Source organism: Bacteroides sp. 1_1_30, from assembly GCF_020982715.1.
Lineage (GTDB): Bacteria > Bacteroidota > Bacteroidia > Bacteroidales > Bacteroidaceae > Bacteroides > Bacteroides xylanisolvens.
Window position 1 is genome coordinate 1 of the sequence record NZ_JAJKHN010000024.1, and the last position, 57,671, is coordinate 57,671.

51 protein-coding genes and 1 tRNA gene (1 of these 52 running past the window's edge) are annotated in these 57,671 nt (G+C 41.4%); 9 read left to right on the plus strand and 43 right to left on the minus strand.

Translation table 11 applies throughout. The features are described 5' to 3' along the window. Nucleotides 1-384 precede the first annotated feature (384 nt). The 7 genes from LPH68_RS08965 to dnaN all read right to left on the minus strand — a co-directional run bounded on the left by LPH68_RS08965 (nucleotide 385) and on the right by dnaN (nucleotide 9,167). Complete coding sequence (locus tag LPH68_RS08965; protein WP_151923827.1) at nucleotides 385-1,329, minus strand: site-specific integrase; 945 nt, start codon at nucleotides 1,327-1,329, stop codon at nucleotides 385-387. A gap of 371 nt (nucleotides 1,330-1,700) precedes the next feature. After that, on the minus strand, nucleotides 1,701-3,407 hold the full coding sequence (locus tag LPH68_RS08970; protein ID WP_117809597.1) for a serine protease: 1,707 nt from the start codon (nucleotides 3,405-3,407) through the stop codon (nucleotides 1,701-1,703). Nucleotide 3,408: 1 nt separating this feature from the next. Beyond that, a complete protein-coding gene (gene rlmB, locus LPH68_RS08975) occupies nucleotides 3,409-4,152 on the minus strand; it encodes a 23S rRNA (guanosine(2251)-2'-O)-methyltransferase RlmB (protein ID WP_008643401.1) in 744 nt (247 codons plus the stop codon). A 102-nt stretch (nucleotides 4,153-4,254) separates the two neighbouring features. Then, nucleotides 4,255-5,916, minus strand: coding sequence for a DNA repair protein RecN (recN, locus tag LPH68_RS08980; protein WP_074909129.1), 1,662 nt, complete (start codon nucleotides 5,914-5,916; stop codon nucleotides 4,255-4,257). Between the two features lie 26 nt (nucleotides 5,917-5,942). Continuing rightward, nucleotides 5,943-7,151 carry a bifunctional phosphopantothenoylcysteine decarboxylase/phosphopantothenate--cysteine ligase CoaBC gene (gene coaBC / locus LPH68_RS08985; RefSeq protein WP_151923828.1) on the minus strand — a complete coding sequence of 403 codons (1,209 nt, stop codon included), beginning with the start codon at nucleotides 7,149-7,151 and terminating at the stop codon, nucleotides 5,943-5,945. Continuing rightward, on the minus strand, nucleotides 7,151-7,930 hold the full coding sequence (locus tag LPH68_RS08990) for a 3'-5' exonuclease (protein ID WP_004316864.1): 780 nt from the start codon (nucleotides 7,928-7,930) through the stop codon (nucleotides 7,151-7,153). Before LPH68_RS08990 ends, coaBC begins: the two co-directional genes overlap by 1 nt. Nucleotides 7,931-8,042: 112 nt before the next feature. After that, a complete protein-coding gene (gene dnaN, locus LPH68_RS08995; RefSeq protein WP_004316865.1) occupies nucleotides 8,043-9,167 on the minus strand; it encodes a DNA polymerase III subunit beta in 1,125 nt (374 codons plus the stop codon). A 154-nt stretch (nucleotides 9,168-9,321) separates the two neighbouring features. Between dnaN and LPH68_RS09000 the strand changes: the two genes are divergently transcribed. Then, nucleotides 9,322-9,696: a DUF3127 domain-containing protein gene (locus LPH68_RS09000; protein ID WP_004316866.1), complete on the plus strand. Its 375-nt coding sequence runs from the start codon at nucleotides 9,322-9,324 to the stop codon at nucleotides 9,694-9,696. A gap of 332 nt (nucleotides 9,697-10,028) precedes the next feature. Next, nucleotides 10,029-10,217, plus strand: coding sequence for a hypothetical protein (locus LPH68_RS09005; protein WP_165450665.1), 189 nt, complete (start codon nucleotides 10,029-10,031; stop codon nucleotides 10,215-10,217). Between the two features lie 4 nt (nucleotides 10,218-10,221). Here LPH68_RS09005 and LPH68_RS09010 read toward each other — a convergent pair whose 3' ends face one another. From LPH68_RS09010 to LPH68_RS09030, 5 genes are all read right to left on the minus strand, one after another. Then, complete coding sequence (locus LPH68_RS09010; protein WP_008643411.1) at nucleotides 10,222-11,796, minus strand: DUF3352 domain-containing protein; 1,575 nt, start codon at nucleotides 11,794-11,796, stop codon at nucleotides 10,222-10,224. Nucleotides 11,797-11,879: 83 nt separating this feature from the next. After that, nucleotides 11,880-12,638 (minus strand): MBL fold metallo-hydrolase, encoded by a 759-nt coding sequence (locus LPH68_RS09015; protein ID WP_151923829.1) that lies wholly within the window; start codon nucleotides 12,636-12,638, stop codon nucleotides 11,880-11,882. Between the two features lie 10 nt (nucleotides 12,639-12,648). Then, the gene (gene murB / locus LPH68_RS09020) at nucleotides 12,649-13,641 is read right to left on the minus strand and encodes a UDP-N-acetylmuramate dehydrogenase (protein WP_008643422.1); all 993 of its coding nucleotides are present in this window, start codon (nucleotides 13,639-13,641) and stop codon (nucleotides 12,649-12,651) included. A gap of 101 nt (nucleotides 13,642-13,742) precedes the next feature. Further along, nucleotides 13,743-14,591 (minus strand): DUF4348 domain-containing protein, encoded by an 849-nt coding sequence (locus tag LPH68_RS09025; protein ID WP_004313653.1) that lies wholly within the window; start codon nucleotides 14,589-14,591, stop codon nucleotides 13,743-13,745. Then, on the minus strand, nucleotides 14,591-15,544 hold the full coding sequence (locus tag LPH68_RS09030; protein WP_004313654.1) for an NAD-dependent epimerase/dehydratase family protein: 954 nt from the start codon (nucleotides 15,542-15,544) through the stop codon (nucleotides 14,591-14,593). Before LPH68_RS09030 ends, LPH68_RS09025 begins: the two co-directional genes overlap by 1 nt. A gap of 136 nt (nucleotides 15,545-15,680) precedes the next feature. On the opposite strand from LPH68_RS09030, the gene kbl reads away from it, so the two are divergent. Then, nucleotides 15,681-16,874, plus strand: coding sequence for a glycine C-acetyltransferase (kbl, locus tag LPH68_RS09035; protein ID WP_008025472.1), 1,194 nt, complete (start codon nucleotides 15,681-15,683; stop codon nucleotides 16,872-16,874). A gap of 172 nt (nucleotides 16,875-17,046) precedes the next feature. Continuing rightward, on the plus strand, nucleotides 17,047-17,454 hold the full coding sequence (locus LPH68_RS09040; RefSeq protein ID WP_004313656.1) for a DUF2721 domain-containing protein: 408 nt from the start codon (nucleotides 17,047-17,049) through the stop codon (nucleotides 17,452-17,454). 33 nt (nucleotides 17,455-17,487) lie between these two features. Here LPH68_RS09040 and LPH68_RS09045 read toward each other — a convergent pair whose 3' ends face one another. The 10 genes from LPH68_RS09045 to purU form a co-directional block, all read right to left on the minus strand. After that, on the minus strand, nucleotides 17,488-19,752 hold the full coding sequence (locus LPH68_RS09045; protein WP_074909106.1) for an ATP-binding protein: 2,265 nt from the start codon (nucleotides 19,750-19,752) through the stop codon (nucleotides 17,488-17,490). A 154-nt stretch (nucleotides 19,753-19,906) separates the two neighbouring features. Continuing rightward, a complete protein-coding gene (locus tag LPH68_RS09050; protein WP_004304025.1) occupies nucleotides 19,907-20,386 on the minus strand; it encodes a ferritin in 480 nt (159 codons plus the stop codon). Between the two features lie 141 nt (nucleotides 20,387-20,527). Further along, entirely contained in the window at nucleotides 20,528-21,688 is a 1,161-nt protein-coding gene (gene lysA, locus LPH68_RS09055; RefSeq protein ID WP_055236393.1) for a diaminopimelate decarboxylase, read from the minus strand. A gap of 78 nt (nucleotides 21,689-21,766) precedes the next feature. Further along, nucleotides 21,767-23,086, minus strand: a complete 1,320-nt coding sequence (locus LPH68_RS09060; protein ID WP_004313659.1) for an aspartate kinase — start codon at nucleotides 23,084-23,086, stop codon at nucleotides 21,767-21,769. A 13-nt stretch (nucleotides 23,087-23,099) separates the two neighbouring features. Next, the gene (locus LPH68_RS09065; RefSeq protein WP_004313660.1) at nucleotides 23,100-23,828 is read right to left on the minus strand and encodes a cell division ATP-binding protein FtsE; all 729 of its coding nucleotides are present in this window, start codon (nucleotides 23,826-23,828) and stop codon (nucleotides 23,100-23,102) included. 42 nt (nucleotides 23,829-23,870) lie between these two features. Beyond that, the gene (gene hisIE / locus LPH68_RS09070; protein ID WP_004313661.1) at nucleotides 23,871-24,482 is read right to left on the minus strand and encodes a bifunctional phosphoribosyl-AMP cyclohydrolase/phosphoribosyl-ATP diphosphatase HisIE; all 612 of its coding nucleotides are present in this window, start codon (nucleotides 24,480-24,482) and stop codon (nucleotides 23,871-23,873) included. Between the two features lie 129 nt (nucleotides 24,483-24,611). Next, nucleotides 24,612-25,367 carry an imidazole glycerol phosphate synthase subunit HisF gene (gene hisF, locus LPH68_RS09075; protein ID WP_004313662.1) on the minus strand — a complete coding sequence of 252 codons (756 nt, stop codon included), beginning with the start codon at nucleotides 25,365-25,367 and terminating at the stop codon, nucleotides 24,612-24,614. 124 nt (nucleotides 25,368-25,491) lie between these two features. Beyond that, complete coding sequence (gene hisA, locus LPH68_RS09080; protein WP_117684802.1) at nucleotides 25,492-26,211, minus strand: 1-(5-phosphoribosyl)-5-[(5-phosphoribosylamino)methylideneamino]imidazole-4-carboxamide isomerase; 720 nt, start codon at nucleotides 26,209-26,211, stop codon at nucleotides 25,492-25,494. Between the two features lie 91 nt (nucleotides 26,212-26,302). Continuing rightward, complete coding sequence (gene hisH / locus LPH68_RS09085) at nucleotides 26,303-26,893, minus strand: imidazole glycerol phosphate synthase subunit HisH (RefSeq protein ID WP_008643438.1); 591 nt, start codon at nucleotides 26,891-26,893, stop codon at nucleotides 26,303-26,305. Further along, the gene (purU, locus tag LPH68_RS09090) at nucleotides 26,893-27,750 is read right to left on the minus strand and encodes a formyltetrahydrofolate deformylase (protein WP_008771204.1); all 858 of its coding nucleotides are present in this window, start codon (nucleotides 27,748-27,750) and stop codon (nucleotides 26,893-26,895) included. Before purU ends, hisH begins: the two co-directional genes overlap by 1 nt. Before the next feature lie 440 nt (nucleotides 27,751-28,190). Here purU and LPH68_RS09095 point away from each other — a divergent pair. Further along, a tRNA-Asp gene (locus LPH68_RS09095) sits at nucleotides 28,191-28,264 on the plus strand. A 529-nt stretch (nucleotides 28,265-28,793) separates the two neighbouring features. Continuing rightward, nucleotides 28,794-29,390 (plus strand): type 1 glutamine amidotransferase family protein, encoded by a 597-nt coding sequence (locus tag LPH68_RS09100; RefSeq protein WP_004317740.1) that lies wholly within the window; start codon nucleotides 28,794-28,796, stop codon nucleotides 29,388-29,390. A 576-nt stretch (nucleotides 29,391-29,966) separates the two neighbouring features. Here LPH68_RS09100 and LPH68_RS09105 read toward each other — a convergent pair. The 13 genes from LPH68_RS09105 to LPH68_RS09165 all read right to left on the minus strand — a co-directional run bounded on the left by LPH68_RS09105 (nucleotide 29,967) and on the right by LPH68_RS09165 (nucleotide 45,170). Next, nucleotides 29,967-30,389 (minus strand): pyridoxamine 5'-phosphate oxidase family protein, encoded by a 423-nt coding sequence (locus tag LPH68_RS09105; RefSeq protein WP_181981109.1) that lies wholly within the window; start codon nucleotides 30,387-30,389, stop codon nucleotides 29,967-29,969. 91 nt (nucleotides 30,390-30,480) lie between these two features. Beyond that, nucleotides 30,481-31,359 carry an AraC family transcriptional regulator gene (locus LPH68_RS09110; protein WP_008771206.1) on the minus strand — a complete coding sequence of 293 codons (879 nt, stop codon included), beginning with the start codon at nucleotides 31,357-31,359 and terminating at the stop codon, nucleotides 30,481-30,483. A gap of 122 nt (nucleotides 31,360-31,481) precedes the next feature. Next, on the minus strand, nucleotides 31,482-32,030 hold the full coding sequence (locus tag LPH68_RS09115) for a Crp/Fnr family transcriptional regulator (RefSeq protein WP_230296914.1): 549 nt from the start codon (nucleotides 32,028-32,030) through the stop codon (nucleotides 31,482-31,484). Between the two features lie 40 nt (nucleotides 32,031-32,070). Beyond that, a complete protein-coding gene (locus LPH68_RS09120) occupies nucleotides 32,071-33,435 on the minus strand; it encodes an MATE family efflux transporter (RefSeq protein ID WP_009039846.1) in 1,365 nt (454 codons plus the stop codon). A gap of 260 nt (nucleotides 33,436-33,695) precedes the next feature. After that, entirely contained in the window at nucleotides 33,696-35,225 is a 1,530-nt protein-coding gene (locus tag LPH68_RS09125; protein WP_230296916.1) for an STM4011 family radical SAM protein, read from the minus strand. An 11-nt stretch (nucleotides 35,226-35,236) separates the two neighbouring features. Further along, nucleotides 35,237-36,511, minus strand: coding sequence for an STM4012 family radical SAM protein (locus tag LPH68_RS09130; protein ID WP_151922923.1), 1,275 nt, complete (start codon nucleotides 36,509-36,511; stop codon nucleotides 35,237-35,239). Further along, nucleotides 36,508-37,362 (minus strand): STM4013/SEN3800 family hydrolase, encoded by an 855-nt coding sequence (locus tag LPH68_RS09135; protein ID WP_015532890.1) that lies wholly within the window; start codon nucleotides 37,360-37,362, stop codon nucleotides 36,508-36,510. The genes LPH68_RS09130 and LPH68_RS09135 overlap by 4 nt, the downstream gene beginning before the upstream one ends. Continuing rightward, on the minus strand, nucleotides 37,349-38,359 hold the full coding sequence (locus LPH68_RS09140; protein WP_151922922.1) for an STM4014 family protein: 1,011 nt from the start codon (nucleotides 38,357-38,359) through the stop codon (nucleotides 37,349-37,351). Before LPH68_RS09140 ends, LPH68_RS09135 begins: the two co-directional genes overlap by 14 nt. A 3-nt stretch (nucleotides 38,360-38,362) precedes the next feature. Continuing rightward, entirely contained in the window at nucleotides 38,363-39,436 is a 1,074-nt protein-coding gene (locus LPH68_RS09145; RefSeq protein WP_151922921.1) for an STM4015 family protein, read from the minus strand. A gap of 214 nt (nucleotides 39,437-39,650) precedes the next feature. After that, nucleotides 39,651-40,784 (minus strand): OmpA family protein, encoded by a 1,134-nt coding sequence (locus LPH68_RS09150; protein ID WP_192923068.1) that lies wholly within the window; start codon nucleotides 40,782-40,784, stop codon nucleotides 39,651-39,653. Nucleotides 40,785-41,184: 400 nt separating this feature from the next. Next, nucleotides 41,185-42,771, minus strand: coding sequence for an ATP-binding protein (locus LPH68_RS09155; RefSeq protein WP_087323149.1), 1,587 nt, complete (start codon nucleotides 42,769-42,771; stop codon nucleotides 41,185-41,187). Between the two features lie 682 nt (nucleotides 42,772-43,453). Then, nucleotides 43,454-44,659, minus strand: a complete 1,206-nt coding sequence (locus LPH68_RS09160; RefSeq protein WP_015532894.1) for a carboxymuconolactone decarboxylase family protein — start codon at nucleotides 44,657-44,659, stop codon at nucleotides 43,454-43,456. 115 nt (nucleotides 44,660-44,774) lie between these two features. Further along, nucleotides 44,775-45,170: a putative quinol monooxygenase gene (locus tag LPH68_RS09165; protein WP_151922920.1), complete on the minus strand. Its 396-nt coding sequence runs from the start codon at nucleotides 45,168-45,170 to the stop codon at nucleotides 44,775-44,777. Between the two features lie 185 nt (nucleotides 45,171-45,355). On the opposite strand from LPH68_RS09165, the gene LPH68_RS09170 reads away from it, so the two are divergent. Beyond that, the gene (locus LPH68_RS09170) at nucleotides 45,356-46,267 is read left to right on the plus strand and encodes an AraC family transcriptional regulator (RefSeq protein ID WP_151922919.1); all 912 of its coding nucleotides are present in this window, start codon (nucleotides 45,356-45,358) and stop codon (nucleotides 46,265-46,267) included. A gap of 153 nt (nucleotides 46,268-46,420) precedes the next feature. On the opposite strand, the gene LPH68_RS09175 is transcribed toward LPH68_RS09170, so the two are convergent. The 6 genes from LPH68_RS09175 to LPH68_RS09200 form a co-directional block, all read right to left on the minus strand. Further along, nucleotides 46,421-46,996 carry a sugar O-acetyltransferase gene (locus LPH68_RS09175; protein ID WP_004317709.1) on the minus strand — a complete coding sequence of 192 codons (576 nt, stop codon included), beginning with the start codon at nucleotides 46,994-46,996 and terminating at the stop codon, nucleotides 46,421-46,423. Nucleotides 46,997-47,081: 85 nt separating this feature from the next. Continuing rightward, nucleotides 47,082-48,008 (minus strand): EamA family transporter, encoded by a 927-nt coding sequence (locus LPH68_RS09180; RefSeq protein WP_004317707.1) that lies wholly within the window; start codon nucleotides 48,006-48,008, stop codon nucleotides 47,082-47,084. Between the two features lie 70 nt (nucleotides 48,009-48,078). Continuing rightward, nucleotides 48,079-49,236, minus strand: a complete 1,158-nt coding sequence (locus LPH68_RS09185; protein ID WP_151922918.1) for a MalY/PatB family protein — start codon at nucleotides 49,234-49,236, stop codon at nucleotides 48,079-48,081. A 3-nt stretch (nucleotides 49,237-49,239) separates the two neighbouring features. Continuing rightward, complete coding sequence (locus LPH68_RS09190; protein WP_004317703.1) at nucleotides 49,240-50,103, minus strand: DUF3737 family protein; 864 nt, start codon at nucleotides 50,101-50,103, stop codon at nucleotides 49,240-49,242. Nucleotides 50,104-50,158: 55 nt separating this feature from the next. Then, nucleotides 50,159-51,190: an alpha/beta hydrolase gene (locus LPH68_RS09195; RefSeq protein WP_004317701.1), complete on the minus strand. Its 1,032-nt coding sequence runs from the start codon at nucleotides 51,188-51,190 to the stop codon at nucleotides 50,159-50,161. A 411-nt stretch (nucleotides 51,191-51,601) separates the two neighbouring features. Then, entirely contained in the window at nucleotides 51,602-52,369 is a 768-nt protein-coding gene (locus LPH68_RS09200; RefSeq protein WP_004317699.1) for a class I SAM-dependent methyltransferase, read from the minus strand. 178 nt (nucleotides 52,370-52,547) lie between these two features. Between LPH68_RS09200 and LPH68_RS09205 the strand changes: the two genes are divergently transcribed. After that, complete coding sequence (locus LPH68_RS09205; RefSeq protein WP_004317697.1) at nucleotides 52,548-54,305, plus strand: 1-deoxy-D-xylulose-5-phosphate synthase; 1,758 nt, start codon at nucleotides 52,548-52,550, stop codon at nucleotides 54,303-54,305. Between the two features lie 169 nt (nucleotides 54,306-54,474). Here the strand turns inward: LPH68_RS09205 and LPH68_RS09210 are convergent, their stop codons facing one another. Continuing rightward, the gene (locus tag LPH68_RS09210; RefSeq protein ID WP_004317695.1) at nucleotides 54,475-55,365 is read right to left on the minus strand and encodes an AraC family transcriptional regulator; all 891 of its coding nucleotides are present in this window, start codon (nucleotides 55,363-55,365) and stop codon (nucleotides 54,475-54,477) included. Nucleotides 55,366-55,520: 155 nt separating this feature from the next. Here LPH68_RS09210 and LPH68_RS09215 point away from each other — a divergent pair, with 155 nt between their 5' ends. Then, on the plus strand, nucleotides 55,521-56,192 hold the full coding sequence (locus tag LPH68_RS09215; RefSeq protein ID WP_004317693.1) for a YitT family protein: 672 nt from the start codon (nucleotides 55,521-55,523) through the stop codon (nucleotides 56,190-56,192). Between the two features lie 156 nt (nucleotides 56,193-56,348). Here the strand turns inward: LPH68_RS09215 and LPH68_RS09220 are convergent, their stop codons facing one another. Then, on the minus strand, nucleotides 56,349-57,671 hold the final stretch of the coding sequence (locus LPH68_RS09220) for a S41 family peptidase (RefSeq protein WP_004317691.1). Its footprint extends 2,037 nt past the window's final position; only the last 1,323 of its 3,360 coding nucleotides appear in the window; its start codon lies beyond the right edge, outside the window — the gene reads right to left on this strand; its stop codon occupies nucleotides 56,349-56,351.

The window sequence follows — 57,671 nt, forward strand, 5'->3', positions numbered from 1 at the left end:
TACTGATTTTGGTTTCGTTAAAATCATATTTTTTTACCCCATGTGATTCCGTTACTTCTTAGGTAACGGATAACACACATATAGGATACACATAGCAGTGAAAAAAGGAAAAAAATCGATTATGAGGGAATATAAAAGCGGGTACCTAACATTCAATATAAGACTTTTTTGAATTTAGGTAATAAAAATCCCTTGAGCATGAAGACGTTATCTTTCATGTTCAGATAGATTCATGTTGCATATTTGAGAGAAAAAGGAAAAAAAGAAGTTTTTTGCTTGTTTGCTATTAATATTTTTACCTATCTTTGTAGCGAATATATTTCCGTTACCTAAGAAGTAACACCAGCATTAAGTCCCTAATCCATAATGCTTTAATAATATTAATCAGAACATTTTAAAACTACATACGTAAGAATAATTCAATTTATTAACCTTTGTTCTTTCTTCCAATTCGAAACCCTTTAAATATATCTGTGTTGTTTTAATAGATTTGTGCCCTAATGATTCGCTAATCATCTCGATAGGAACACCTCTGTACTTGGCAGTCGTAGCCCAAGAATGACGAAGCGTGTAAGATGTGACGGATGAAGATATCCTTAATTTTCTGGACAGGCTTTTCAAGTCATTATTGAAACGTCTCAAGGCTGACTGATATTCACGATAAGCCTCCTCTTCATCTCTCTTATATGCTCCGCTTAATATCCGGAAAAGATAATCAGGATAATCGGGACTCCGCGCATCGGTTTTATTGTATAATCCCCCGATTGCATTGTGCGCTGACTCCAGCACTTCTATACTCATAGGAGTACCGGTCTTGAGACGGTTGTACTTTAAAAGACCTTGTTTCAAATTGGATTTTTCCAAATGGGCCAAATCAGAAAAAGGCATTCCACAAAACTGAAATAACAGATTGGCAATGGCCTGTGTCCGGCGAAGCTTTTCCGATTGAGGATCTTTGTTTAGTAACATGTGAAGTTCACCGAGCGGGATGGCTTTCTTCTGACGTGTGTCTACCCCGGTAAATACATCCCGGAACAAGCCATGTACATAAGGAGCCTGATGTGTATCGACTCCGCGATTGTAGATACTACGAAGCATACGCATATACGTAGAAATCGTATTAGGCTTCAAACGGGAAGCCAACAGATAGTTGCTATACCTCTTTAGAGTTTCGCGGTTTATCCTACTAAACGTAATGGATTGAGTTCCACAAAACTGCGAAAAAGAACGAATAGCGTGTTTATACACGTGGGCAGTAGAATAACGCCCCTCTTGTCGCAAACAATCGATGTAATTGTTTGCACAAATAGTAAATCGATTTTTTTCCATAAATTATAACTTATCTCATAAGTGTTATTAAAAAACGTGCGGAATATAGTAAGATTATAGATAAAATGAATCACATTTTTAAATTTAGTCACTGTTTTAGATGGAAAATCGAATAATTTCTAAAAAAAATAAGTGAAGCCATGCAGTATTTTCAATAAGCGTGCATTTAACTTATAAAAGAGGGGAAAAAGGGAAATCAAACCATATATCATTAAAACCTACAACCTGAGCTTAACAAGTGAAGTGGGGAAAAATAAAAAAAAAGAGAGAGAGTTTTTTATACAACGTCCCCCAAAACGAGGAATCCCTGCCAATTTTCGAGTTGGCAGGGATTCATTTTTACTTATGTTGTTTTTCGAAGAGGTAATATCTTACTTGCAGTATTTGGTAATCAGCTCATCTACATTCGGATCACCCAGTTCTTTCGCTTTCTTAAAGTTACCGCAAGCTTCATCTGTCTTCTTCAACTGTATCTGACAAAGTCCCAGTAAGCGGTAAGCCTCGGCATATTTAGGATCAGCCTTCAGTATATTATTCAAAATCTGAATAGCTTCTTCATAACGTCCTACACGCAGGTTTACAACGGCATGTTCCGCCTGATAGGTCAGGTCTGTCGGATTCATTTCAATTGCTTTAACTATATCATCCAAGGCGCGTTGGAACTGGCGTGCTTTCAAAGCGGCCTGTTCGCGATAGTAATAGAATACGTCGTTCACTTCTCCTTTGACTGCTGTATGATAAGCATCATAATCGAGCATCGCATTCCGTGGCTGGCCGGCATTCATGTTCATCTGCGCACGTTCCAACAAATATGGAGCAAAATCTGCTGTGATCGGTTGCGGGCAACGGGCAATACAGCTATCCATTAAAGCTACGACTTCTTTCGGGTCACCTTTCGCCAGTTCCTTCGTCTTGGCAGCACTAAAGAAAGTGGCCGGAGAAGCAATGTTACTGGCATTTACCTTTTCATAAGCTGCCAAAGCACCGGCATAGTCTTGCTGGGCAAACAGTATATCGCCTTCCATTTGAATATAAATAGGCAGCGGATCAATGGCGATTGCCTGACGAACATTCTGCAAAGCAGTGTCATACGTCCAGTCTTTATACGTTTTTTCCGGCTTCGACAATTGATAAGCATACATCAGCTTACCTATATTATAATATACATCATCTTTTTTCTGGGCTACTTTCAAAGCCTGATTAAAGTCGGCAACTGCTTTATCATACCAAGTCTGGTCGTCCTTACCTTTAGCTGCATAATAATTGGCACGACGAAGATAACCATCCGCATTGGCAGGGAACTGACGGATGAAATCATCCAACAGCTTTTCGTAATCGTCGCCTGACAGGCTCGAAGATGCCATAAACAAGTACACTAATGCTTGGTCTTCCGTTTCGGGCAGGCCTTTCCGGATGCCAATCTTTTTCAAAGCAGCGTCTCCCAAAGAAAGAGCACTGATTTTCTGTGACATGGCAAAAGCTGCTCCTGCCGCGTAGCAAGTGGTCACCGTATCGATGCCGGATGATTTCTGCGCAATACCAAATACCTGACCTTCAGCGTTCATCACCGGACAGCTCACCATCTTATCTTTCATCTGCATACCCAATGTATAGTAATGATATTCTCCGGCTACTTTGGAAACTTCTTTCACTTTACCAGTAACGCAAGCGATACTTTTCTGTGTAGAATAAGGAAGCATCCACGCATCGGCTCCCACTGCCGGAGCTATTTTAGCCACAATGAGCGCAGGCACTTTCTTCTCGGTGATAGCCACACGGAACTTAATGACATCATACATATCATTCGCTCCAAGTATCAAGCTAACCGGCATCTGCTTGCCTTCGGAAGTGATAACCACTGCACGTTCGGCTCCTTTAAAAAGAGTATAATCTGATAAAGCCAATCCATCTTCGGATACAAAAAATCCGTTTCCGGTATTCAGCATTTTATCATTCTTGTCATAAGTCACCACAGAGAAGACTGCCCGTTTTGCCTTCTCTACCCATTTGGGAGTTTGCGCCATGCTTCCCTGTATCAGGAAGAAAAGCAGGAAAGGTAGAATTAAAATCTTCTTCATATCAGTCATTATTTCTTTGTTTCACAGCTTCGTAAACCAGAATACCGGCAGCCACGGAAACATTCAGAGATTCGATGGTGCCCAGCATCGGGATTTTCACCCATTCGTCGCAAAGCGCAAGGTTTTCATAAGAAACTCCCGTATCCTCCGCTCCCATAATGATGCACAGCGGTCCTGTATAATCGGCTTTTGTATAGTCGTAATCTCCCTTCTCGGTAGCAGCTACAATGCGGAAACCACTGTCTTTCAGATATTGCAGCGTTGAACGGAGGTTCTGCTCACGACACACAGGCAGCGTGTGCAGCGCTCCTGCCGATGTTTTCACGGCATCAGCATTGACAGATGCACTCCCGCGGGCAGGAATAATCACTGCATCGACAGCTGCACATTCGCAGGTACGGGCAATGGCTCCGAAATTACGTACATCGGTCACTCCATCGAGCATAACAAAAAACGGATTTTTCCCTTGTTCGAACAGGAAAGGAACAAGATCTTCCGTTTTCTGATAAGTCACAGAAGAAATGAAAGCAACCACTCCCTGATGATTTTTCCGGGTAATGCGGTTGATACGTTCCACCGGAACACGCTGAACCGGTATCAGCAGCCCTTTCAAAGCAGCAAACAGTTCTTTGGAAAGATCACTCTGAATATCTTTCTTTACTAGAATTTTATCAATTTCTTTACCTGCCTGAATGGCTTCTATCACGGCACGAACACCGAAAATCATTTCACTTTTATCCAACATCTATTTGATTTACTATTTTACTATTTACAATTTACTACTTATCAGTTACCACTTAACAATTCACTACCTCAACTACTTTGAATGAATCAATTTAGCCATTAATTACTTAGCATCAAGCAGGGATTTGGCATTGCTAAGGGCGGCCTCGGTCAGAGTGGCGCCACTAAGCATGTGAGCTATTTCCTCTACTCGTTCTTCATCAGTGAGACGGCGGATATGACTGTTTGTTTCCGTATCGCTGTCTTTCTTATATACTTTATAATGTGCACGTCCGCGGGCAGCAATCTGCGGTAAGTGGGTGATGCTGATTACCTGACGGTTCCGGTCGCCCATTTCCTGCATCATGTCCGCCATGCGGTCGGCTATTTCTCCGGAGACTCCGGTATCTATTTCATCAAATACGATAGTCGGCAGTTTCACGGCTCCGGCAATCAATGCTTTGATAGAAAGCATGACACGGGCAATTTCACCTCCCGAAGCTACGGAAGAGATATTCTGCAAGGTACCGTTCTTATTGGCAGAAAACAGGAAGTTGACTGTATCTTCCCCTTGCAATCCCGGCTCTTTCTTCAGTCCCATTTCGATCTGGAAACGAACATTCGGCATTCCCAACGGAATCAAGCGGGCGGCCAATTGCTTTTCCACTTCACGCGCAGCTTTCGTACGGGCTTTGGTGAGCAGTTCTGCTTCTTGTTTCACTTGCTTATATTGTTCCTCTTTACGAGCGGTCAGCTCGGCAATACGCTCATCGTATGAAGTGATGTCAGACAATTTGCTACGATATTCATCCGTCAACGCTATCAACTCGTCAAGAGTCTGTACCCGGTGTTTCTGTTGCAGGGAATAAATCAGATTCAGCCGTTCGTTCACTTCTTCCAGGCGGACCGGATTAAATTCAACGGAATCACTTTGTGAAGAGACTTCGTGCGAAATATCTTTCAATTCGATATAGGCGCTCTCCATACGTTCGGTAAGTTCCTTAGCGGGCTGATAGACTCTTTGCAAGCTATTCAGCGTATTCAGACTATCTTTCAGGTAAGAAAGCAATCCACCCTCATCCGAGACAAATGACTGTTCTACCCGGTAAAGTCCGGCTTTAATTTCCTCTGCATGACTTAGTGTTTCGGCTTCCTGCTCCAATTCCTCCTGCTCTCCTTCTACAAGATGGGCCTCTTCGAGCTGTTCGAGTTGGAAACGGATATAATCTTCATCGGAACGGCTTTTCTCTGCCAGTGACATTAATTCAGCCAGTTCGCGTTCTGTCTGCTTCCATTCGCCATAACGCAGATGGTATTTCTCCAATGCTGCATCATTATGTGCCAGAATATCAAGCACGTTCAACTGAAATCCTTCTTTATTAAGTAACAGATTCTGATGTTGAGAATGTACATCTATCAACTGTTCGCCCAGCTCTTTCATTTGTGCCAGTGAAGCGGGAGTATCATTGATGAATGCTCTGCTTTTACCGGAAGCCTGCACCTCACGACGCAAAATACACTCTTCATCATATTCCAATTCGTTTTCTTCAAAAAACGGACGCATACCGTAGGCAGCAATATCGAACCGTGCCTCTATAATACATTTGGAAGCTCCGCGACGAATCGCTTTCACATCGGCACGCTGCCCCAACAGGAGCCCGATAGCTCCCAGAATAATTGATTTCCCGGCTCCCGTTTCACCTGTTATAACGGAAAAGCCTGTTTCAAAACTGATATCCAGTTTTTCTATCAATGCGTAATTCTGAATGTATAGTGAACGTAACAAACTAATTAAAAATTAAAATTTGAAAATTAAAAATTGGGAGACAGGGTGGCTACCAGACGATCAATGATGTCTTGAGCTACTTCCGTTTTCGACTTCAAAGGATAGTCTGTACGACCTTTCCTGTCGATTATACTTATCTTATTGGTATCATGGCGGAAACCGGCTCCAGCATCATTCAACGAGTTGAGCACAATAAAATCGAAGTTCTTGCGTTCGAGCTTTCCTTCGGCATTCTGCTGCTCATTATTGGTTTCGAGCGCAAAGCCAACCAAGCATTGTTGTTTTCTTTTTATGCCTCCTAAAGAGGCAGCAATATCTTGTGTTGCCCGAAGATGCAGGGTCAGTTCTCCTTCTTTTTCCCGCTTAATCTTCTTATCGGCTACCGTTGCCGGACGATAGTCGGCTACTGCCGCACAAAGAATACCTGCATCAGCATCCGGGAAATGAGCCTGCGCTGCTTTGTACATTTCTTCAGCAGATTCGACATCGACACGAATTATGCCAGAATGTTGCGTTTTGAGTTGCACAGGGCCTGTAATCAAGGTCACTTGCGCTCCGCGACGGGCACATTCTTCTGCTAACGCGAATCCCATCTTTCCGGACGAATAATTGCCGATGAAACGCACCGGGTCAATCTTTTCGTAAGTCGGTCCGGCGGTAATCATCACTCTCTTTCCGGACAGTGCGTCACTCGAAGCAAAGAATTCATCCAATACCCGGATGATATTCTCCGGCTCTTCCATTCGCCCCTTCCCTACCAGATGACTGGCTAGTTCTCCTGTCCCCGGCTCGATAATATGATTACCATAGGAACGCAGAATATCCAGATTTTTCTGGGTGGCAGGATGAGCAAACATATCGAGGTCCATTGCCGGAGCAACAAACACGGGAGCTTTTGCCGAAAGATAAGTGGTTATCAGCATATTGTCGGCTATTCCGTTGGCCATTTTACCGATGGTAGAGGCAGTGGCCGGCGCAATCAATACGGCATCCGCCCATAAACCGAGATCGACGTGGCTGTTCCACGTTCCGTCACGTTGGGCAAAAAACTCACTGATGACCGGTTTGCTGGTCAAAGCCGAAAGAGTGATCGGAGTAATAAATTCTTTTCCCGCCGGAGTAATGACGACCTGCACTTCCGCTCCTTGCTTTATCAGCCCACGAATGATATAGCAAGCCTTGTACGCGGCAATACTGCCGGTAATTCCAAGAATTATTTTCTTTCCTTTTAGCATTATTTTGTAATCAAATTACTCATTTCACGCAAGCGGATTTTTGTCAATGCCGCCTTGGTGTTCAGCGTGAAGTCACTATTCAAAATCCAACTGTAATATCCGGGATCTTTCTTCAAAACCTCGGCTACAGACATTCCCTTATATTTTCCGAAGTTGAACACTTCTACTCCGTTATCATCGTACACCATGCGTCCGGCAAAATCGACATTCTTGCTGAAACTTGAATAATCAGCCAGGAACGCAATATCATTCTGAAGATCGGAGTAACGGTCGAGCTGTGCTTTCAACACTTCGTAAGTAGCCCGCGTATCTGCCTCGGCAGTGTGTGCATCTTCCAGATTCTTGTCGCAATAGAACTTGTAGGCAGCAGACAGGGTGCGTTGTTCCATTTTGTGGAAGATGACCTGTACGTCTACAAATTTACGTTTTGTCATATCAATATCCACTCCGGCACGAAGAAATTCTTCGGCAAGGACAGGAATATCAAAACGATTGGAATTAAATCCTGCCAAATCGCAACCTTCAATATCCCTGGCTATGTTTTTCGCTACTTCTTTAAAAGTAGGACAATCTGCTACGTCGGCATCATAAATACCATGTATAGCAGAGGATGCTTCCGGAATATGCATTTCAGGATTGATACGTAATGTCTTTGCTTCTTCATTTCCATTCGGATATACTTTCAGATAGCAGATTTCAACAATTCGGTCTGTGTTGATATTGGTTCCGGTTGTTTCTAAATCAAAAAAAACAATGGGATTTTTCAGGTTTAATTTCATTTCTGTTTATTTTATTGAGTCACCACAGAGGACGCAGAGGACACAGAGGGTTATTTAATAAATATTCAAATTTATCCTCTGTGTCCTCTGCGTCCTCTGTGGTGAATTAACATTAATCATTTAGCATCATCGGCATCAGCAGCATCAGCAAGTCTTCGTTTTCTTCCTGCTCTACCGGGATGATTACTCCGGCACGTGAAGGATCTGCAAGTTCGATGACTACTTCATCTGCCGAAATATTGTTCAGTATGTCGATAAGGAACGTCGATTTAAAACCGATACTCATTGCAGCACCTGCATACTGGCAAACTTGTGTTTCTTCGGCAGAAGTAGAGAAATCAATATCTTGTGCGGAAATCACAATCTGGTTTTCCTGCATACGAAGTTTAATCAAACTGCTGGCTTGTGACGAGAAGATAGACACACGGCGCAAAGCTCCTACCAACTGTTGGCGGTCTACGGTCACTTTGTGCGGATTGTTTTGTGGAATTACCGAGTTGTAGTTCGGGTAACGTCCTTCAATCAGGCGGCAAACCATCCGGTAGCTTTCAAGCATGAATACAGCGTTGCGTTCGTCAAATTCGATGGTCACTGCGCCTTGTTCTTTCGGCAAAAGATTCTTTAGCAATGTAGCCGGTTTCTTTGGAAGGATGAAGGCTGCACGCTCGTTGCCTTTGGCTGCCAACGTTTTACAACGCACCAGTTTATGACCGTCCGAAGCAACCATTGTAATATCTTCTGTTGTAATATCGAAATAAATACCGTTCATCACCGGACGAAGTTCATCATCGGCAGTAGCAAACACCGAACGGTTGATACCTCCCAGAAGTACGCTTGCTTCCATTTCCACGCGGACAGCATTATCCCCCAGTGTAGCCGATTGCGGGAATTCATCCGCATTCTGCCCCATCAGGCTGTATTTTCCGTTCTGGTACTGCACCGTTATTTCATAATTATCCGGATTGATATCGAATGTGAGTGGTTGTTCCGGAATTTCTTTCAGTGCGTCAAGCAATGTTTTCGCTACTACGGCAAAACGCCCGTTCGTATCGCTTTCATTCACTTCTACGGTAGTCACCATCGTTGTTTCACTGTCGGATACAGTCACAGACAAAGTTCCGTCTTCCAGTTCGAAGAGGAAACAATCGAGAATTGGCAGCGCATTTTTTGAATTAATAACACGGCTGATGGCCTGTAAATGGCTGGAAAGAGCAGTACTTGAAACGATAAATTTCATATATTTTCGTGTATTTAAGTTTTAAATGTTCTATCGCACAAAGTTACGAAAAAAGATTTGGGCTGCCCAATAAAAACAAAAGAAAAAAACAGGTATTGTGCGAGGGATATTACTAAAAAATTGTAACTTCGCCGCAGAATTTAAAATTATCGCAATGGAATTTACAGGAAAAATCATCGCTATCCTCCCCCCGAGAGGCGGAGTTTCAAAAACTAGCGGCAACGAGTGGAAATCACAAGAGTACGTTATCGAAAACCACGACCAATATCCACGTAAAATGTGCTTCGACGTATTTGGCGCAGACAAAATCGAGCAGTTCAACATTCAAATGGGCGAAGAATTGACTGTATCATTCGACGTTGACGCCCGTCAGTGGAATGATCGCTGGTTCAATAGTATCCGCGCATGGAAAGTAGAGCGTGTTAGCACAGGTGCTCCAATGGCTTCCGGTTCTCCCGTTCCTCCTCCAGCTCCGTCGGCTATGCCGGAATTTACTCCGGGCGATGCCAAAGACGATCTGCCATTCTAAACCGAAAGTCATTCGTTCGATGAATAAGCATAAAAAACTCCCGATAGGATTAAACTCCATCGGGAGTTTTTTTATCTCCTTTTCTCCCGAAAAAAACAAATCTTTTTCTTCTTCTTTTTCATCTTCAGAAGAAGAAGTTTTTTTATTTATTTCTTTGTTTATAATGGGGGATGAATTTTTCTGTATATTTTACGTATTTTCTGTGAATTTTTCTGTATATTTTACGTATTTTCTGTGAATTTTTCTGTATATTTTACAGATTCAAATGTTAAAATCACTCATAATAAGCTGACCATAGGACTATTATAAGCACACATATAAAAACGGCAAAAATGCAAAAAGAAAAAAACAAAAAGGCGTTTCTCCAAAAGCAGAACGCACACAAAAAAGTATGGGTCAATGGAGCAAAAAAAACGATAAACAGCATCTTGAAAATGTATGGAGGAAGCAGGCAAAGTTTATGGATAATCCAGCCAAAAGCTATGGAGGTTTTCAGAAAAATGATCGCAGACAAACGATGATTTTTTATTCTGATTTATATTTCAAAACAATATTAGGATATACCACTCCATCTGCACAGGCAAACTGAACAAAGAGGGTGAAATGACGGAAGAAGTCGGCGTTGCGCAGAAAGAAATCCGGTACAAAACGAACGTGATTTTCTGATTGTTGGAATATGTGGTCGAAATCCGCCATCAGCATAAAATGGTAGGAATCGGACAAATGATCCATGCCTGTCTGATAGACCATCGCTCCATTGAGCACCTCACCTTTATCCAGTTGGCGAATATAATGCGCGAGAGCATCCGCATCAGGAGCGAGCAACAAGCGCCCGCCATAGAAGGCTGCATATACATCCAAAGTTGGTTCCGCAAAACTGGTTAGTTGTTCAAACAATGTTGTTTGAGGTAACCGATAGATAGGATATGCTTTATTTACAGTATAACAAAAAGTTATACGCGGATTTCTTCTTCCTTCGTCCGCCGAAGCGGCATTAACAAGAGCACGAAGCATTCGCTCGGCTTCCGTTACATCTGCCACCGACAGGCTCAAGACTGCCGCTGCACCCTGCAAAGTATCTTCACGCTGAAAGAGACAGGCAACCAAATCCTGCCCGGCATTTTCCATCAGATAGCGTGAAAACTCTTTATCCCTATTTTGCACTTCACTCGTGCGGGCAGGCACGCTCTGTCCCTGGGCATTTCCATAAGAAAGTAGAGACACCCAGTCCGTAATCCCTTGCCTGCTGAAATAGAAAGCAGTAGATGGCAACACTTCTCCCGGAAATCCCTTGACGGATTGCTGCTGGCGAAGCTGGTTTATAAACGCAAAGCAAGTGTCTGCATCGTGAGTGATGCCGGAGAAATAGATGAAATCATCTTTCATTTTCATGTCAAATTCCGTCCATCCCATCATCCCTTGCATACGGGTATAGATGGTAGCGGCCGCCGCACTTTTTTTCGGAGCACGTATTCCTGTAAAGGTAGAATCATCAGCCAATGATTTTCCACTTTTATACGCATCAATAACGTTTTCAATCAGTTTTTTCTGAAAGCTCAATGCCATAAAATCGGATGTCAGATAGCAGGCAAGAAAATCACCGTCCGCCATTGGATAAATAATTATCTCTTCTCCTTTGTAAATAAATGTTTTCGGCGGATAAAGTGAGGATATATATTTGCGTACAAATCTGTTTACCAACTCCTTATCCCCATTTCCCAATCTACAATAGAGCACTTGATTACGTTCGTTATCCGGCTCGTGGAAACTAATCAACATTTGATTCATTTGCCGGCTTAAACCGTGGGGAGTATCTTCTGAAAGGGCGTAAAGACTCTGTTTCAGATAAGAAAAGAGTTTGGATACATAAAGATATTGCTGATTTTTACTGCAAGTCAGCTCATCGACTTCTGCTACAAATTCGAGCACGTCATCAGTAACGAATACTGCTGAAGTTGTGGATGGCACCAGTTCATAAAGATTAAAGTCTTTCTGCCCTTCAGCTGCTGACAGTCTAAAAAAAGAGTACAATGCGAAACCTGAGCACAAAAGTACAACAGAAGATGTGATCGCTATTTTCACTATCGTACGAAGTTTCATAATATTCGCTGTTTATCGGCTAGGTGCAAAAATAATAATTTCTACAAAGAAAACAAAACTTTTGCTAAAAATTTCACCGATAATCAAACATAGATATCCAATCCGTCGAACGCCAGGTGAATATTTTCCGGAAGGTTCTTTTCAACCTCCGCATGCAAGCCCATATCATGACTCATGTGTATAAAGTATGTCTTCTTTGCCTGAATACGTCGGGCCACCGCCAATGCTTCTTCCAAATTTTGGTGAGTAGGATGCGAGGCGATCCGAAGCGCATTCATTACCAAAACATCTATTCCTGCCAATTGTTCATAGGATTCTTCGGGCATGGTCAACATATCAGTGATATACCCCAACTGCCCGATACGATACCCCAGAATCGGCAGTCGGCCATGCATCACACGCAGAGGAAGCACTTCCGTGTGATTTATAGAAAAGGATTGCCCCACCGAAATTTCCTGTAAAGGAATATCGGGAACACCCGGATAACGATGGTCGACAAAGCAATAGGGCATACGCAAACGCAATCCCTGCGCTACATAATCTTCCGCATAAATAGGCACGGAACCGAACCGGCAAAACGGACGTAAATCATCCAGTCCGCCTACATGGTCATAATGTTCGTGCGTAATGAGCACACCATCTATCCTCTCAAAAGGGAGATGTAATACCTGTGTCCGGAAATCGGGACCACAATCTATCAGAATCCGCGCGTCATCTGTCTCCACAATAGCAGAGGCACGCAATCGATTATCTTTCAGATCGGAAGAAGTACAAACCGGACATGTACAGCCGATTTGAGGTACTCCCGTCGATGTTCCACTTCCTATAATTCTTACTTTCACTTGTTTATTCTCAATTTATAAAGTTGACTTCCGGATGGATATCAATACCGAACTTCTCACGAACAGAAGCCCGAACTGCATCTGAAAGTGCAATAATATCACTACCTTTTGCTCCGCCACGATTCACCAGCACCAGTGCTTGTTTATCATGCACGGCAGCCGGTCCCAAGGCTTTTCCTTTCCAACCGCATTGGTCAATCATCCATCCTGCCGGAATTTTTACGCGGCCGTCGGCCAGCTCATAGTAGGGTATGCGGGGATATTCCTGTTGCAAGGCTTCCAGTTCTTCTTTCGGCACAATGGGGTTCATAAAGAAACTACCGGCATTACCCATCACTTTCGGATCGGGCAGCTTGCTCTCGCGAATAGCAATAATCACTTTCCGAACAACAGAAAGTGTCAACGACGGATATTTTTCAAGCTCCTGACGAATGGTGCCATAGTCTAATGTATAATGCTCTTCTTTACTCAATCGGAAACGAACATAAGTGACAAAGGTCGCTTTGTTTTCCGGACGTTTAAAGATACTGTTGCGATAGGTATATCCACATTCCTCTACTAAATAAACGCGTTCTTCAGCTTGAATGTTCACTGTTTCCACAGCCGTTATCAGATCTTTCACCTCAACGCCATAGGCTCCGATATTCTGCACTGCACTTGCCCCCACCTCACCGGGAATCAGCGACAGGTTCTCTGCTCCATACCATCCATGCTCTACACAATAGGCTACAAAGTCATCCCATACTACCCCTGCTCCCACTCGCACTGATACAAAGCGGTCATCTTCTTCCGTCACTTCGATTCCTTCAATGCGGGAATGCAATATCAACCCGTCGTAATCTTTGGTAAACAACAGGTTACTGCCACCACCAATATGCAAAAAAGGTGTCGTAACGGCACCTTGCACAATCAGCTTCTTCAGTTCTTCAACCGAAGTGTACTCTAAAAAACGAGCGGCACTGACATCAATACCGAATGTATTGTAGGGTAAAAGAGAATACATATATTTTTAATTATAAGTTATATCATTATTCGTTATAAGCCGGCAAATACTGTTATATCATTAACAGCAAGGCTATTTCTTGTAGCGTATTACTACCTGCATCAAATGCTTGTATCTTCAAACTTATACAATTCCCATTCCCCGGCTTTGCGACGGAAATAGAGGATATTGGAAAAACCATTACCGATACCTTTCAACGCCAGAATTTTCGTTGGGGAATCATCGTCATTCCGCTGCCCGTAATTGATATTAGAAAGACGATCGGCAGGAAGTCCCGGTTTAAAAGCGAACCACTGATTAAGATCGAGGGTGGTCTCCAGAATAGAGAAATCATCGTCCGGATCGGTGGTTACAAAAGCCAGAGGCTCACACACACGCTTACTCTGAAAAAGACTATCTGCGGCAAAGTGTCCGAAAAACTCCACGAAATTTTCATTATCATTTTGCTTAATGGGACGCAGATTAATTGCCTCTAGCATCCATGCACCTTTGATACGCTCAAAATAGTATTTCTTTACCATTCGTGTTTTCACAAACACCCATTCTACCTGTACGGAAGTGAGGGAGGTATCTCCTACTAAATCCATATCTTCTTCTCTATCAAACAGAAGCGTATAATAATGCTGTTTGGTAAACAAGTCATCATGCTTCCAGTTATGCTCCTCGATATTCGTTTTTTTATCTCCATTGTAGTAAGGCAACGGAAATTTCACACGCTGACGCTGCAACACGTCATCGGAAGCAAAATTGTAGATAAAATCATCGAAAGATTCATCTGCCTGTATAGGTTGCGGATCTTCCGGCGATTCATCACAGTGAATAGAATCGGCTACCCGCCGGATAGAATCCACTTCTTTTGTGATAGATGCGAAGGGGTCAATGTTTGTTTTCTTGTTTCCACAAGCACCCAGTATACCGAGCAACATGACCCCTACAATTAGTTTTTTCATTATTTTAGTTTCTCTCTTAACTTTTCAAGCATATCTACCGTCATGCTTTCCAAATCGTAGGCCGGCTTCCAGCCCCACTCTTCACGAGCGCAGGTGTCATCCAGACTATCGGGCCAGCTATCGGCAATGCGCTGTTTCAAAGGATCTATATCATAGATCATCTCAAACTGCGGCACATGCTTCCTGATAGCCTGATAAATCGTCTCCGGGTCGAAACTCATCGAGGCGATATTGAAAGCATTTCGGTGTATCAATTTTGTCGGATCAGCTTCCATCAGCGTAATTGCTGCGTTCAGCGCATCCGGCATGTACATCATATCCATCAAAGTGCCTTGCTTAATGGGGCACACAAATTTTTCTCCTTTCACTGCCGAGTAATAAATATCGACAGCATAATCGGTCGTACCTCCTCCCGGAGGGGTCACATTCGAAATAATGCCCGGAAAACGGACAGCACGGGTATCAACACCATATTTATTAAAATAATAATCACTTAGCAACTCGGTCGTTACCTTGGTGACTCCATACATGGTGCGCGGACGCTGAATTGTATCCTGCGGTGTTTTCGTATGAGGCGTACTAGCGCCAAACGAACCGATAGAACTCGGAGTAAACACTGCACATCCTTGTTCGCGTGCCACTTCCAATACATTCCATAATCCATCGATACCTATTTTCCAGGCCAGCTTGGGCTTCGACTCGGCAACTACGGACAGCAGAGCAGCCAAATTATAGATTGTATCGATGTGATACTCTTTTACCACAGATGCGATCGCCTCTCCATCCGTTACATCAGCAATTGCCGACGGTCCGGACTCCTTTAATTCCCCTTTAGGTTCTGCACCCGGAATATAACCTGCTACTACATTTGCATTTCCGTAACGTTTACGTAGCTCCATCGTTAGCTCCGACCCTATCTGTCCGGTAGCTCCAATAATCAAAATGTGTTCCATTTTTTCTTCTGACTTAGAATATCAAGCTTAAATAGTGCGCAAAGTAAGCACTTTTTTTTCAGATTTTAATCAAAAAGACATTGTTATTCCAAGAAAAATTGTGTCCTTTGCAATATAACTTAATCACCCAAACACTATGTACGGTAAAATGCAAGAATATCTCCGCCAAACATTGGCTGAAATCAAGGAAGCCGGACTTTATAAAGAAGAACGACTGATTGAAAGTGCGCAGCAAGCTGCCATCACTGTAAAAGGTAAGGAAGTGCTGAACTTCTGTGCAAATAATTACTTAGGATTATCCAATCACCCGCGATTGATTAAGGCTTCGCAGGAAATGATGAATAACCGTGGTTACGGAATGTCGTCCGTCCGCTTCATTTGTGGAACGCAAGATATACACAAAGAACTGGAAGCTGCCATCTCGGAGTATTTCCAAACGGAAGACACGATCTTGTACGCCGCTTGCTTCGATGCTAACGGCGGTGTATTCGAACCGCTTTTCTCTGAAGAGGATGCCATCATCTCGGATTCTCTGAATCATGCTTCTATCATTGACGGAGTACGTCTTTGCAAGGCAAAGCGCTACCGTTATGCCAACGCTGACATGAAGGACTTGGAAAGATGTCTGCAAGAAGCGCAGGCACAACGTTTCCGTATTGTTGTGACGGACGGTGTGTTCTCTATGGACGGCAATGTAGCTCCAATGGATCAGATTTGCGATCTTGCCGAGAAATACGATGCACTGGTAATGGTGGACGAGTCACACTCTGCCGGTGTGGTAGGTGCCACAGGGCATGGAGTAAGCGAGTTGTATAAGACTCATGGACGGGTAGATATTTATACCGGAACATTAGGTAAGGCTTTTGGCGGTGCACTGGGAGGTTTCACCACCGGTCGTAAAGAGATTATCGATTTGCTTCGTCAACGCAGCCGCCCGTATCTGTTCTCGAATTCTTTGGCTCCGGGCATCATTGGTGCCAGCCTTGAAGTTTTCAAGATGCTGAAAGAGAGCAATGCATTACATGATAAACTTGTTGAGAATGTAAACTACTTCCGCGATAAGATGACGGCTGCCGGATTTGATATCAAACCGACACAAAGCGCTATCTGTGCCGTTATGTTGTATGACGCGAAGTTATCCCAGATTTACGCTGCACGTATGCAGGAGGAAGGTATCTATGTGACAGGTTTCTATTATCCGGTAGTGCCGAAAGATCAGGCACGCATCCGTGTGCAAATCTCTGCAGGGCACGAGAAAGCACATCTTGACAAGTGCATCGCTGCCTTTATCAAGGTAGGCAAAGAGCTTAATGTGCTGAAAGCGGAATAACTCCGGGGCAAGGTTTACTCGCAGCATCCATTTTTAGGCACGGATTACACAGATTACGCTGTTGCTTTATGCAAGCATATTTCTAAAACCGTGAAATCCGTGTAACCCGTGCCAAAAAATTCTCTTTTATAAAATGAATTTTGAACCGCTACTTGACTATAAAAAAAAGATTATGGAAGAATTGACTCTCACTACTCCTGCCCTACTTTTCTCGGCAGTTTCATTGATATTGCTGGCTTATACTAACCGTTTCTTATCGTATGCCCAACTTGTGCGCCAACTGCGTGACCGCTACATGGAAAACCCTTCGGATATCACTGAAGCACAAATCGAGAATCTACGGAAACGGTTAAACCTGACCCGTAGAATGCAAGGACTAGGTATTGCAAGCCTTTTTTTCTGTGTAGTCAGCATGTTCCTTATTTATATCGGGCTTCAATTATTCTCTGCTTATGTATTCGGATTGGCATTGATTCTGCTGATAGCTTCTTTAGGCGTATCTTTCCGCGAAATACAGATTTCCACCCGTTCACTGGAGATTTACCTGGGAACGATGGAGAAAGGAAAAAACAAGAAATAAGATTGTTCGTATTCCCGTTAAAGTCTATCATTATCAAGATACCACCCGGCAAGGAAGAATAACCGTAAAGCGGCTTCCCTTGCCTACTTCAGATTTGAGTTCGATCTTTCCACCCAGCTTCTCTATAATCACCTGACAAATAGAAAGTCCCAATCCTGCTCCCTGCGAGAATTCGTTTTGTTTGTAGAAACGGCTGAAAATCATCCGTTGTTCTTCTCGTGGAATCCCTCTTCCGCTATCTTCGACATAAATCTGCACATTGCCTTCATCCGGCAGATAACTATATCCTAATTTGATATATCCGGTTTCCGTAAACTTGCAGGCGTTATTCAGAAAGTTTGTCAGAACTTGTATCAAGCGCTCCCTGTCCACATTGATTTCCAGAGGTGTATCATCCACTTCTTTCAGGAATTCCAAATGTGGAGCAATCAGAACCTGATGTGTCATATAGATATCGTCAATCAACTCTCTCACCTTGCATCTCTTGAATGAGAAAGACATATATCCTGATTCGATACGGGAAAGTTCCAAGATATCATTAATCAGTTTGAGTAATAACTCGCTGTTCTTGTTAATAGTACTGATATACTCTTCGCGTTCTACGGAACTCAATCCATCTTCCAATGCCAGTATATTGGCAAAGCCAACGATTGAATTAAGCGGAGTACGTATCTCATGGCTCATATTTGCGAGGAATGATTGTTTCAATTCCGCCTTTTCAGCCAATAAGCGTGCTGCTTCCAATTCTTCTTCACGATCTTTTATATCCTGTATATTAAGCAACAAACCTGCAGTTTTATATTCGCCTCCAGGTAGCTGTTTGGTGGTATAACGGAACTCCCACCACTGATAGCCTTTGCCGTCGAAGTTACAAAGCTCCTGCACAATCTTTTTATGAGCACTTTTCAGATTTCGCCAGTTGAACTTCACTCCTTCCCAATGGTCGGGATGGATAAAGCTCATGAATTCCTTAAACGAAAGTTGTCTGGGATTTAACCCTTGCGACGCCCAGAATGCATCTTCAAAAACAAAACAACCGTTATCCAATCTCCAGGCATACGTCATTCCACCCTCAATGGCTAATGACAATGTTTCTTTTTCATCAGCCAATGCTATAAGAGCCTGCTTTTTCCTCATCTGTTCCCGAAGGTATAGCCACCAAAGAGAAGCGAAAAGAATAATTAGTATAAGAATGAACGATGCGACTGAAATTCCCCACAGCAAAGGGTATTTATCACTAAACGGAATATTGATAATACGATATTTAGCAGGAATACTTTCCTTACTCAAACCTATTTGCGTCATTGTATTCCAATCAACAACATACTCTTTCCGGCTTTCAACAATAGGCATGTCCGCCGGACTCGCACCGTGTAATATACGAACGGCTGCTTTCACCTCTTCTTCCACCTGAATAGGCAACGAAGTGATGTATCCACCCAGCAACTTCTCACCAAACCCGAAGGCTTCATTGATGGCTGTCAGACTGGGACTGCCACAGATGCTTCCAATATTAATGGTAGTATAATCCCGTTTCAGCTGAATATAACATTGATCTCGGTAGCTTCTGTTCAACACCCACATAAAGGTGGCGTCCGAATGATTTCTGGCATTACGTAAAGGAATAGCCATGAAACGAGTATAACCTTCCTCCTGCGTTAAACGTATCTGTTCTTCAAGAGAAAGTTCGGGGTTATCGATGAATCCGGTCACTTTATGACCTTTAAACTGTTCCTTTGCATCTCTTCTGATTTGTTTATCGATATAAGTGGTATCGAGCATGGTAAACAACCGGACGTGTTCACCGAAAAGTTCTTTTGCCACACTGACATTTTTATTAAAGGCGATCTTATCATGGAAACCCGTCACATTAGGATGGCGTTTCAGCAATCCCCAATTCGGGTAATTGACACCACCAAAAACCACAGGTACTTCTTTGCCCAACTGCACCCCACATTTCATCAATGAATAGGTAGCCTGGTCTTCATTCACCAGAATCACTTCCGGCCGCCAGTCTTTCGAAACGGAATCAACCAGAAAACGCATTCGCTCCAACTCCGGTTCTTCCCAATAGGACTCGCAATCTAAATAAACGGTACGGATATCAGCATCTATTTTCTCTTTCTCAAATTGCTCCGCTATCATCCGGTTGAATTCCGGATAAGCCGCGTAAGTCTCCTCATAAGAGTGGATAACTAAAATACGCCGTTCCTCTTTTTGAGAACAACTGCTCACCCCCAAAAAGAGCAATAAAAATATAGGGAGCAATCTAAAAATTCCTCTATTCACACCATTCATTTATAATAATCGGGATTAATTTCTCTCTGACTCGTAATACAAAGGTAGTTTATTTTCGAACATAAGCCAAATAAGTGAAAAAAAAGAAGCTGTCTGAACAAAAATTCAGGCAGCTTCTATGTATAATAAAGAACTATTTTTCAGAGTAGCATCATTAACGCTGTCCCAGTTGTGAATCTACAAAGAAAATTCCGGTATCACCGGCTTTCTTGATTTTATCAACAATGCCTTGCGCTGTAGCTTCTTCTTCTACCTGTTCACGAACAAATCCCCACAAGAAATCCTGTGTTGCTTTATCCTTTTCAGCAGCTGCTACGTCTACCAGCTTGTCTACCAATTGAGAAACATGACATTCATGTTTGTAAACGTGTTCGAATACTTCGAGAGGTGTACCCCATCCGTTAGGAACAACATCTATTTTATCCACTTTAGCAGTTCCTCCACGTTTGATGATATAATCTGCCATTGCATAAGCATGTCCCATTTCTTCCTGAGATTGCTTTTTCATCCAATGAGCAAAACCACTGAAACCTTCTTTCTCAAAATAGAAAGACATTGCTAAATACAGGTTAGCAGACCACATTTCAGCAGTAATCTGTTCGTTAATTGCATTCTGTAATTTTTCTGAAATCATAATCGTATTTTTTATTAAGTTGTTAATGTAGTTTCTTTTTGAACTCATTACAAAAATAACACGCTTTCAGTTAAAATTGTTCCATGCACCCTATATTTTTAAACTACATTCACATTTTGATTGTAGCAGTTCATTTTTTACTTACACCAATTCGTCGGAAGTATATCCTTTCGGCAGTTCACGACAGTTGTATCCGGAAGCCATTATTTCACCGTACGCACCGGCAGAACGAAGGGCGATCAAGTCACCACGCTTCACTTTGTTCAAGTCAATCGCTTTTCCGAAAACGTCTGACGATTCACAGATCGGTCCTACTACATCGTAGGCTTCCAACGGTTCTTCGGAAGTTATATTTTCCATTTTATGGAATGCCTGATACAAAGCCGGACGGATCAGGTCGGTCATACCTGCATCAAGGATGGCAAATTTCTTCCGTGTTCCTTGTTTTACATAGAGGACTTTGGATATCAAAGAACCACACTGACCTACCACTGCACGTCCCAGTTCAAAATGCAATGTCTGATAAGGACGCAATTTCAATTGTCCGGCATAGGTAGCAAAGTAATCCTTGAAATTCGGGATAGCCTGACGGTTGGGGTGTCCGTAATCAATACCCAAACCACCACCTACGTTGATATGTTCTACCAGGATTCTTCGTGCTTCCAGTTTGTCCTGCAACTCATTGACACGATTGCAGAGGGCTACGAAATCACCCATATCCAGAATCTGCGAGCCAATGTGGAAGTGAAGACCGATAAACTTTACGTTTTTCATCTCTTGTGCTACGTCTATCACCTTGTCCATGTCCTGCATACTGATACCGAATTTGTTTTCTGCCAAACCGGTAGTTATATTGGCATGGGTATGTGCGCCAACATCGGGATTGATACGGAAAGCAACATTAGCAATCTTATTTTGAGCAGCAGCCAATTCATTGATTACTTCCAGTTCGGGGATAGACTCGACATTGAAACAGAAGATGCCATACTCCAGTCCGAGATTGATTTCCCAATCTGCTTTGCCGACTCCTGCGAAAACAACTTTATCGGCAGGGAATCCGGCACGGATAGCGGCACGGATTTCTCCGCCGCTCACACAATCGGCTCCCATTCCGCTCTCACGGATAATGGTAAGTACTTTCGGGTTGGCATTGGCTTTAACAGCATAATGCACTGAATAATTAGGATATTTGGCAACCTCCTGGTTAATAGCCGACAATGTATCACGCAGCACTTTGGTATCGTAATAATAGAAAGGTGTCTGCAAAGTGCGGAATTTATCGATTGGAAATATTCCCTTCATAATTCGAAAAACTTGTTTAGTTGGTTAAAAAAGAGCGCTTTTATCAGTTCGGTAAAAGCGCTCGTGTTATTTGTGGATTTATTTGTCGTTGAAAAGCATATCGCTCAACGACTGTAAAGCTACTTTCTTATCGCACTCCCGAATGAGGAAGGAAATATTGTAGTTACTTCCTCCGAACGAGATCATTCGCACCGGTATATTCCGCATCGCATCAAGAGCTTTCGCTTCAAAACCGACATTTTCCCATTCAAGGTCACCTACAACGCAGATGATACACATCTCTTTATCAACGGTTACAGTTCCGTATTTCTTCAAGTCATCCAGAATCTCGTTAAGATGCTTCGTGTTATCGATTGTTACAGATACACCTACCTCTGAAGTACAGATCATGTCGATAGACGTCTGATAGCTTTCGAAGATTTCGAATACCTTACGCAGGAAACCGTGAGCCAATAACATACGGCTGGATTTGATCTTGATCGCAGTAATGTTTTCTTTTGCAGCTACTGCCTTGATTTTACCTTTTTCCGTGTCGTTGGAAATCAGTGTGCCCGGAGCTTCCGGATCCATTGTGTTCAACAGACGAACAGGGATATTGGCATATTTAGCAGGCTGGATGCAGGTAGGGTGCAGGATTTTTGCACCGAAGTAAGCCAACTCGGCTGCTTCTTCGAAGTGAAGTTGACGCACCGGAGCGGTCTTGTCAACAATACGCGGGTCGTTATTATGCATACCGTCGATATCTGTCCAAATCTGGATTTCAGAAGCGTTTACTGCGGCTCCAATCAGAGAAGCAGTATAGTCACTACCACCACGTTGCAGATTGTCTATCTCACCGTAAGCATTGCGGCAGATGAAACCTTGTGTAATGTAGATTTCTGTATCCGGATAGAGATCGAGCTGTGCGCGCAATTTATCCTTAATATATACAGGATCCGGTTCTGCGTTCTTGTCAGTACGCATGAATTCCAAAGCCGGAAGCAACACAGACTTCACGCCACATTCCTGCAGGTAGAAGTTTACCATTGCCGTAGAAATAAGCTCTCCCTGTGCCAAAACCACTTTCTCTTCGAACAAAGTGAAAAGGTCTTTAGTATAGGAGCGGATGTAGTCGAAGTGGGATTTGACAACTTCAAGACCTTTCTGTTTATATTCCTGGGTTGCAAAAAGTTCATCAATGTGCTGTTTATATTTTGCTTCCAGCTTATTGATAATCTCGTTGGCACCCTCCGGATTCTTCTTATACAGATAGTCCGAAATTTCCACCAATGTGTTTGTTGTTCCTGACATAGCAGAGAGAACAACAATCTTTTGTTCACCATCGGTAATCAATTTGGCTACTTCCTTCATGCGCTGAGCAGAACCTACGGAAGTTCCTCCAAACTTTAAAACTTTCATTTTCGTTACTGTTTTAGTTATCTATATTTAAATCTATTTCTATTGTTCTCTGTCTGGGCATGTATTCGGCTGTCACATCTACAATCTGATGGTCGGCGCAACGATATACCCTGCCCGGATACTCTTTCAGCAATTGCAAATTGTGCGTCGTCATCACTACGGATGAACCGGATTCACAGATATTGTGCAACAATTCTACAATGGCCTTACCGGTCTCTACGTCCAGATTTCCGGTCGGTTCATCCGCTAGAATAATAGCAGGAGAATTGAGTACGGCACGTGCAATCACAATGCGCTGTTGCTCGCCACCGGAAAGCTCGTTCGGGAGCTTATAACCTTTGTTGGACATTCCCACCAGCTGAAGCACTTCTTCAATACGATCTTGGATTTCCTGTTTGTTTTTCCAGCCTGTGGCACGAAGTACAAATTCCAGATTATTGTATACAGTACGGTCTGTGAGCAACTGAAAATCCTGAAAGACAATGCCTAATTTCCGACGCAGTTGCGGGATATGCTTACGTTTGATAGAACGCATGTTATAACCCAACACTTCCGCTTCACCGTCAATTACGTCCAGTTCGCCATACAGAGTCTTGAGCAAACTCGTTTTTCCCGAGCCTACTTTTCCGATCAAATAGACGAACTCTCCTTTGTGCAGCTCCAGATTTACATCGCTTAATACACAAAGTTCCTGTTGATGGATTTCTACGTTCTTATATTGAATCAACGCCTCGTCATCCATACTGACTCCCGTTTTAATTTTTAATTATTAAATTTTAATTGTTTAATGCTTCTTCCATGTACTACTGTGTCTTTCCTGCAATTCACGTGCAAGGTCTTCGAGACGATAGCCTTTTGAAGTAAGCAATACAATCATGTGATAAATAAGGTCGGCTCCTTCGTAGATCAAACGTTCGTCAGTACCGTTTGTTGCTTCGATTACTGTTTCTACAGCTTCTTCACCTACTTTTTGAGCTATTTTATTGATTCCCGACTCAAACAGACTGGTAGTATAAGAGCCTTCGGGCATTTCTTCATGACGTTTGTCAATGAAATCTTGCAATGCTTTCAGGAACATAACCGGTTCTTCGTTTTTCTCCCCCCAACAAGTATCTGTACCAGTATGGCACACGGGACCTACCGGGTTTACCTGAATCAGTAGTGTATCATTGTCGCAATCGGCCTTTATAGATACCACATGAAGGAAGTTACCGCTTTCTTCGCCTTTTGTCCACAAACGATTCTTGGTACGGCTAAAGAATGTAACTTTTCCGGTTTCTACCGTTTTATCATAAGCTTCTTTATTCATGAAGCCCAGCATCAAGACTTTACGTGTCTCGTTGTCCTGTATGATAGCCGGAACGAGTCCGTTCATTTTATCGAAATCCAATTCCATTTTTATATAAGTTCTAATTACTATTTCAAATTACAATTACGATCTATTCGCCTACGGAGTTCTTTTGCAGACAGTTCCTATATTTATCTGACTATATAATCCATCCGCAGGGAACCTGGCCGGGGTGCCTCACCCCCTAGTGGTAATTCCTTCGCCGCAAAGATACGATTTTAATTCGGGAATTTTAATTTCTCCGAAGTGAAAAACGCTGGCAGCCAATGCAGCATCTGCCTTTCCTTGTAAAAAGACATCGCGGAAGTGCTCTTTACAGCCCGCACCTCCCGAAGCAATGATAGGAATGGAAAGCTGATCCGCCAAAGCGGCAAGTGCATCATTTGCATAACCGGCCTTTACCCCATCGTGATTCATGCTTGTGAAGAGAATCTCTCCTGCTCCGCGTTCCTGGGCCTCTTTTGTCCACTCGAACAGGTCTTTATCTGTTTCGATACGTCCTCCATTCAAGTAACATTTCCAACCATTTTCGGTTTGTTTGGCATCTACTGCCAACACACAAACTTGCGAACCGAAATTCTTTGCAATCTCGTCAATCAATTGAGGATTACGGATAGCGGAAGAATTGATAGAGATCTTATCCGCCCCTGCATTCAACAGGCGGTCTACATCACTTAATTCGTTGATTCCGCCACCTACGGTAAATGGGATATTGATATTAGCAGCAATCCGTTTTACCAATTCCGTAAAAGTCTTACGTCCTTCATGACTTGCAGTAATATCCAGGAAAACAAGTTCATCTGCTCCTTGTTCACTGTAAGCACGGCCTAACTCTACCGGATCACCGGCTTGGCGCAAATTGACAAAATTCGTTCCTTTCACGGTTTGTCCGTCTTTTATATCCAGACAAGGTACTATTCTTTTTGCTAACACAATCCTACTTTTATTTATTGTTCAACAATTTATAATCTATATCCCTGAAGTTTGATTCTTTGTTTCCTCTTATAATAAGGTAGCTATTTATAATATAAACAGCCATTTCATTCTGGTACGCTAATTATAAAAAGATTCTCAAATCTTTTAAGGTGATATGTCCTTCGTATAGTGCCTTACCGAAAATAACTCCGGGAACACCAGCTTCATCCAAAGCAACAATATCATCCACCTTACTCACCCCGCCACTAGCCATCAGATAGAGGTCAGGGAATTTTGCCAGCATCTCCTTATACAAATCAATAGAAGGCCCACTCAACATTCCGTCACAGCTAATATCCGTACAGATTACCTTGCGTATACCTTTATCCATATAATTTTCAAGAAATGGAAAAAGCTCACAGGAACTTTCGTCTTTCCAACCGTTAACGGCTATCTTATGATCTTTCACATCTGCTCCCAAAATGATTTTCTCACTGCCATATACTTCCAGCCAATGACAGAACAATTCCGGATCTTTCACCGCAATACTTCCGCCTGTAACCATCTGTGCTCCACTCTCAAAAGCAATTTTCAAATCTTCATCACTCTTTACTCCACCACCAAAATCGATAACGAGAGAAGTGTGCGCAGCAATCCGTTCCAACACCCGATAATTGACTACATGATGAGAAGCAGCACCGTCCAAGTCTACCACATGAAGCCTGCGAACACCGTTCGCTTCAAACTCCTTGGCAACTTCCACCGGATTTTCGTTATATACTTTCTTACTGTCGTAATCTCCCTGGGAAAGACGTACGCACTTTCCGTCAATAATATCAATGGCTGGAATAATTTCTATCATCTATTATTTATTTGCTAAAAGTTTATTATAAACGATGAACGAGTTTATTATAAATTATGATGGAGTTTATTATAAACGGCAACATAGTTTATTATAGATTCAAAAAGTTCGTCAGAATCTTCTCTCCTGTCTTGCCGCTTTTCTCCGGATGAAACTGGGTGGCATAAAAGTTATCTTTATGCAATGCAGCACTAAACGGGTGAATATAATCTGTTGTAGCAGCAGTAAAGTCACAGGTAGGCACATAAAAGCTATGTACAAAATAGACAAACTCTTCTTCAGTGAATCCTTCAAACAATTTGCTATTCGTTTTTCCAATGGTATTCCATCCCATGTGCGGCACTTTATCTTCATGTTTCTGCGGAACAAAACGCTTCACGTCCACATCAAAGATATTCAAACAATCGACCTCTCCTTCTTCGGAATACCGGCACATCAACTGCATACCGAGACAAATTCCAAATACAGGCTGACGGAGATTTTTTATCAGTTCGTCCAGTCCCGTTGCTTTCAAGTGGTTCATGGTAGTTTCCGCCTCTCCCACTCCGGGGAAAATAACTTTATCTGCCGATTGGAGTTCTTCTTTATCAGCAGTAATCACCGCTTCCACACCCAACCGCTTCAAAGCATAATCCACAGAACGAATATTGCCGGCATTGTATTTTACAACTGCTACTTTCATCAGCTAAATATTACTGTTTTATTTTTATAAGCCAAAACTTTACGTTCGATGTGCTTCTGTACTGCACGTGAAAGAACGATTTTTTCCAAATCCTTTCCTTTATTTACAAGATCTTCAATAGCGTCCTTATGAGTAATACGCACCACGTCCTGTTCAATAATCGGTCCGGCATCCAATTCAGTCGTTACATAGTGACTGGTTGCACCGATAATCTTCACACCTCTCTGGAATGCCGCATGATAAGGCTTCGCTCCTACAAACGCAGGAAGGAAAGAGTGATGTATATTAATAATCTTATTCGGATAAGCATTAATCATCTGCTCGGAAATTACCTGCATATAGCGCGCCAATACAATAAATGTAATATTATGCTTGGCAAGCAGTTCCATCTCCTTACGCTCCTGTTCTTCTTTCGTCTCCTTTGTGATAGGAAACAGATAGAAAGGAATTCCGAACCGCTCTGCTACATGCTGCAAATCCGGATGGTTACTTATAATAAGAGGTATTTCTACATTCCATTCTCCGGCTGTATATCGTGCCAATATATCGAAAAGACAATGTGACAGCTTGGAAACGAAAATAGCCATACGTGGTTTTACATCAGAGAAATAAAGGCGAAAATCCATTTCATATTTTTGCCCGTAGAGAGTTCTGAAATAATCTTCAATTTTCTCCTGCGGAACCAGAAAGTCTTTCAGTTCCCATTCAATACGCATAAAGAATATGTTCTCTACATGATCTACATATTGATCCAGATAGATAATATTTCCTTTGTTTACCGTAATAAAGTCTGTCACTTCCGCAAGGATTCCCGGTTTGTCGGGACAGTGCAATAACAGTTTGGCTGTTGTCATCATTCTTTTTACTAATTAACGATTCTAGGCGGATAATTTTCCACCTTTCTTATTTTAGTCCGCAAAAATAACGATTTATTGCAAAATTACGAATTATTCAAGCAGAAAGTTGATATAAAAACGGTGATTTCTTACAGATAGAAAGATATCGGGAGTTATTTTCTATGAATAGAATGACAAACTTCAGGATAGTGACGCTATTGACTTCGGATAGTGACGCTATCCTATCGTGATGGCGTCACTATAACAACCGGATAGCGTCACTATCCGAAGAGAAAAAAAACAATATTTTTTTCATTACAAAAGTACTCAAAATGAGACACTAAGCATTTTTATCGTTTTTTCTTGAAAAAAACTTTTCTCAAAACGCTTGCAGATTTATAAAAAACAACTACCTTTGCACCCGCAATCGAGAGAGATGCAGATTAATAAATTGAAATTCTGGTGCGTTAGTTCAGTTGGTTAGAATACATGCCTGTCACGCATGGGGTCACGGGTTCGAGTCCCGTACGCACCGCTTCTTAAGAAAGTGAAACAAAGAAAAAGCTCTGTAATTCAATGATTACAGAGTTTTTTTTATTTCACTTTTCTACTTTGTACACAGTTGGCTATCTAGCCGGAAATCATATTCTCGAAGCTAACTTCAAGGTTTTCAAATCATAGATTAAGATTTCATCCTTATCTGTTTTGTCATACTTGTTATTATTGTTTGTATCATAATAACCTGCGACGACAAGTTTACCTGTTTGTGTATTGACAGTCCCAGTACGGACAAAAATTTATCTTCCGTTAATTGAGTCATTTCTTTTCCGAGCGTATCGCACTCCCCCATAAGGTATTGTACCTTCCAATTCATTTTTCCTGAATGGAAAAGTTATAGTTTTTACTTCACGCCCTTCATCATTGCTCTTTGAATGATAAAAAGTTTCCTATTGTAAACTGAATAATCATATTTTAATTGTATTATTCGATATTTTACCACAATTACTACTACAAAAGTCAATTAAATATCACACCTTTGTACTCACTAAAAATTAGAATCATATATGAAAGAAGTAATATTTGTAATTTTAGAAGGGTTCGCCGACTGGGAAGGCGCATATATAGCTACCTGTTTGAATCAGGGAGTCAAGCCCGGAAATCCTATTAGTTATAAAGTGAAAACCCTATCAATAACTCAAGAACCCGTAAGTTCAATAGGCGGATTCAGAGTGCTGCCTGATTATGGGCTAAAAGATATGGCGGAAGATTATGCGGGGCTGGTGTTAATTGGCGGTATGAACTGGTTCTCACCTGAAGCTGAATTAATAGTTCCACTTGTAGAAAAAGCTATTAAAGAAAAGAAATTAGTTGCCGGAATATGTAATGCTTCTGTTTTTCTGGGTATGCACGGTTTCCTTAATGAGGTAAAGCATACCAGCAATACGCTCAATTATCTAAAACAGTATGCTGGGGATAAATATACAGGCGATTCGAACTATATCAATGAACAAGCTGTAAGAGACGAGAATATTGTAACTGCCAACGGAACCGGGCAATTGGAATTTTGCAAAGAAATATTATATGCATTAGAAGCTGATACTGCCGATGCGATAGAGGAAAGTTATCTGTTTTATAAAAACGGATTCTGTCCGGGAGCATAAAATGAATGAAAGAATGACCATTCTTAAAAAAGGAATATTTAAGCAATCAGAAAGAGAGACAATAGCATAACGATTTAAGAAAAATAGAAAAAAGCCCGGCATCTGTCGGGAGAAAGTTCTTTATTATTATCATTTGGGACATATATCATCCAAATAGCAGCTATTTTCCATTATTCATTCACCATTCAACATAAAATATTAAGATAACCGTTCTTTTTATTATTCCTATCCTTTCTAACAGTTATGCCAAACTAGAGAAAAACCACCCTCAAAAAGACCAGTTTCAGCTTCCTCACCGATGACAAACAAGTTCCTCGGTGAGGAAGCTAGCGACGCACACCGAGGAACACCCCGCTCCTCACCGAGGAACGAACGCTTTGCCAACAAGAAAAGATGCATTCCGTATGTAGTTTTATGCGAAATAGACCTGTATTTCCGCATATTATTGCACTATTTTATGCCGTTTATTCACTGGTTCATTGTTTTTAAAGTTGCTATTCTTTTATACAATCTTAAAAATAGCACATTGAGACTATAAAAGCGCTGTCTCTTAGTATCTCTTATATACTATGAGTTTTATTCTACGATAAAGCTCTCCGATTTGAAATTACTATAAAACCTACCGGAAGTTGCCGTAAATTTCAATACACAATAGTCGGGATCGGTGACTCCCTCGGGATAATACATGGTATCACCCTCCTGCCAAATCATTTCTTTGCTGGCACTGTCTGTCAATACTTCCATTGTACCCCGCAACATCGCACCTCTAAAAAATCTTGTATCACAAAAATAAATACAGGCATGATTGTTCTCCCCGTATTGCGCCACACGCATGGATGAAGTATTCGTTGTCAGATAAATCGTTTTTATCCCTTCCCTTTTTCTTGGCTGCAACATTGCCTTGATATTAGGAAATCCCTCCCTGTCTATAGAACCGATAAAAGCTGTTTTCAACTTATCAATCATACTACCTACTGTTTTTTCTGCGTCTCTCATCATTTCATTTTTTATTGTTAGTTATTATCTGATGCGAAAGTAGAGAAATAGAAGAAACACGACGTAATAAAAAGAAAGGGGAAAATAGTACTTTTTACGGTTTATGTGTTTTCCGATAAAGTAATGGAGTTTCTCCCGTATGTTGCCGGAAGCTGCGGATAAAATAAGAGACCGTTGAAAAGCAGAGTTCAAAAGCAATATCCGATATGGGGACGTTTGTATAAACGAGTAGTCTTTTAGCCTCATCCATCACTTTATTCTGAATATATTGTTTGGCGCTAAACCCCATTGTCGAGGTTACCATCTCATTCAAATAGTTAGAAGTAATGCAGAGTTTATCCGCATAATACTGAACCGAGTGTTGCTCTTTCGAATGGATATTTACCAAATTCATGAATTTACTTACATGGTTATTAGACGCTTCTCTGCTCCTGCCCTCCTCTATCGAAGTCATTTTAAGATAAGCCCGGTCCAATAACATCAGGACTTCATAAAGCAACGCTCTCAACACATGCACATCGTTTTGCTGATACGAGTCGATCTCCATCTTTATATGATGCAAAATTTGGAGTATACGGGCATAAAGCTCATCGGGCAAATGCAGTCTTGATGAAAAGCTTTCCAGCTGAAAAAACGAAAGATGCTGTACAAACAAAGAATCTTTAAAGAGGGAAGACAAGAACTCTTCCTCGAAAATCAGCGCATAACCATTGATGATATGACGCGTATCCCAGTTCCGGATTTCTCCCGGTTTAGAGAATAGAACGTCACATGGGGTTACTTCATAGGTTTGGTTATCGACAGAAAACGTCCCTTTACCTTCTGTTATAAAAGTAACATCATAATAATTCAACGTGTGAATAGCACTTTCAGCCAAGAACTTCTTCACATATTTCAGTTCTACCACATCGACCAAAAGTTCGCTTCCATACTTATTCTTATAAAAAGTATATCGAGGTATTGAGTTTTTCATTTGGAATACAAAAATAATATTCCTTACCAAATAATCCAAAGACTTTTCAAACTCAATTTTGAATAGTCAATGAACCATCTGATAAGGAATACATAGAAAAATAGATGTCCAGGTTATATTTCCTATTTAGAACTTCCAGCCATATATCCCAAACTGGTTACATCGGCACCCAGATAATGAGTAATATACTTCAAAGGTACCCTGTACAGGATATCCGGGATTTCTGCCAATAAAGAAAGATACCTCTCTCTTACCGTCAGTTTCCGAACGTTCATATTCTCTTCTTCTTTAAAATAGAACTGATATTCCATCAGTTGACGAACCAAGTTGGCAAACGAAATAGATGTTGCGCACAACTCTTCAATCTCCTCTTCGCTGATGTAATAAGCAGCACATTTCGTCAGTGCCTTTACAGCATACTGATTGGAGTTATAGCACAATACAGCATCCCCTTCAGATAAAAACCGGATGGTTCTGTCCTCTCCTTCATGGGTCGTGTATGTATGCAGAATGCCGGAAACAATAATATACAAGCTCTGCTCGGGCATTGTGGCAGATGCAATCGTTTCTCCTTTATCCAGATACACCATTTCCATACGAGCCAACAGCTCTTTCACTTCTTTTTCATCAACCTGATACTCAAAACAGAGTTTCTTCAAATAAGCTTTCATACAAAATAGATTTTAGTTAATATATGTCACTTAAAAACACCTAATTCGACATAGCAGGCATCAATGTGCCTCTCAAGTATAATTTCCTTTGGGTATATCGCAAATACCAGATACAAATCAATAATGAAACCACCGTTGAAATGGGTGGAGCAAATCCCATGATAAACAGCGACGAGCTATCCATCTGGCTGAACCAGTATGACAATGGTATACGGAACAGGAAAGTAGCTATCAGACTGTGAATCATCGGGAATAACGAGTTCCCTTGTCCGCTGAAATAAGAATTGATGCAGAACACGAAACTGACTACGATACAGTCGATGCTATATCCCCGCAGGTACTCTGCTGCCATTGCCACCACAGCGGCATCTTTCGTAAAAAAAGCGGTAAGAGTCTCCGGCAGGAATTGCGAATACACGCAAACCGACACACCGAAAACAAGAGCAATCCCTATTCCGGAAGCAAGACATTTATTCATTCTCTTGATAAGTCCCGCCCCGTAATTTTGTGCAGTCATGGTTGCCACAGCCGATGATATAGCCATCGGAGGCAGCATGGCAAACACTATGATTTTCTCAACAACACCTAAAGAAGCAGACGCAATGACTCCCATCTGATTCACAATGACAGTGATTATCAGAAATGAAACATTGATTAAAGCATCTTGCAAAGCAATAGGCGCTCCCAATACCATGATCTTTTTAGACAGATTCCGGTTCAAACGGATATCCTTCCGTGAGAAATCAAAGTGGAATCCATGCCGGTATAAGAACCAAAGCGCTATTCCAAAGCTAACGCCTTGCGCGGTTACAGTAGCAATAGCCGCTCCTGTAGCTCCCCAATGGAAATAGCCGACCAGTATAAAATCGAGCACTATATTGATTATACATGCCAAGCCTACAAAATAAAGCGGTGTCTTTGAATCACCCAATCCACGCAGGATACCACATACAACGTTATACCCTATTATGAACAGAATACCAGCCGAACATACCAGAATATAGTTTTTAGTATCAGCCATCGCTTCCGCAGGCGTGTGCATCAGTTCGGTTATCTGCCCATGAAATGCCAGCATGACCAAGGTCAGCAAGACTCCTACGATTGAAAATAGCCACACAGAAGAACCGATTGTAAAAGCTACTTTCCGATCATCTTTTGCTCCGATGGCGATAGCAATCAATACAGTTGTGCCTGTCGTAATGCCAAGAATAATACCCGTAATCGTCTGCATCACCTGACTGCCGATAGCCACAGCCGCCACACTTGCCGAATCATCATATTGTCCCACAACAAACAAGTCGGCTCCACCATAAAGTGCCTGAAGCACATTGGCAATAAGAAAAGGCACTGCAAATTGCAGCAATACCTTCGGAACACTTCCTTGTGTCAAATTTAACTCTTTCATAGTTTCTCCGCTACTTTACCTCTTATCTTAAATTGTTACAATAAAAAATAGTGCCAGACAAGCGAATGATTTACACCATTCATCTTATCCAGCACTATAATTATCTATTATAGCACCCTCCGATGAGGATTTTTATGCCTGTCCCTATTTTCGGGCTGCAAATATGGGCTTTGTTTTTATAACTACCAAATTATAACTGATTTTTATTTTTGAATGGTACAATCAGGTATCAATGTGAAGCTTTTATTGCAGCCGCTTTTCTACTCCCGGAAGCGGAAGAAAGCAGCCAATCGGTCCGGATTCAGCGTATAGCGGGCACGTTCTTTTAAAAGTGGTTCGGCGTTCATCACTGCACAAGAATGAGACACCACTGACATCATCTCCCAATCCTTCAGTGAATTTCCGACAATCAACACTTGGTCAAGGGGAAAAGCTAAAGCCTTGCATATATGAAGCACTCCTTTCCGTTTGTCAACGTCCTTATGGATAACCGTAATAAGAGGTGGTTTATAAAACCCCTGATAAGGTTTCTCTTTTAAGCGAGAAAGAATATTTATTCTCTCTTCCTTATCATAAACCAGCATGCTGTACTTATAAACTTGGCCTTCATAGCTATGCGCCGTTATCTTTGCGGATTCTTCGTTTATGTCCAGTAGTAATTCAACCGGCATACACCGGCTCTGCCCGCCATATACCAGTAATCCACCGTCGGCAAACACCCCTCCTTCAAACAGGCTGAAAAGAGCCTTGCCTAACTTTCTCCGTGCCTGTTGCATAGATAAAGAAGTAGCAAGATATAAGGGAACAAATTGCGCTATGTACCGCAAAGCATGGGCATAACTTTCCGAAACCCTTCCCTGGGCATCGGTAAGTGTTCCATCCACATCAAAAAACACGGAAGTAATGAAAGGCTTATCCGGGATCCGCCAAAATGCACCTGCTCCCATTATTCGATGCAAAGGATGATTAGTCAAATTACTGAAAGCAATGTAACAGTCACAGACCTTCCGCCGACAAGGAAGCAAGGGGGCCAACATTTGATTCTGATAAAAATTTCCTATCTTCACCTGACTTCGGGGACAAGCAAAGATATCTCCTTTCCAATCAATAAAACAACTACTTCTCCCTCCCGAACAGATATCCCATTGAGCTGAAGCGTTTTTTAAATCATACTCAAAAAGGTTATCCAGTTGCGTAAAGAAACGAATATCTTCTACGCTCAACGGAGACTTCAAACCTTGCATAGCATTAATAAACAAATAAATATCCGGCAAAAGAGCATTTCGCAAATCGCTAAGTACACTTTTTGCCATCGGATTGCCTACGGCTCCGGCACAGACCTGTATTCCTGCATTATAAAGGGTATGAAGTCGCCGGACAAAGCTTTCTACTGAAGTCATTTCCGGATGAAAGCTGGCCCAAATCTTTATCTTACTTATCAATGTCGGTGTAGCCGAAAATTCGTCCAGCCATTCATCGGCAGAGAAAGAAAGATTAGTCTGACAGGAAATTCCGGCCACTTGTGGCAACGCCGCTAAATGAATGATCCCTTTCCGATAATAACGATGTATCAATGCTTCACCGTAAGGAATAATAAATAACTGCAACGGTCCTCCCTGCCATTGTTCAATAGCCGTAATAAAACGGTTCCACGCCTGTTCATCCTGCGTAGTAGCTGTCAGATGTGACTTTTTGCCGAAAGGACAATAAGAGCAGGTATAATTGCAGCTATTCAATTTACCGCGATAATAGATACGCTTGATGGAAAGTAAATCCCCCTCGTTTTTCATTTCCATTTCGTTCAATAAGAATAAGTTTCCATCAGCCCTCTTATTTCAGGAGTAATGAACAACTGACCAATATAATCAGAATATCCTATTCCTTCGGAAGTAAGACAAATGCGGTCATCTGTACTTTCTATCCATTGCCGTTCTGCCAGTTGCCGGAATAATGGAATATCATCCGGTGATTCGCCAAAACGACGCTCATATTCGGCTTTATCAAGCCCCATATAATACATCAGATTTTTAATGATGAAACGTTGCCTCCGTTCTTCTTGAGAGAGAATAAATCCATTGCGAGCTACTGTAAAATCAGTAGTGCCCATATAGTCATCTATCTCTTCGGCAATATAGCGCTGACAAACAGTATACCGGGTGGCATAATGCAAATTACCCAAGTAACTACGTCCGCCGGAACCACACGAAAGCATCACTTCATCTCCACAGGAAATTTCCGCATCAGTAGACGGATGATGAATAAAACGCCGCATCGAAGTTTGTAGAAAGCCTCTGTCTTTCAACAGATCACGGGCGGCACAATACATCCGGAAACAGACATCATCAGATTCCCGCTCCGTGATAGCTGTTCCCTGTCGCACATATAACGGATAGATAAAGAGTTCGTTAGGCTGAAACAGAAGAGCCTGCTCCAAAGAATAGAGAAAACTATCCACTGTTTGTCCTTTGATTCCGTAAATCAAGTCGATATTAAAAAAAGGAAATTCCATCTTCCGGATAGTTTCCAACGCCTGATTGATCATGTCTTGCCGGGGACGTCTTTTCAAAGCAGTTAACTCTTCGTTGAGAAAACTTTGTATACCGATACTTATACGAGCCACTCCTGCCTGTTTCAACCATGTCAAACGAGCAGGATCAGCATACTCCGGTGAGGTTTCTATGGAAGTAAAAGCATGTGAGGGATGCACTCCGAACAGGGCAGCCGTCTCCAATAAGTATTCCAGTTGGGAAACGGTGAGAAACAACGGTGTACCTCCTCCAATGGCGAAACTGTCAAATATCAGTCCGGTGGTGAGAGGTGACAATTGTTGTGCCTGCTTATGAAGGGTTTCCAAATAAGTTGCGATATAATCCGCACGATTGGTTTGTAGAGAAAACAGGTTACAATATCCACATTTATGACTACAAAAAGGAATATGAAAATAGAGTGATGCCTTCTGCCCTTCCACCTGTTCCAGATAAGGAAGCAGCGAAACCGGAGATGGAAAAGGACGATAGGCAGTTTTATGTGGATAGCTATACATATAGTCTACATATCGTGGTAGCGGTTGATTCATTGTTTCGTTAAAATAAAGTGTTTGTAAGGGACTGTATAAACCGTTTCGTGAGATATGCAATGGTATTCATACCCATCTTCACCATAACAAGTGCCATGATCGGAAAGAGCAATCACCAGCGTATTGCTCCGTTTCTGAAAAGCCTGAAACAAACGAGGTAACTGACTGTCAATATATTGCAGGGCAGCCGCATGTGATTCTTTATCATCTTTCATTTTACCCTCCACATAATGACAGTTCGGATAATGGATAGCAGAAAAATTGATATACATAAAGATCCGTTTGTCGTCCGGATAATTTTCTAGTTTTTTCAATGCAAAATCAATCTGTTTTTCAGTACTATCGGGTGCTGTGCATCCAAAGGTAGGCAGCCAATAACTTTTAGTAAAGTAACCGGGGAATACACGCCCCAGCTCATTACGCTTGCTAAAGAAGTTTACGCCACCTATACAAATCGTTTCATAGCCTGTATGGGCAAGACTCTGCACAAAAGTCGCTTCTGTAAATGGATAACTTCCTTTGGGCGGAATACGTCCTGTACCCGCTTGCACGGGGAAAAACAACCAGTTACGGCTACGCAACGAATGAGGTTCTGCCGGAGAAGGCAGAAATCCGGCAAAGATGGCAAAATGAGACGGGTAAGTGAAATTTCCCGGAGCATGTCTTTTCTCCCATTCTCCTCCATGGCTGTTCAGTACAGGCGTTCTTCCGGCCGCTTCTTCCTCTTTGCTGACATCATACCGCAAGGTGTCAAAGCAAAGCATCAATATATCATGAGTACCCACCACCTGATTCATATCCAGATCCGGATGACGGGTCTGTTCGCCAGCCGGCAGTTCATCTATTTGCATGGTTATATTTCTTTTTTATGTTTTTTATTTGTTGAGTATAAATAGAATTATGAACAAACATATCCTGATAAACATGGTCTCCTTGTCCGTTGACTTCTATTATATAAGGAATATCCGTCCCTCTTTCTATCAATACATCTACTCCTGCATAACGCAAATCCAAGGATTGCACAGCTTCCTGACATTGAAAATAGATTTGTTGTCGTACCTCTTCGGATAGAGACAATTCATTCCACCAATGCGCCTTGTTGTTCAGGTGTAAATTCGTTATGCTTCCTTTACTGCATCTCACAACGATATAATCTATTTCAGACTCCCGGCACACTACCCGAAGGTCGTAATTTTCTCCTTGCAATTGTGCTTTAGGAATCCATTCTTCGAGGATCGTTTCTGTTTGTATCACAGCTTCTGCCAACGGGATGATCTCTTTTTCCACGCTCAAACGATTGATTCGTTTGGTATTATGAATCACTCCGTCCACTTGCCGCAGCGTAGTATAGACTATCCACTTATTCCGGTTGGGCTGATAACGAATCGCCATAATGCCTCCCGCACCCGAACCATAACGGGGTTTTAAAAAGCATCCTCTACCACAATCGGCAAGAAGCTGCCGTAACTCATCGAAAGAGTGTGGAGACGGTAACATCGGAGTCACTTTCAGCCCTTTGTCCATCAAGACTTCTTTTGTTTCCTTTTTATCAAGAGCACGCAACAAAGCATCAGGAGTATTTAAAAAGCACACATCATCAGGCAGGCTCATCTCACTCAAACGTTGCAATGTCTCCTTATATGCCTGATTCAACAGTGCATATTTCAGGAAATCAGTTTCATCACTTACACAGGGTTCCAGTTTGATAACTGCCTGCCGCAATAGCGGCAAGCAGCTAAAAAGTTCCTCATAAGTCATAAAACAAACTTCTGTCTGCAAGTGCTTACCTGCTTCAACAAAGTATTCTATACGTTTGGATAAAGAGTTGCTGACAACGATTATCTGCATCTCCTATTCTGTAATCATCGGGTAATACCACAATTCACCATCATATTCATCCGCCTCTTCGGTTTCGGCAATGTCTATTTTCATAGGAAGGTTCTGCAACTGTTTCTTCATGTCCTTGCTCAAATAATTATAGCGCATATTGATAAACTTCAAGTGAGCGATTTTATCCATATTATCCAGTAACAACTGTGCACCTTCATCTTTCAGAGTACCGGCCGAAATATCCATAGTTTCAAGTTGAGGAAGAATATCCGATTCCAGGAACATTTCTACAATACTATCCTGTTCTTCAGAGTTAACAAGCCCCAGATAAGTCAGCTTCGGGAAACGCTCTTTGGAGAAAAGCGGACGGAAGATCTCAATGTCACCTTCAAATCCGTAATCTTCCACACCAACATATAGAATCAGTTTTTCCAGATTGGGAAAATCAGAAGCAAGAATGTCCTCTACCACTTCAGTAGGCAGACCACCACTAATTATTTCCAGCGACCGCAACTCCGGACGTGAAGTTCTTCCCAAGCGCAGGTTGTTTGTTCCTTTTATTTTCAGATCCTTCAATTTAGGCATACTATCGAGCAGCGGACTAAGATCGGCTTGTTCAATCCATGAGATCTCCTGTTCTTCCTGTTCAATATCACCCCAAAACAGGCCTTCTATCTGCGCAAACTTGTCCTTATTTTCAATGAGGCCTTGTAACAAAGCCGAACAGTCATCACCTTCATAATCCCAACAGCCAATCGTTATTTGCTTATATTCAGAGAGATGCTTGTCTTTCAATATCTTATCCAAAAGCTTCACATCGTTTTCATACTCATCATAACTCAATGTATATTTCTTAGCTTCCACTTTCATTCCACGTGCAGTTTCTTCGGCAGTTTCCACATAACCTTTCTTTGTCTTCTCTGCAATCAGTTTGTTGGCAGCCTTTTCAGCGTCTTCAGTAGTTGCGTAGTTTTTCACTTGTGTTTGTCCGTCAGTCCCCAGCTTACCATAATTTACAGTAACATCTGTTCCGACTACCTCTATACTCCAGAATTTCTGCGATTTAAAATCTTGAAAAACGAATACTCTCTTCATAATACAGTTTTTAATGGTTGATATTTGCACACTCAACACAGAACGCGCATGAACAATACTTGCAAAAATAGCTATTTTATGTAATGTACAAAGAAATCTGTTTACTAATCTTTCAGGATATTCAAAAATAAGCCGCTTATCTATAAAACCAGTACATACAACAAAGGCTGCCTTTTGGGCAGCCTTCTTTATTCTATTTATGTAATCTATCTGTTTAATCTTCAATCGTACATATACTTACACGGTTCCAATCCGGTTCGGTAAACATGTCACCTACTCCCTGACCTTCAGCAGTGATGCGGGATGCATTAATCTTGTATTTATTAACAAGGATAGTTTTTACAGCCTCTGCACGTGCAGCAGCGATTCTTGCGTTGACCTCCACACTACCTTCCGGAGAAGCGTATCCTTTAATAACTACTTTTGAATCAGGATATTTCTTCATATATGAAGCTACACGTTCCACATTAGGAAGTTGCGAAGCATCAACGGATGATTTACCTTGTCTGAAAGTAATGATAGATTCGGGTACACGGGCAGTTTTCACTACTGTCTCTACTGGAACAACCTTTGTACGGCAGGCTTCAAGTTCTTCTTGCAGTCCGTTGATGCGCTGGTTGGCGTTGCTGATCTGACCGTCTTTGTTGTTCACTTCCGAACGAAGCGCATTGATGGAAGAGTTCAATCCGTCAATTTCAGCTTGGTTGTACACTCTCACTTTTGCAAAATGATGTGTTCCGTTACTTGTCTTAAAGTGATATGTCAATCCGGCTGTCAATTCGAAACCTGCGTTATTGGCATTGAAACGGCTCTTTGTTTCGGGGTAAGTGCCTTGCATATCATACACAATGGCAGGTTTGATACCCAATGTCCATGCTTTGCTTTCGCCCAAGTTGAAGTTGAAATTCAATCCCAAACGGGTAGACCAAGTGTTCTGATCTCCATCACCATTCACATAATAATGTAACCAGCCCATTCCTGCAACGGCTTCCACTTCAAACAAGCGGGGTTCGCCTTTGTAACCAGCAAACAGGTTCATCAGGTTGACTTTACCCAATACGCTGACGTCGGAAGCATCGAAAGATGTTTTACTCGGAGTAGTATTAATGTATCCCATTCCTTGGAATCCCAAACCGAAGATAGGAGTTAATTGCTTGGAAACTCCCACTCCAAAAGCAGGACGCATACTTTTAAAGAAAGCACTGTGAGTAAGGGGAGTGATTGCACCGGCATTGACTTCCACAGACCAATTGTCTGTTACTTTTGTACCTTCTACAACTGATTGGGCATTTGCTGTAAGTCCACCCAATATCAAGGCTAATAAAATAATCGATTTTCTCATAATCATAAGTTTTATAATGTAATGTTTTATCTGCTAAATCATTAGAAATGCTTTATTTGTCCATATCTAACTTTCTAGTTCATTTTTTAATTCGTTATTCACTTTAAACAACATATCATATTAAAAATTAGTTCGCAAGCCTGGTAGCCAATTAACATCTATTGTGTTTTCGAGCAATCTAAAATATGAAAAATAGAACATCGACCGGGAGTTGTCAAAGGAAACATTAAAATCAACGTCTATATCGCATAGGGAACGGAGTAATGGAAGATATAAGCTATCGTTTCCTTCCTCGTCCTTCCAAAAAGATTTCTAAAAAAAACGCTCAAACGGATGCTGTTTTACCGTTTGGGCGTTACTTTTTGGGTTTGAAATTATATACTATACTTTTATTATCAATTCCCTACTATCCTTCTTCCTCTACTAACCATCGACTTAAATTACGTTCTTCCTTACTGAACTCTGCACCTATTTTCACTATATGGCAACCATTAGTAGTATAAGGTATGAGATAGCCGCGATTATCAATCTGCGCCAATGCTTCTTCTGCGGTACCGTTTAGCTTAAATTCGAAGACATAAACAGCATTTGCTGTTTTCACCACAGCGTCAGCACGTCCCAGGGCACTTTGCACTTCGGCGTTAATAAACTGCCCCAGTAGTTTAAAAACAAGATAGAATACCACTTGATAGTGACGCTCTGTCTTATCATTCAGTTCGTAGGGGAAATCGGCAAAAAACGCACGAAGACGGGTGAGGAAAGCCTCAACATCTCCTGCCCTTAGTTCTTTTACAAACTGTCCGATATAGAAGGGGGCTTTCGATTCATCCAACGAGGTATAAAACGGAGTGATAAAATTAAGAAAGCCATACTTCACCTCATCATTGGGGTAACCCAGCTTGTAGAGACGCAGTTCTGTATCATATCCTTTAATGGTCAGATAGCCGCTTTGATAAATCATCGGCACAGGGTTGTTTACGTCAGCACGGTCGTCGGTAAGAGAGGCGGCAGTTACTTCCAATCCGTCCAGTTCACGCAAATCATAATGGGTCTTCTTCAGCATTTCGGCTAGGAAAGTAGGTGTTCCGCTGGCAAACCAGTAATTCTCAAACATCCCGCTCCTAAGCACATTCAGTATGCTGAACGGGTTGTACATACCTTCCTTACGGACATAGTTGAAATGATATCCGTCATACATACGAGTAAGGTATGCCATACAGTCTTCTTTTGTCAAACCGTTCCTTTCTGCCAACCGTTCCAGTTCCGGGACGAAATTGGCTTCAATTTCCGGGCGGGTCATACCACAAAGGGCATTGTATTGCGGGTCGAAGCTGATATCGATCAGTTGGTTGAGAGTGCTGAATATACCCATTTGAGCAAATTTGGTCACTCCGGTGATAAAGACGAAGCGCAACCAGGGGTCTGCTGATTTCAGTACAGTATAAAAAGCGGTGAGCATTTCGCGGAACTTATCTTGTAATTCCGGATTATGCATGGAGCGAAGCAGCGGTTTGTCGTACTCGTCAATAAGAACAACTACGCCACGACCTGTTTGTCGATAAGCCTCTTTGATAACTTGCATGAAACGACCGGAATAACTCAAACCTTCCTCACTGGTTCCATAGACTTTTTCCCAACTACGAAGTTGCAATTCGAGTCCGTTTCTCAATCCTTCTATTTCAGAGTAATCCTCGGCATTAAGGTCAAGATGCAATACAGCGTGTTCGTTCCATTCTGTTTCGAGCTGTTCAATGGCAAGTCCTTCAAAAAGCTCTTTCTTTCCACAGAAATACGCTTCCAGCGTAGAAAGCAGCAGACTTTTGCCAAAACGACGCGGACGGCTAAGGAAATACGGATTGCCCGTTGAGGCAAGTTCGTAGACAAATGCTGTTTTGTCAACATACAAATAGCCGTCGCGACGAAGTCTCTCAAAACTTTGTATCCCGATAGGCAGATTGCGCCGAGGCCCTTTCAAACGGTCCATGATATCCATAACTTCTTCTCTTTATAAATGAAACCTTTGCAAAGATAACAAATCTTGCAGTGAATCGATCATCAAATATGAGGTTTTATTATCTCGTCCTGCAAAGTTTCCGACAGATAAAAACAGGTATTCAAAGTGCATTTCAAAACAAAGCTGATAGATAACATAGAGTAACAATAACAAGAATAGTGGAGAAACTATATTTTATAAAATTAAATTACCCAGTCAATATATCAATTATTATTATCACAACCACACAAGTTTCTATCCTTTAGAGAAAGGTTATACAAAAAAGATAACAACCTACCACATAAACATAAAGAGCGTTATTAATAAATACTGTGACCGTTTATTATAAACGTCCCCCCTGTTTATTATAAACTTTAAAACCTGAATTTGCAAAAATATATTCAATAATAGGTTACAAAAAAGGCTGCGAACTCTGTAAAGTTCGCAGCCTTTGGGCTATATCTGTTGCCTTATCCCCTAGTATAAGCTAAGGGAATGAGCTAAGTTCGTTGTAATATTATACTATTTTCCATCCATTTCATATCCATATTCCGTCTGTTTTTTCATTCAGTATTCATTCGTTTCATACTTTCCCGGACTACAAATATATAACATTAAAAAGCGTTTGTCAAGTCCCGGATAGATTTTAATCGTTATCTTTGGGGATGCATCAATGTCTTTATTACTTTTCCGGAATCACTTCGTTCAGACAGGCTATGGCATTGAGTGTGCGCGGATAACCAATAAATGGCAAGAGTTGCGTTACGACTGCCAGCAACGTATCTTTATTATTCCCTACGTTGGCATTTCCCTGTATGTGACTTTTTACCTGCGATTCACAGCCGCCTAAAGAAACAAGTATCGAGAATGTAATCAGTTCGCGGGTCTTTACATTCAGTCCGCTACGTGTCTGATAGTCGCCGAAACAGTTGGCGGAGAGGTAACGTTGGATGTGCTTCTGATTGTCGGGAGCGTTCTTATGCATCTGTTCTATCCGTTCACCAAATATGGATTTCTGCAATTCCAGTCCCTTATTGAAACGTGTTTCGGATGATACAACCGATTGTCCTTCCAAAGGAAGACGCACGCCACGGGCGAGCAATATATCATTGGTGATACCGATAAAATCTCTGACCTTAGCCATGCCCGCATAGGCTACTGACTGGTAAAGGATTTCTTTTATTTCTATCGGAGCAATGCCTTCATTAAGTGCGCTTTCGAGTGTGATGCGGTATTCGGCCTGCGCTTGTGAAGCAATATTGGATGCCAATGTTACCATAAGACGGGTTTTAATGTCCAGTGCACCGTATTCTTGCACTTCTTTTGTAAAATTACTAAATATATCGTCCAATTCAGGATCGGTAGCTTGCAGTCCGATTGCTACGTTACCTTTCGTTGCTTCGGCATACTGTTGGTCATCCACTCGTTCCAACCATGTATTCTGGTTGGTCTGCGGATTGCATCCGATAGCCAGATGTGAGAACCAACTATCGGGAGCGGCGCCATGCCAATGTTCGATGTTCGGAGCAATTTCAACCACATCACCGGGAAGTAAACGGCGCGCCGCTTTACCACGTTCCTGATAATATCCCACACCGCCGACGGCAATCAGGAGTTGTCCACCCGTATGGCTGTGCCAATTATTCCGGCAGCCAGGCTCAAAAGTAACGTTGGACATGGGTACATTCAAGTCTTTGTTACCAGTCAGCGGTGCCAGCCAAGATCTACCCGTGAAATATTGTTCGAATCCTGTATTCGCTTTTCCTACCGGAAATGCGCTGATGTTTTGAGGTACTTCTTCTTTTTTCATATTCTGTGCATTTATAGATTGCATCGGGATTTGCATCATTCCGATGGCTGTTACAATAATAAAAAACAATTTTCTCATATAACTACGTATGGTTTATTATTTATGAACTCTCTGATAATGCAAAGTTAGCTATTCTGTTCCAACTCTTTATGATACAAATTACGGATATAGAAACCAATATTACTGATTCAATTTACTTAATCTTCAGCCCGGGAATGAGTGGAGTGGTATCTACCAGTTCGAGCGACTGCACCATATCAAGCGTTTCTTTTTTATATTTCTGAAAATGAGGCGTAGCAATATGGCTTTTATAAGCTGCTTCATCAACATAAATTTCAAGAATTGTCACATGGTGGGGACGTTCTTTCTCCGCTACGGCATAGAGTACCAGCACACCTGGTTCTAATCGCATTGAGGCTTCGATTTCTTCCTTCAGATAAGCATTATATTCTTCCAGTCGTGCCGAATCGACTGTTATGCGAGACAACCGTACTTTATTATTTTCGGTGGCAAGCCGCTCAACCGGTTTAATGATGCTGGCCGAAATAGCGGCAGCAAACAATAGAAAAGCAATCAGTAACTTTTTCATCTTGATAACTTATGATAGTTCGAATTTCAGTATTAAATTACCGATAACAAAGTTACTGGGAATCATCCACCCCGAATGTAGACGATTTACGGATATTTATACCCCAATCATGGATTTTGAAGATGGAGAACTAATTTTATGGATAAAAGAATTATATTTGTAACCTACTAAAAGCAGACAACGCTATGGAAGAGAATTATAAAGACGAAATGATTGTAATAGATAACGTGAATCGTTATAACGAAATATTCGGACTTGAAACCAAACATCCGTTGGTCAGCATCATCGATCTCACCAAGTCCACCACATGGCCTACACGCGCATGGTTTCGCTATGAAGTGTATGCGCTATTCTTGAAGAATGTAAAATGCGGTGATATTAAATACGGTCGTCAATATTATGACTATCAAGACGGAACCATTGTCTGTTTTGGCCCCGGGCAAATTACTGATTTGGAATTAATCCAAAACATTCAGCCCAATGCGCACGGCCTCCTATTCCATCCCGACCTCATACGAGGCACCAGCCTCGGACAAGAAATAAAAAACTACTCATTCTTCTCTTACGAAACCAATGAAGCACTCCATCTTTCTGAAGAAGAGCGACAGATAGTAATGGATTGCCTGCAAAAAATAGTAATCGAACTAAACCATGCTATCGACAGACACAGTCGCCGCCTCATCTGTACCAATATCAGATTGCTGCTTGATTACTGTATGCGCTTTTACGAACGGCAGTTTGAAACCCGAAACAAAGTTAACAATGATATTATCGTCCGCTTCGAACATCTGCTCAATGAATATTTTGAAGGAGATGCTCCGCAACATTTAGGATTGCCATCGGTCAAATACTTTGCCGACAAAGTATTTCTTTCTCCCAACTACTTTGGCGATATGATTCGTAAGCAAACTGGTAAAACCGTCTCCGAATATATTCAGGATAAAATGATTGAACTGGCAAAAGAACAACTCTTGTCTTCAGATAAAACAACGAGTCAGATTGCCTACGAAATCGGATTCCAGTATCCACAACATCTTAGCCGAATGTTTAAACGAATTGTCGGGATGACTCCTAATAAATTCCGCACGCAAACCTGACATTTTAAATACAGATAGCGTCATTATTAGATCAACACATTTCTCCCTAATACTCCCCGTTCTGGTATTTTTTACGTTATGAACGGGAAGTGCTTAACATAGCATTACAAGTGACTTTTTTACTGACGAGATAATACGAATATTAAAGAAGCGTCAATCCTCTATCTGTTTAAGGATTCTACACGGATTGCCAACCGCCAGCACATTGGCCGGAATAGACTTTGTGACAACGCTCCCTGCCCCAATAGTTGTATTATCGCCAATAGTTACTCCCGGAAGAATGATGCATCCTCCACCAATCCACACATTATTGCCAATAATCACCGGAGCTGTCTGTGACTTCCAAAAAGTACTGTTTTCAGAGGTTCTTTCCAATGCCTTTGTAGAATGAAAAACAGTATAAATATGTACTCCCGGCCCAATCCCCGAATTATCACCGATAACAATCTTGTTACAATCAAGAAAAACGCAATTCATATTAATCTCTACATTCTTCCCGATATAAATATTCTCACCATAGTCCACAAAGAAAGGAGCACTAATCCAGACATTATCCCCCCTTGAACCGATTAATTCATCTAATAAATCAGAAATTTTACCTGCATCAGTAGTGAGAGTATTATTATACTCCTGTTGAAGCTGCTTTGCTTTATGCCATCTGGTCAGTAACTCATTATCAGCACAATCATAAACTTCTCCCGCCAACATTTTTTCTTTTTCTGTTTTCATTTCTCAAATTATTGGTTTATTCATCCTGATACAAATATAAGGAATTATATTATCGAAATGATATAAGATGTACATCGTTTTCTATTTATTGCGCTTTACGCTTCCGACTTATCAACATCACTCCCAACAGAATAACCAGCAAACCGGAAACCTGAATAAAAGTAACCTGTTCGTTTCCTAAAAAGACTCCTAAAAGAACAGCAATAAAAGGATTGACATAAGCATGTGTCCCTACCTCCGCAGCCGGACGCACTTTCAACAGCCAAACGTATGCCGAATATGCCAGTAAAGAACCGAAAGAGACTAAATAAAGCAGGGAGAGCCAGCTTGTAACCGAGACTTCACGCAAATCGGCCTCCCGGACATCTCCATTGATAACAGCACAAAGCCAAAACATTCCACTGGCAAAAAGCATCTGCCAGGCAGAACCGGCAAAAGCATTCACTTTTTCTTCACGAGAAGAACGATATTTGGCATATAGCGTTCCCAAAGCCCAGGATATGCACCCGAAAATAAGGAGCAGAATACCACGCTCACTATACGAATGTAACCATCTGACATTGAGTTGCTCTGCATAAAGCATCACTACCCCTCCGAAACCAATCAAACCTCCCATTATAGTAAGTGGATTACGGAAATTAGTACGCCACATCGGGACATCCAACAGCAAAATCCAAAGAGCCGTGGAAGAAGCGATAATGGCTACAAGGCTACTGGTCAGATAACGTTGCGCCAACATAACGACAGCCATATCTACAAACAACAATACAATGCCACTAACGGCGGAACGTTTTACCAAGCTTTTCTTTATAATTTGTTCTCCCCGCAAATAACAGATTCCCAGAAGTATAATCCCGGCAGCCGTAAACCGGAGTGCTCCGAGAAGGAAAGGCGAAAAGTCTTTCAAGGCCACACCGATAAAAAAATAGGTGGAGCCCCAGACTACATAAATGAGAAAATAGGCAACAACAATACCTACCGTATTCCCTTTCGAACAATTCAGACTTTCCATATTACTTCTTTTCATTCGTATTTACGGGGAGTGAGAAGGGGGATTTCTCAATAAACTGACAATTATTTTATTATTTCAAAGCCCGCTTCAATCTGTTTAATCCATCTATCAACCGCTGTCGCGGACAGGCAATATTGATACGGATAAATCCTTCACCAGCCTCTCCATACAAGCTGCCTTCGTTCACCCAAAGTTTTTCTTTCTTCAACAAGTCTTTGACTATTTCCTCTGACGCCTGATGCAGAACCGAACAATCTACCCAAACTAAATACGTACCTTCCAACATCATTACAGGAAATTCCGGAAGATAGGTCTCGAAATAACCTTTTAAATAGATGTAATTCGCAAACAAATAGATTTTAAGTTCTTCCAGCCATTCTTCACCCTCATTATAAGCAGCTATCAACGCCTCCACTCCAAAAGGATTCACATCACAGACTTCATTCATATTAATCGCTTTATTTATCCGCACCCGCACATCGGCATCTGCAGAAATGATATTGGCTATCTGAAGTCCTGCCAAATTAAAGGCTTTGCTAGGCGAAACAAAAGTGACCGAGTTCAGTAGGAATTCTTCTGATATAGAAGCAAAAGGAGTATATTCATGCCCCAGAAATACCAATTCACAATGAATTTCATCCGCAACCACAAACACATTATTTCGAAGACAAATCTCACCTATCCGCCTTAATTCTTGCTTGCTCCACACTCTTCCGGCAGGATTGTGCGGATTGCATAACAACAGAAGTTTGACCTTCGGGTCTAAAGTTTTCCGCTCCAAATCATCTAAGTCAATCTGATAGCCCCTGTTTCTATATACCAAAGGATTGGCAATCATCTCGCATCCGTTATTACGGATAGAGGAGAAAAAACAGTTATATACAGGTGTCTGCACCATTACTTTATCTCCGGGCAGTGTCAATGCTTTAATAACAGCAGATATTGCCGGCACAACACCGGTGGTGTAAATAATCCACTCTTTTTCCATCCGCCAGGCATACCGTCGAGCAAACCAATTTACAACAGCCTCGTAGTATGCATCAGGTACACGTACATAACCGAAAATCCCATGTTCCACCCGTTTCTTCAATGCCTCCACGACAGGGGGAGCCGTACGGAAATCCATATCAGCTACCCACATCGGCAATACATCCGCATCTTCAGCCGAATCCCATTTATAAGAATTCGTTCCTCTGCGTGGAATAATTTCATCGAAATTATACTTCATATTTCAATTAAAACAGGTTAGATCGTCCCAAAGTTTCAATTCGCAATTTCCCGGCACTTTAAGGTTTTCGTCCAAAATGATTGCTCCGAAACTTTCGGCAACAATACTTCCCGTACGAGGATTTTTTACGCTATGAACGGGACTTTTAATCGTTGCCTTCACACTACTGTTTTCAAAAGCAAGGTCAGCATCTTCCGCCATCGTACAATTTTCCATCACCAGATCATGTGCGTAGCAAAGCGGTTGAGTCCCCGAAATCTTGCAATTTACCAAACGTAAGTTTTTAGAATGCCATCCCAGATATTCTCCGTTCAGCTCGGAATCATAGACTGTCACATTTTCCGTATTCCAGAAAGCATCTTTGGAGTTGATAACTGCATTACGGATTTCTACATTCTTGCAATATTGGAACGAATAGTTCCCGTTTTGGGCATAGTTTTGTATCTTAATATTCTCACTGTGTATAAAAAGGTAATCCGCTTTATCAATCTGTACGTTCTTCAGATCTATATTACGACAATACCAAAACGTTTCCAAAGCATTAGGCAACTGTACGTTTTCGAGTTTTATTCCGTCCATTTCACGGAACATCTTCGGTGCTTCTACCAAGGTATCTGCCATTTGCAGACTTTGAGAGTACCATAGAGCAGCACGGGCTCCCTCTGTAAAGAGACAGTTTTTCACAATGAATCCGTTGGTATGCCAAAAAGGATATTTTCCTTCAAAGCGACAGTTGATTGCTATAATATTACTACATTCTTTCAACGCAGATTCACCGGCGTGAATTGTTACATCTTCCAGTTGAAGGTCGTGGGTCGCGAACAGAGGACGTTCGCCTCCATATTCTTTATTTCTTATTTGTTCCATTAGTTTATTCTTTAATCTGTTATTTCAAAAGTTACATTTACACTTCCTGTTATCACTATTTCTTCAGATACTCCTTGAAGAAAGATTCCAGCTTGTCAAATGGTATAAGGCTTACACGGTCGTAAAGGTCTACGTGTCCGGCGCCGGGTACTATATACAGTTCTTTAGGTTCGGCGGCCAATCGGTAAGCGTCTTCACTAAATTCACGTGAGTGGGCATTTTCACCGGTGATGAAAAACATAGGGCGGGGTGAAATAGTCTCAATATCTTCGAAAGGATAGAAATTCATAAATTTCACATTGCTTGAAAGTGTAGGATGAGTGGTGGTCATAGGAGTTGCTCCGTCGGGGGTAAATTCTCCTCTTTGTGTACGGTAGAACTCATAGAACTCCCGTTCAATCGGACTGGACTTTTCTGTCAGTTGATGTACGGTGCCACCTGTATATTGAGTTTCTCCACCTAAAAATTCAGCATAACGCTGTTCTGCCGCTTCAGCCATTATTTGCTTTCTCTGTTCCAATGTCAATGAGTGTTTTAACCCGTTACGGCTAGCCGTACCCATATTGTACATACTGATTGTCGCAATGGCTTTAAGGCGAGGGTCTATTTTCGCTGCACTGATAGCAAAACTTCCACTACCGCAAATACCGATTACTCCAATCAGATTCCGGTCAACAAATGGACGGGTACCTAAAAAATCAACTGCGGCACTAAAGTCTTCCGCATAAACTTCCGGCAGAACAGCATTACGCGGTTCGCCTTCACTCTCACCCCAAAAAGACAGGTCTATGGAGAGTGTTACAAAACCCCGTTCGGCCATTTTCGTTGCGTAAAGATTCGCGCTCTGTTCCTTGACAGCTCCCATTGGATGTCCGACAATGATTGCAGGGTATTTGTCCCCTTCTTTCATATTCTTAGGCAGAAACAAATTTCCGGCTACCTTCATTTTATACTGGTTGGAAAAAGAAACTTTCTCCACACTTACCAAATCACTTTTATAAAAGTTATCTGCATCTGTCTGTGCAGAAGAAAAACTAGTTCCAAGCATCATCATAAATACAGTTGTTAATAATAAAATCCGTTTCATATCTCTTGTGTTTTAATAATTAAAGAATTGATTATCTATTTTCTACGTTGCAAAAATAGGGTGAAATAAAGAGACTGTATGTAGATGAATTACTGACATTATTACCCGAATTACAGATTCTATTTTTTATCAATCTGCTATAATATCTATTCTAACCTATTTAAGGAAATGAAGTAAGTATCAAAACCAAGGAAGCCAAAGTCAGACTTCCTACTTTAGCGAACGCCAAATTTATTACGAGAAGTAACTAAAGAATCATTAAACAAAATGAGAAAAGTCGAAACTGAAAAAGAATTCTGATGAGTACTTCCAGTTCAAAAGGATAAAGACAGCCCCAAAAGGCCTTTAGGCAACCACGCTACCATACTGATTGCCGACAAATTACATTTTCACTTATTTATTAATAAAATCTCAATACACTAAATCACATTGACAAATAAATATCTGTTTTGCCGAATTATCGTCAAATGCCTCTTCTTCAAATCCGCCATACTTATGATTAATATGAAAACCATTCCATTCCAAATATGAATCTAACTCTTGAGGGAAGAACATTCTCATATCCAGATTTTGAATAGAGTTGAACTTGCCATTGATAAAATAATGCCATTCGATACGGTTAATCTGAGTTTTATTTTCATATCGCATAGTCTGCTTTATCAATACTTCTCTACCGTCATCGGTTGTATATGCAGCAATTTCTTTCTGCTCTTTTCCACCTTCAACTATATATTGGATATTCGGATTAAAACAATCAAACAGAAATAAGCCACCGTCTTTGAGGTGATTCTTAACGACATTAAATACCTTAAATAAATCTTCATTCTTATATAAATGATGAATTGAATTAAACGGAATAAAGATAAAGTCGTATTTTTCCGGCAAATTCAAAGTTCTGATATCTGCCTCGATAAAACTTATTTCTAATCCTGCTTCGGAAGCTTTAATTTTTGCCTGGGCAAGCATTGAAGGGGTATAATCAATCCCAGTAATATCATATCCTTCCTTTGCAATGGGCAGAGTGAGCCTGCCCGTACCACAACAAAGTTCAAGTATCCGGGCATCCTTGTTTTCCGGCAGCCATCGCTTATAAAAGTACCAATCATCTAGATTAGTATTCATCGCATCATAAATATTTGCATCATAAATTAAATCGCCCACTTTATAATCACTATTCATATATGTTGTCCTCCAATATATATTATCTACTATTTTTATGTTTATCGTCAGTCCTATTTTCCAAGGTCGGTAATATAGGTAAAATAATCCGTAATCTATATACAAACCGAATCTAAAATCAGCAGTATCTTTGCAGTGTGATAAAGATAATAGGTATAAACGTAAAAAACAAATTGATATGTATTTAGAAAATATTTACTCTCCTGCAGACGTAAAGAAGTTATCGTTTAAAGAACTCAATGATTTAAGTAATGAAATCCGTGCATCACTCCTGCAAAAGTTGAGTGAACACGGCGGGCATTTCGGCCCTAATTTCGGAATGGTGGAAGCGACTATCGCTTTACATTATGTATTCAACTCACCAGAAGACAAGATTGTTTTTGATGTATCGCATCAGAGTTATGTACATAAGATGCTGACCGGACGGAAAGATGCTTTTCTCTATCCGGCAGAGTATGACAACGTATCCGGTTATTCCGAACCACAAGAAAGTAAGCATGATTTTTTTGTTATCGGTCATACTTCCACTTCCGTCAGCCTGGCTAGCGGATTGGCAAAAGGACGCGACCTGATCGGTGGCAATGAGAATATCATAGCTGTGATAGGCGACGGTTCCTTAAGTGGCGGCGAAGCATTTGAAGGATTGGACTATATGGCGGAGCTTGGTACAAACATGATTATTATTGTCAATGACAATCAGATGTCTATTGCCGAAAATCACGGTGGACTATATAAGAACCTGAAAGAATTGCGTGACAGTAACGGTCAGTGCGAATGTAACTTCTTCAAGGCGATGGGACTGGACTATATATATGTAAATGACGGTAACGATGTACAGGCGTTGATTGAAGCATTCTCCAAAGTGAAAGATATTCAGCATCCGATAGTAGTGCATATTAATACCTTAAAAGGTAAAGGTTATGCACATGCCGAACAAGATAAAGAGACTTATCACTGGCGCACTCCATTCAATCCGGAAACCGGAGAAGCAAAAGTCAGTTATGAGGAAGAAGATTACAGCGAAGTAACCGCTCAATATCTGCTGAAAAAGATGAAAGAAGATTCTCGTGTGGTGACAATCACTTCGGGTACTCCTGCCGTTCTCGGATTCACTCCGGACCGCCGCAAGGAAGCTGGCAAACAGTTTGTAGATGTCGGTATTGCAGAAGAACACGCAGTAGCTCTTGCTTCGGGTATCGCAGCCAATGGCGGAAAACCTGTTTACGGAGTGTATAGTACATTTATCCAACGTTCATACGATCAACTTTCGCAAGACCTCTGTATCAATAATAACCCGGCTGTTTTGTTGGTATTCTGGGGAACACTGTCCGGAATGAATGATGTAACTCACCTCTGCTTCTTCGATATTCCGCTCATCAGCAATATTCCTAATATGGTTTATCTGGCACCGACTTGCAAAGAGGAATATCTTGCTATGCTAGAATGGAGTATCCGCCAAAATGAACACCCGGTTGCTATCCGTGTGCCGGCAACAGATGTAATTACTTGTGGGGAACCGGTGGAGACTGATTATAGTGTTCTCAATCGCTATAAAGTGACGCATCGTGGATCGAAAGTAGCCATTCTTGCTTTAGGTTCGTTCTATGGATTGGGACAGTCGGTTGCATCACTTCTGAAAGAAAAAGCCAATATTGATGCAACACTCATCAATCCACGTTACATCACCGGTGTAGACAACGAACTGATGGATGAACTGAAAGCAGATCACGAATTAGTGATTACGTTGGAAGACGGTGTATTGGATGGCGGTTTCGGTGAAAAGATTGCCCGTTATTATGGTGCTACAAACATGAAAGTTCTGAACTTTGGAGCTAAAAAAGAATTTGTTGACCGATATGATATACAGGAGTTTCTCCGTGCCAATCATCTGACGGATGAACAGATTGTAGAAGATATCACAGCAGTGATCGGTTAAAATCAAATCCATTCACTATATATTCAGGTAGGTTGATGTATACGGTCTTTAAGGACAGTTGCATCAACCTACTTCCATTTTCATTCAAATCAGTCAACTTATTATTTAAATTCATTATATTCCCTATTCAGTTCAGTAATTCCCCATTCAGTTCAGCAATCCTTTCCGTTCAAATCAATAATCCTTTCCGATAATTCAACGGAGTCTGTCCCGCATTTCTTTTAAAGAACTTACAAAAACCGGCTGCATCACTAAACCCCAGTTTAGTAGCAATCTCGCCAACCGTAAATTTGGTAGAAGTCAATAAAGTACGCGCTTCCATTACTAACAATTCATTAATAAGGCTATTGATAGTCTTACCTGTTCCAAGACGTACAATGCGTGCCAGGTACTGTTCACTAATAGCCAGTTTATCCGCATAAAAGCTCACGAAATGTTCTTCCCTGAAATTACGGGTAACGAGTGCATGAAATTCTTGCAGAACGTGGTCTTTACGACTGATCTCCTTTTTGATAACGGTCTTTCGGGAAAGAAAATCTGCTATATCCAAAAACAGAGAATTGCACGCTGCCTGTATACGCCGGAAAAGGAAATGATGTTCAATATTCATCAGATGCATCAATACTTCCAGCTCCTTATGGATGATTTGAGCTTCATACTCTGTCAACTGAATCGTATATTGCTTATTCCGCCTCATGGTTGCCAACAGGATTGCCGTGATTTGTGTCAGATATGAATCGTCCGTCCGCATAGATTCAGAAAGGGCGAGAGTGATAAATTTAATATCCCGACTTGAATAAAGATGTTCCGTGAGATAATTTGCTCCATGAATAAGTAACATATTCGGTTCTATCGCAATAAACTCTCCATTCAGTAGAATTTCCGAACGGCCTTCAAGAACGAATATCATATAAAGCTCCCGATTGAAATAACATTCATTTGCCGGATAACTTCTGTCTTTATATTCACTCCGGAAACAGACTACCTCCTCTTTATAATGAGGAAGTTCAGGATGCTCCTTCAATAGTTGTGTATTATCAAATATACGAGATTTTACCATTTACACCTTTATTTTATGACGTAAAAATACGATTTGTTTCGGATATGACAAAAACTGTATGGAATTAGATAATCTATTTCAGAGTAAAAAACAGGACCTTTGCATATCCTTTTCAATACATGAGAAAGGAATCAATAGAAAGAGGTTAAAAAGACATGGAAATGAAAGAGATTTTTAAGAGGTATTTAGTGTTTGTTATCGGACTCTATTTTTTAGCGGCAGGTATCGTGTTGATTATACGCTCGACATTGGGAACTACTCCCATATCGAGCATCAATTATGTATTAAGCCTGAATAGTCCTTTATCGTTGGGTACTTGCACATTTATCATCAACATGGTGCTTATCCTGGGACAGTTCTGGTTAATCCGAAAGAATAGAACCCGACAGGATCTTATTGAAATTCTTCTTCAACTACCGTTCTCTTTTATCTTTTCGGCATTCATCGATTTCAATATGATGCTGACAAGCGAACTGCATCCCGCTAATTATGGTATGTCGATTGCTTTATTACTTACAGGATGCATGGTACAGTCTATCGGAGTAGTGCTTGAACTGAAACCAAGAGTAGCCATGATGAGTGCAGAAGCATTTGTGAAATATGCATCCCGCCATTATAACAAGGAATTTGGAAAGTTCAAAGTTTATTTTGATATTACTTTAGTTACATTAGCCGTGATTCTCTCGCTCCTGCTGACTCAAGGTATTCAGGGAGTACGAGAAGGATCACTCATTGCCGCTTGTATAACGGGGTATATCGTCAGCTTCCTGAATCAGAAGATAATGACTAGAAAAACCCTCCATAGATTACTGCCGGTCTGGAAGTAAGCCCTATATCTATTTAAAATAAACGCCTTATGAAAGGAGTCATATAAAAAGGTCAATATAAGAAAATCACTATAAAAGAAAGTCGCTTCTCTGTTAGAATCTGATTGATTCTTTCAAAGAAGCGACTCTTTATTTTAGATATAATTATACTCGTATTTACTTCTTCTGACTATCTATCTCTTTCAAAAGTTCATCCACAGCCACCTTTAGTTGGGTATCCTCTCCTTTGACTACTGTTTCCGGATTATTGGCAACCTTTACATCCGGTTCCAATTGGGTATTTTCCAAATAACTGCCGTCAGGCAAACGATAACCGACGATAGGAATACCAAAAACCAGTGAAGGATCTTGTAAAGTTTCCCAAGACACACTTGTCATAGTACCCGGAACAGGCATACCGACAAGTTTGCCAATCTTTTGATGTTTATATACCCACGGAGTTCCGTGTGCATTCGAGTAGTTAGCTTCACATTGCAGCATAATGGAAGGTTTGTTCCAACGACGACTCGGCATATCACAGGCTTCACGTCCGCGTACCACCTGTGTGAAGTATTTCTGACCACTGAACAGTATTTCAATATCTTCATGCAGACGGCCACCACCGTTGAAACGGGTATCAATCACAATGCCTTCGCAGTTGTTATATTTTCCCAGAATGTCCGAGTATACAGTACGGAAGCTGTCATCTCCCATCGACTGAATATGAACATATCCCAAACGTCCTTTCGACCATTTTTCAACATCTGCCGCACGTTGTTTTACCCAACGTTTGTATAACAATCCATTCAGTTGCCCGTTGGTGACCGGCATCACCACTTCTTCCCAACGCTCTTTACTTTGTGGATTGTAGATTGAAATCAATGTTTTCTTCCCTGCTTTATTATTCAGCAAGCAGGTTATGTCATTATCGAGAGTTATCTCTTCTCCATTAATCTTTTCAATGATGCAACCAGCCTTTACTTTGGTACGTGAATGATCGAACGGACCTTTTTCTATTACTTCGGCAATCTGCATTCCTTTTCCCTGATAATTCCAGTCGAACAAGAGTCCGAGATTAGAAGTGACATCTCCTTTTCCTTTGGGAGAATAACGTCCTCCGGTATGTGAAACATTCAGCTCACCCAACCACTCACTCAATAATTCTGCAAAGTCATAATTGTTATCAATATGAGGCAGGAACTTACGATAAGCATTAGTCATAGCATCCCAGTCAACCCCGTGCATATTGACATTGTAGAAGCGTTTTTGATGCTGTTTGTACACATGGTCAAACATCGTTTCACGTTCGGCAGCCAAATCCATTTTCATTTCAGCCTGATAGCTGATGGACTTCAACGCATCCGACTTAGCATCCATCTTTTGCATAATCCGGCTTCCCAACAAAAAGACATCTCCTTTTTTGTCCAACATCAACGATGCCCAACCGGTATTGAGTTTGTGCAGACGCTTCGTATCTTTTTCACGGAGATTCATTTTCCA

Coding starts and splice junctions, on each gene's coding strand:
- LPH68_RS08965 (WP_151923827.1), bottom strand. CDS start 1,329: ATGGAAAAAAATCGATTTACTATTTGTGCAAACAATTACATCGATTGT.
- LPH68_RS08970 (WP_117809597.1), bottom strand. CDS start 3,407: ATGAAGAAGATTTTAATTCTACCTTTCCTGCTTTTCTTCCTGATACAG.
- rlmB (WP_008643401.1), bottom strand. CDS start 4,152: ATGTTGGATAAAAGTGAAATGATTTTCGGTGTTCGTGCCGTGATAGAA.
- coaBC (WP_151923828.1), bottom strand. CDS start 7,151: ATGCTAAAAGGAAAGAAAATAATTCTTGGAATTACCGGCAGTATTGCC.
- LPH68_RS08990 (WP_004316864.1), bottom strand. CDS start 7,930: ATGAAATTAAACCTGAAAAATCCCATTGTTTTTTTTGATTTAGAAACA.
- dnaN (WP_004316865.1), bottom strand. CDS start 9,167: ATGAAATTTATCGTTTCAAGTACTGCTCTTTCCAGCCATTTACAGGCC.
- LPH68_RS09000 (WP_004316866.1), top strand. CDS start 9,322: ATGGAATTTACAGGAAAAATCATCGCTATCCTCCCCCCGAGAGGCGGA.
- LPH68_RS09005 (WP_165450665.1), top strand. CDS start 10,029: ATGCAAAAAGAAAAAAACAAAAAGGCGTTTCTCCAAAAGCAGAACGCA.
- LPH68_RS09010 (WP_008643411.1), bottom strand. CDS start 11,796: ATGAAACTTCGTACGATAGTGAAAATAGCGATCACATCTTCTGTTGTA.
- murB (WP_008643422.1), bottom strand. CDS start 13,641: ATGTATTCTCTTTTACCCTACAATACATTCGGTATTGATGTCAGTGCC.
- LPH68_RS09025 (WP_004313653.1), bottom strand. CDS start 14,591: ATGAAAAAACTAATTGTAGGGGTCATGTTGCTCGGTATACTGGGTGCT.
- LPH68_RS09030 (WP_004313654.1), bottom strand. CDS start 15,544: ATGGAACACATTTTGATTATTGGAGCTACCGGACAGATAGGGTCGGAG.
- kbl (WP_008025472.1), top strand. CDS start 15,681: ATGTACGGTAAAATGCAAGAATATCTCCGCCAAACATTGGCTGAAATC.
- LPH68_RS09040 (WP_004313656.1), top strand. CDS start 17,047: ATGGAAGAATTGACTCTCACTACTCCTGCCCTACTTTTCTCGGCAGTT.
- LPH68_RS09045 (WP_074909106.1), bottom strand. CDS start 19,752: ATGAATGGTGTGAATAGAGGAATTTTTAGATTGCTCCCTATATTTTTA.
- LPH68_RS09050 (WP_004304025.1), bottom strand. CDS start 20,386: ATGATTTCAGAAAAATTACAGAATGCAATTAACGAACAGATTACTGCT.
- lysA (WP_055236393.1), bottom strand. CDS start 21,688: ATGAAGGGAATATTTCCAATCGATAAATTCCGCACTTTGCAGACACCT.
- LPH68_RS09060 (WP_004313659.1), bottom strand. CDS start 23,086: ATGAAAGTTTTAAAGTTTGGAGGAACTTCCGTAGGTTCTGCTCAGCGC.
- LPH68_RS09065 (WP_004313660.1), bottom strand. CDS start 23,828: ATGGATGACGAGGCGTTGATTCAATATAAGAACGTAGAAATCCATCAA.
- hisIE (WP_004313661.1), bottom strand. CDS start 24,482: ATGGAATTGGATTTCGATAAAATGAACGGACTCGTTCCGGCTATCATA.
- hisA (WP_117684802.1), bottom strand. CDS start 26,211: ATGATAGAAATTATTCCAGCCATTGATATTATTGACGGAAAGTGCGTA.
- hisH (WP_008643438.1), bottom strand. CDS start 26,893: ATGAAAGTAGCAGTTGTAAAATACAATGCCGGCAATATTCGTTCTGTG.
- purU (WP_008771204.1), bottom strand. CDS start 27,750: ATGATGACAACAGCCAAACTGTTATTGCACTGTCCCGACAAACCGGGA.
- LPH68_RS09100 (WP_004317740.1), top strand. CDS start 28,794: ATGAAAGAAGTAATATTTGTAATTTTAGAAGGGTTCGCCGACTGGGAA.
- LPH68_RS09105 (WP_181981109.1), bottom strand. CDS start 30,389: ATGATGAGAGACGCAGAAAAAACAGTAGGTAGTATGATTGATAAGTTG.
- LPH68_RS09110 (WP_008771206.1), bottom strand. CDS start 31,359: ATGAAAAACTCAATACCTCGATATACTTTTTATAAGAATAAGTATGGA.
- LPH68_RS09115 (WP_230296914.1), bottom strand. CDS start 32,030: ATGAAAGCTTATTTGAAGAAACTCTGTTTTGAGTATCAGGTTGATGAA.
- LPH68_RS09120 (WP_009039846.1), bottom strand. CDS start 33,435: ATGAAAGAGTTAAATTTGACACAAGGAAGTGTTCCGAAGGTATTGCTG.
- LPH68_RS09125 (WP_230296916.1), bottom strand. CDS start 35,225: ATGAAAAACGAGGGGGATTTACTTTCCATCAAGCGTATCTATTATCGC.
- LPH68_RS09130 (WP_151922923.1), bottom strand. CDS start 36,511: ATGAATCAACCGCTACCACGATATGTAGACTATATGTATAGCTATCCA.
- LPH68_RS09135 (WP_015532890.1), bottom strand. CDS start 37,362: ATGCAAATAGATGAACTGCCGGCTGGCGAACAGACCCGTCATCCGGAT.
- LPH68_RS09140 (WP_151922922.1), bottom strand. CDS start 38,359: ATGCAGATAATCGTTGTCAGCAACTCTTTATCCAAACGTATAGAATAC.
- LPH68_RS09145 (WP_151922921.1), bottom strand. CDS start 39,436: ATGAAGAGAGTATTCGTTTTTCAAGATTTTAAATCGCAGAAATTCTGG.
- LPH68_RS09150 (WP_192923068.1), bottom strand. CDS start 40,784: ATGATTATGAGAAAATCGATTATTTTATTAGCCTTGATATTGGGTGGA.
- LPH68_RS09155 (WP_087323149.1), bottom strand. CDS start 42,771: ATGGATATCATGGACCGTTTGAAAGGGCCTCGGCGCAATCTGCCTATC.
- LPH68_RS09160 (WP_015532894.1), bottom strand. CDS start 44,659: ATGAGAAAATTGTTTTTTATTATTGTAACAGCCATCGGAATGATGCAA.
- LPH68_RS09165 (WP_151922920.1), bottom strand. CDS start 45,170: ATGAAAAAGTTACTGATTGCTTTTCTATTGTTTGCTGCCGCTATTTCG.
- LPH68_RS09170 (WP_151922919.1), top strand. CDS start 45,356: ATGGAAGAGAATTATAAAGACGAAATGATTGTAATAGATAACGTGAAT.
- LPH68_RS09175 (WP_004317709.1), bottom strand. CDS start 46,996: ATGAAAACAGAAAAAGAAAAAATGTTGGCGGGAGAAGTTTATGATTGT.
- LPH68_RS09180 (WP_004317707.1), bottom strand. CDS start 48,008: ATGGAAAGTCTGAATTGTTCGAAAGGGAATACGGTAGGTATTGTTGTT.
- LPH68_RS09185 (WP_151922918.1), bottom strand. CDS start 49,236: ATGAAGTATAATTTCGATGAAATTATTCCACGCAGAGGAACGAATTCT.
- LPH68_RS09190 (WP_004317703.1), bottom strand. CDS start 50,103: ATGGAACAAATAAGAAATAAAGAATATGGAGGCGAACGTCCTCTGTTC.
- LPH68_RS09195 (WP_004317701.1), bottom strand. CDS start 51,190: ATGAAACGGATTTTATTATTAACAACTGTATTTATGATGATGCTTGGA.
- LPH68_RS09200 (WP_004317699.1), bottom strand. CDS start 52,369: ATGAATAGTGATTATAAAGTGGGCGATTTAATTTATGATGCAAATATT.
- LPH68_RS09205 (WP_004317697.1), top strand. CDS start 52,548: ATGTATTTAGAAAATATTTACTCTCCTGCAGACGTAAAGAAGTTATCG.
- LPH68_RS09210 (WP_004317695.1), bottom strand. CDS start 55,365: ATGGTAAAATCTCGTATATTTGATAATACACAACTATTGAAGGAGCAT.
- LPH68_RS09215 (WP_004317693.1), top strand. CDS start 55,521: ATGGAAATGAAAGAGATTTTTAAGAGGTATTTAGTGTTTGTTATCGGA.